Here is a 57671-nt window from a genome sequence, read left to right on the forward strand (position 1 = left end):
ATGTACTGTTTTTTAATTAATGCCCTGCTCCTGGTGTGTAGATGAAGTTCGTATAGTAGCTGAACCCTACCATGAAGACCATCAAGTAAGCGCCGAAAAGATATAAGTACATGCGTTCAGTTAACTTCAGGTAACCGAAAAGAATGAAAAATCCGGTGCTGGCCAGCATGAGCAATGATGGGGTCATCATGTCTCCGACATAGAACATGACCGCGAAAATTCCTGTCCAGAAGCCGCAAAGCTTGAACATATTATCCACGCGTGTTCCCTCCTTTACAACGGTGCCATAATCATCTCCCATTCATTATATAGTGTTTGCCTGCAGGGTGCAAACTGATTCCGCATCCGAGATTGTGACAAAAAAATGTCCGTGTCAATCCGGCAAAATCGGATTTTGACGCTTTTCGGTGAGCATTTTCCGAAAATGACATCGGAAAATGACCCGTTTTGCAAAGTCTGCGAGTTGACTATCAACCGGTTTCACTCCGTCCTATACTCGAGATGACAGGAAAGTGCGGTCCTTTCTTGTCAATCCAATTTGGCAGGGAGGCGGCAGACGGTGGAAAATCTCATCGAACAGAAAGCCGTGGAACTCCTTGGCCGGGCGCTTGGGGAGGGGGCGACAGACCTCCACCTGAATCCGTCCGGCCGGACATACGAAATCCAGCACAGGAAAGGGAGGGGGATCATCACGGCAGCGGAGATACCGGTCGATCTTGGTGAGCGGATCATCTCTTTTTATAAATACCTTTCTTCACTCGATATCGGCGAGCGGAGAAAGCCTCAGAGCGGCGCCTTTTCACTCAGATTCGGAGAATCCCTTTATTCGTTCAGGATCTCGACACTGCCCTCTGTGAACTTGAAGGAAAGTGCCGCAATCCGGTTCCAGCCTCATGAGGAGGCTCTGCCTGTCGGAAAGCTGACCGATGACAGGGAGTCGGAACGGCTGCTTCTTGAGGCGGCCCGGATGCGGCAGGGCATGGTCTTTTTCACGGGGCCGACAGGGAGCGGCAAAACGACCACGATGTATTCTGTGACCCGCCACTGTGCAGAGGCGCTGGGCAGACACGTCATTTCCCTGGAAGACCCTGTGGAGCGCAGTCAGCCGCATCTTCTCCAGATCCAGGTGAACGAGCGTGCCGGGATCACCTATTCGGCCGGGCTGAAAGCCATCCTGCGCCATTCGCCGGATGTGATCATGATCGGAGAAATCCGTGATTCGGATACCGCAAAGGTGGCTGTTCAGGCCGCTCTGACCGGGCACCTCGTCGTCGCGACTGTCCACTCGAGGGACACGGCAGGCAGTTTGTTCAGGATGACAGAATTCGGCATCCAGCTGGAAGAGCTCAGGCAGACAGTGGCCATGATCTGTGCGCAGAGGCTGGAGGACGGATTCCGCGGCCGGAAGGCACTGTTCGAAATCCTGCATGGGGAATTGCTCGCGGAAGCATTCCGGTGTCTCAGGGAAGGCCGGCCGTTTGTCATGCCTGAAAATCTGACGCTTGACCGGAAGGGGGAGATTCTGCATGGCGCCGTCCCTTATGCGACGTCGGGAGAAGCGCCGGCTTCATCAGCCGGAACGGTTTCTTTCAAGGGCCGCGGGACTGATGGATGAAGGGTATACCTTCCACGATTCGATCCGTATGCTCCTGCCCCACCATCTCGATGATCCGGCCGGGGCCGAGCAGGTGCTGGAACGGAATCTCCGTTCGGGCGACGGGCCTGACGAAATCCTGAAAAGCATCGGATTCTCTCCGGCACTCCTGCTGCCGGTCGGCATTGCAGCCAGCCACGGCAATCTGCCCGGGGCCATCAGGACGGTCTCGGAACGTCTCAGACGCAGAGGGAGGACGCTTGAGAAGCTGAGGAAGGCGACGCTGTATCCGGCCGTCCTGTTCGGTTTCATCTCGCTTCTTTTCATCCTGTTCAGGACCCTCTTCATGCCGAACATGGAAAAAATGCTGGCCGGCCGGGGCGGCGAGGGGGAGGCGATGGCCCTGTCGGCGATTCTTCTGCGATTGCCTGATGTCCTCGCAGGGGCTGTTGTCATTCTGACGGCAGCTGCCGTTATCGCCTACCTGGTGTGGGCCGGGAAATCCGCGGAGGTGAAGCTGAGGGCCATACATGCCGTGCCCGTTCTGTCGAGATGGGTCCGGATGGCCCATACTTCGGTTTTTGCCCGGGAGATGGGCACGCTCCTCGGAGGCGGAATCCCGCTCCAGCAGGCGATCGGGATTTTGTCCGGGCAGGACGAGCATTCCATGCTCGCATATATGACCAGAACCGCGGGCGGCCGGATCCTCATGGGGGACCCGCTCCATGAAGCGGTGAGACATGCCGGAGGCTTCTTGCCGGATTTCCCGTCGTTTATCCGCCACGGGGAAGAGGGCGGCCATCTTCCTAGAGAGATGCTGGTCTACAGCGAACTGATCGACGAAAAAATCGGCGAGGAATCAGAAAAGCTGATCGCCGTCATCCAGCCAGTTTTATTCGGAATACTTGCGATATGCATCATGGGTGCGTACCTTGCACTGATGCTGCCGGTCTACAGTATGGTCGAACTACAATGAAGGGGGTACCTATGTTCAAGCGACTCAACAACCAATCCGGGTTCACACTGATCGAGATGATGATCGTCCTTCTTGTGATTTCGGTTCTGATCCTCCTGGCCATCCCGAATGTCACCAAGCGGGCAGCCGAGATTGACGAAACCGGATGCGATGCACTGGAGCAAATGGTCGAAGGACAAGTCCAGGCCTACAAACTGAAGAACAAGGAAAATCCGGCTACGGCTGCGGCATTGGTGCCTGATTATCTTGAGAGTGAGAATGACCTTACCTGCTCGGACGGGAGGACGATCGTTGTAACCAATGGCGAGGTCAGTATTTCGAACCCTTGATCGGTCAGGCGGATTCACGTTCACCGAAATGCTCCTTGTGCTCGCGGTCGTGATGCTCGTGTCGGGCGTCGGGTACGCGGCAGCCGCTTCAAAAGCGCTGCAGGACAGGGAGCCGATCCCGTTCGGAGATCAGCTGAAGCTCGATATCCAGGCGATCCAGATGCATGCCGTCGCACATAAAGATTACACGAAAATCGTTTTTCTTGGCGACGGCACCTATGTAGCCTCCGGGACACAAACCGGTATCCTGTTCAGACGGCAGCTGCCGGAAGGGGTCTCCCTGTCGGATTTCAGCACACTAAAACAGGTGGAGTTCACCAGCATAGGGTCCGCAAGAGCGTTCGGGACACTGAACTTTCATACTCCAGAAGGTCCCGTGAGGGTGATTATCCACATCGGAAAGGGGAGGGTCATGATTGACCGGTGAACGGGGGTTTTCATTTCCGGAATCCCTCCTGTCACTGCTGATTGTCTATGTGATCTTCACATCGCTGCTGCCACTGACCAACCGCATGGTGATGAACCTGGAAGAACAGAAACTTGCGGCGCAGGCGGCTTCTGTTGCTTCCGATTCGGTGGACGGACATTTCCTGACCGGAGAAGCGGAAGGTTCACGGATCATTGAAAGTGTGGTGTTCGACTGGCGGATGCAGGGAGGGGGAATCTGTGTCTCATACAAGGGAACCTCGGGCTGGCAGTCACGCTGCTTCGAGCCGGACGAGTGAGGGGGGATATACATTTATCGAAGCCTTGCTGCATCTGGCGATCCTTTCCGTGTTTTTCATCCTGTTCGCCGGATTTTTCCGCTATTCGGCCGGCCTGTTCCATCATGTCGGAGATCCTACCTCCGTGGAATGGGAGCTTTTCAGGTATGAGGTAACCGAATACATGAAAAACGTGGACCGGGTGGAGATTCTGGAGCGGGGCAGCAAACTTCACATCTTCAGCGGAGAGACAGTGACCGAAATCGGTTACTATCCGGAAAGTTCACTGATCCGGAAGCGGGTGAACAGCAAGGGGCATGAACCGATGCTGACCGGTGTGCGGTCTGTCCTCTTCACAGTGTCAGACAACGTCCTGTCCATCCGGGCCGCCTTTGATGACGGTACAGAAAGGGGGACGATGCACCATCTGCTCCCGGCTGAGGAATGAAGCGGGCGGAGTTCTGCCCGCTGCGCTTCTCCTCCTTTTTCTCGTTTCAGGCTTTGTTCTTTTCGTCACAAATGCCTATCTGGCACAAATGCACGCTTTTACGTTATTGGAATCTTCTCACGCTCGTGATACGATTATAAAAATCGAGTCGTATTTTAGCGAAGCGGAACCGCTTTTAGGCAGGTGGGAAGATGAAGAAGGTATACCTGATCGGCTACATGGGTTCGGGGAAGTCGGCGATCGGGAAGCGGCTGAGCTACGCGCTGCGTCTCCCGTACTACGACATGGACAGGGAGATCGAGAAACAGGCGGGCATGAAGATTCCGCAGATTTTTGAACAGTACGGCGAGGAGCACTTCCGTCAGTTGGAAACCGACTTTCTGAAAAACTTCCGTGATGAATGGTGCATCATCTCGACGGGCGGCGGGACACCGATGCGACCGGAAAATCGGAAGCTCCTCCGGCAGACTGGACTTGTGCTTTTCCTGAATGCCCCATTTTTCGAAATCTGGAGGAGAATCAAGACGGACAAGAACCGCCCGATCGTCCAGCGCTCGACACGTGAGGAACTCCAGAAGCTCTTTAACGAGCGCAAAAAGGTCTATAAAAAGACCGCCCATATCACCATCAATACAAAGGGGCGCAGCCTCCGCCAGGCTACGGATTATGCCGCCAGACAGGTCAGACGGCTAAAAGGCAGGGAAAAGCGTTGAAAAAAGACCGGAAACCGAACTTTAATGGTTTCTGGTCTTTCTTTTGTTCGTTTATCAATCCGATTTCTAAAAGATATTGCCTTTATCTAAATTCAATGTTAGGATATAGGCAAAGCGGCAGAACTTTCGCTTGATTCACAGCTGAATAACCGGCATCTGCCGGGCGGATGAATGTACGGGGAGAGAACGCAAAAGTGCGTCGCCGAAGGAGCAAGTAACGGGTGTTATGAATCTCTCAGGCAAAAAGACTCGTACAGGACGCATCTCTGGAGAGCGCCGGATCAGCCGGCCACCAACGAGGAAAACCGAGCAGGAAAACTTTCAGGTGACAGGACAGAGGACCCGATTAACAGGGTCTCTCTGTCCTTTTTTACATCTGGATGAAACGGAGGAGAAGCGCAATGGCGGAAACCACCTTGCAGCGCACCCCGCTATACGACCTGTACGCCGGTCACGGGGGGAAAACAATTGACTTTGGCGGATGGGACCTTCCTGTCCAATTTTCCGGCATCAAGTCGGAACATGAGGCGGTACGGACAAGTGCGGGCCTTTTCGATGTATCCCACATGGGAGAAGTTCTTGTCGAAGGAACGGGCAGCACCGCATTTCTTCAGAAACTCATGAGCAATGATGTTTCAAAGCTTACTGCCGGACGCGCCCAGTATACGATCATGTGCAATGAGCAGGGCGGCACAATTGATGATCTGCTGATCTATAAAATGTCCGATGACAAGTATTTTCTCGTTGTCAACGCTGCCAACACACAAAAAGATGTGGAGTGGATGAAGCAGCATGCCGAAGGAGATGTAACGGTCACCGATGTATCGGCAGATTATGCACTTCTGGCACTGCAGGGACCGAAGGCGGAGGAAGTTCTTTCAAGACTGACAGAAGAGCCGCTTGAAGAGATCAGGTTCTTCCGCTTCAAAGAGAATGTCAGCATCTCGGGCCATCAGGCGCTCGTTTCCCGCACAGGCTACACCGGTGAAGATGGCTTTGAAATCTATACTTCTCCCGAATCTGCACGTGCGCTGTGGACTGAAATCCTGAAGGAAGGCGAAAAAGACGGCGTCGTCCCTGCAGGGCTGGGTGCCCGTGACACGCTTCGCTTCGAAGCGGGCCTTCCGCTCTACGGCCAGGAAATGGATGAGGAAATTTCCCCGCTTGAAGCCGGTCTGGGCTTTGCAGTGAAGCTGGGCAAAGAAGCCGACTTCATCGGCAAGGAAGCCCTCTTACGCCAGAAAGAAGAGGGTGTTCCGCGCAAGCTCGCCGGTATCCGCATGATCGACAAAGGCATTCCGCGCACAGGGTATGCCGTCTACAAAGGCGAAGAAAAGATCGGCGAAGTCACAACCGGAACCCAGTCCCCGACATTGGGCCAGAACATCGGCAACATTCTCATCGATGCCGAACATGCTGTTATGGGTGATGAAGTCGAAGTGGCAGTCCGCAAAAAACGCCTCAAGGCTGAAATTGTTGAAACCCCGTTCTACAAGCGGGCGAAATCCTAAATCAGAAAGAGGTCCAGAATGATGAAGCACCGTTATTTGCCGATGACCGAATCGGACAAGAAACAAATGCTTGATGCGATCGGCGTCGGATCCATCGACGAACTGTTCAGCGACATTCCCGAAAAAGTCCGGTTTGACCGTCAGTACGACCTGAAGCCGGCACTGTCCGAAACAGATCTGCTGAAGGAACTTTCCGCGCTTGCCGGCCAAAATGCCGACAGCAACTCCCATGCCTCTTTCCTCGGGGCTGGCGTCTATGACCATTACAAGCCGGTCATTGTCGACCATGTCATTTCGCGTTCCGAGTTTTATACCGCCTATACACCGTACCAGCCGGAATTCTCCCAGGGGGAACTCCAGGCGATCTTCGAGTTCCAGTCGATGATCTGCGAACTGACCGGCATGGATATTGCAAACTCCTCCATGTATGACGGAGGGACATCCCTAGCCGAGGCAGGGATGCTTGCGGCAGGCCATACCCGCCGCAAAAAGCTTCTGATTTCGGAGGCCGTCCATCCGGAATACCGGGACGTTGTAAAAACCTATGCGCTCGGTCAGTCGATTGACGTCGAGGAGATTCCGCTGAAGGACGGGCAGACGGACTACGATGCACTCCGCAGCATGATCGACGGAGATACAGCGGGAGTCATGGTCCAGTATCCGAACTTCTTCGGCCAGATCGAGAATATCCAGGAGGCGGCTGACATCGCCCATGAAAACAAGTCGCTGTTCATCGTCTCCTCGAACCCGCTCGCGCTTGCCGTTCTGACGCCTCCGGGCAAACTTGGCGCCGACATCACAGTCGGTGATGCACAGCCGTTCGGTATCCCTGAAGCCTTTGGCGGTCCTCACTGCGGATACTTCGCCGTCACCAAGAAACTGATGCGCAAGGTTCCGGGACGTCTCGTCGGTGAGACAAATGACGAAGAAGGCCGCCGCGGATACGTCCTGACGCTACAGGCACGTGAGCAGCATATCCGCCGCGACAAGGCAACGTCCAACATCTGCTCGAACCAGGCACTTAACGCCCTTGCCGCATCGGTCGCCATGTCGGCGCTCGGCAAGCAGGGAGTGCGCGAGATGGCCCTGCAGAACATCTCTAAAACGCAATATGCCATCCGTGCATTTAAAGAAGCCGGTTATGAAGTTGTGTTCGGCGGCCCAAGCTTCAATGAGTTCGTCGTGAAATGCAACGAGCCGGTCGCCGACCTGAACCGCCGTCTGCTCGATGCCGGAATCATCGGCGGATACCATCTCGGTCTGACTTACCCTGAACTGGAAGGCCACATGCTCATCGCGGTGACCGAACAGCGGACGAAGGAAGAAATCGATGCACTTGTGCAGGAAATGGAGGCCATCCATGCATAAAGAGAATCAGCCGCTCATTTTTGAAATCAGCAAAGAAGGCCGGATCGGATACAGCCTTCCTGAATTGGATGTTCCGGAAACCGATCTTTCCGGCCTGCTCCCTGAGGGGCTTCTCCGCGAGGAACCGGCAGAGCTCCCGGAAGCATCCGAACTGGATATTATGCGCCACTACACGGCACTTTCAAAACGCAACCACGGTGTCGACTCCGGGTTCTACCCGCTCGGCTCGTGCACAATGAAGTACAACCCGAAAGTCAACGAAGCCGCGGCGCGACTGTCCGGCTTCGCGAATGTCCACCCGCTCCAGGAGGAATCTTCCGTCCAGGGTGCAATGGGGCTGATGTACGACCTTCAGGAGCATCTGGTCGAAATCACGGGCATGGACGAAGTGACGCTGCAGTCCGCTGCAGGTGCGCACGGCGAGTGGACGGCACTCATGATGATCCGTGCCTTCCATGAGGCGAACGGAGACCACAACCGGACGAAGGTCATCATCCCTGACTCCGCGCACGGAACCAACCCGGCATCCGCAACGGTTGCCGGCCTGGAAACGATCACGGTCAAGTCCGACGAAAACGGACTTGTCGACATCGAAGACCTGAAGCGCGTTGTCGGCGAAGATACAGCCGCCCTCATGCTGACCAACCCGAACACGCTCGGCCTGTTCGAGGAAAACATCCTCGAAATGGCAGAAATTGTCCACGGTGTCGGCGGCAAGCTCTATTATGACGGCGCCAACCTGAATGCCATCATGGGCAAGGTCCGCCCGGGGGATATGGGCTTCGATGCCGTCCACCTGAACCTCCACAAGACATTCACCGGCCCTCACGGCGGCGGCGGTCCGGGTTCCGGCCCTGTCGGCGTCAAGAAGGAACTGATTCCGTTCCTGCCGAAGCCGGTCCTCGTGAAGAAAGACGATGCTTTCACATTCGACTATGACCGCCCGCAGTCGATCGGCCGCATCAAGCCATTCTACGGCAACTTCGGCATCAATGTGCGCGCGTATGCGTACATCCGTTCGATGGGCGCGGAAGGCCTGAAGCTGGTTTCCGAATACGCGGTGCTCAATGCCAACTACATGATGCGCCGGCTTGCGCCGCACTTCGACCTGCCATACGACCGCCACTGCAAGCATGAATTCGTGCTGAGCGGCCGCCGCCAGAAGCAGCTGGGCGTCCGTACGCTCGATATCGCCAAGCGCCTGCTTGACTTCGGCTTCCACCCGCCGACCATCTACTTCCCGCTCAACGTCGAGGAAGGCATGATGATCGAGCCGACCGAAACGGAGTCCAAGGAAACGCTTGATGCGTTCATCGATGCGATGATCCAGATTGCCCGCGAGACGGAAGAGAACCCTGAAATCGTCCAGGAAGCGCCTCATACAACCGTCGTGAGCCGCCTTGACGAAACTCAGGCCGCCCGGAAGCCTGTACTGAAATACAACCGTCCGGAAACAGCAGAACCGGTTGCCGTGAACTGATGGATTGCACGAACAAAGAAGGCCCGCAATGTCTGCGGGCCTTTTGGCTGCAGACAAAGGGAGAGAATAACCCTTTTGTCTGCAGTTTTTCTTTTGTCGGGGGAAGGCCTTGACGGTCGGACGCCTGGCGATTTTCCCGGTTCGACCGCCTGTATGACGAAACCAAACACCTGATTGAGGGAACTTCAAGCTCCAAGTATGTCCGTCCGGCAGCAAAACGCCGCCGAGCAGAAATTTCTGCTCGGCGGCGTTCCGGTTTTATTTTTTCGTTTTGACCTTGCCGGTCCACTGGCGGAATCCGCCAGTGAGCATGTAAAGCTGTCCGTAGCCGCGTTTTTTCAGATAGAGTGCGGCACGGCCGCTCCGGGACCCGTTCTGGTCGTACAGATACACCGGTTTGTCCGGACGGATCTCCTTATAACGCTGGGAGAATTGCGTGAACGGGATGTTGCGGGCGCCGAGAATGTGCCCCGCGTCAAAGTCCTTCTGCTCGCGCACATCGATCAGCTGGGCTTTCCGGTAGCCGGCGATAAACTCTTCCTGGTTAAGTGCCGTCACCGCCTTGCGGGTCCTGAGCAGGGTCACAAGCAGGTAGATGATCAATCCGAAAAGGATCGCGGAAATGATATAAAGTGATTCCAAAGCCATTTTCCCCTTTCTCTCTCCCTAAGATTATAAAAGAACTGACGCGGTTCGTCCACGACCGGACAAAATATCGGTTCACCCCGCTAAAAAGCGACAGGGGATTATGATAAACTAAATCCATTGTGTTTTTTGAAAGGGGCTGTCTGGAATGACAGAAAAATGGATGTTCATCAACTCCGGGCCGCAGAGTGCGTCCTATAATATGGCGTTGGACGACGCGCTTCTCGAACTTCATTCGAAAGGCCGGATTCCGCCGGTTGTCCGCTTTTATGAATGGAATCCTGCGACGCTGTCGATCGGCTACTTCCAGAAGGCGACGGAAGCGGTCGACCTGGAGAAAGTGAAGGAGATGGGCCTTGGATTCGTCAGGCGGCCCACAGGCGGACGTGCCGTGCTCCATGACCGTGAACTGACATACAGCATCATCGTTTCGGAATCCCATCCTGACATGCCGGAAACAGTGACTGAAGCATACCGGGTCATCAGCGCAGGTCTGCTTGAAGGGTTCCGCAATCTCGGCCTGCAGGCGGAGTTCGCTATTCCGGCCACCCGTGAAGAAAGGAATGCGCTGAAAGAACCGAAGAGTGCTGTCTGTTTTGATGCGCCGAGCTGGTATGAGCTTGTCGTCGAGGGCAGGAAAGCTGCAGGCAGCGCACAGACGCGGCAGAAAGGCGTGATTCTCCAGCACGGGGCGATCCCAGTCTCGCTGGATCTCGACAAGCTCGTTTCCGTTTTCAACTTCAAGACAGAAGACCACCGCAGCAGAATGAAAGAAAAGCTGGCGAAAAAGGCGGTATCAATCGAGGAACTCTCCGGCCGCAGCGTGGAAATGCCGGAAGTGACCGAGGCGTTCCGTTCCGGTTTTGAAAAAGCCTTGGATATCGAGCTGATCGGAAAAGAGCCGGACGAGGAAATTCTGGAACTTGTCCGCCGCCTCGAGGAAGAGAAGTATTCGAACGACTCATGGAATTTCAAAAAGTGAATCAGGGACTTTCCGATCATTTTTATTGACCGCGATTTGTGTCGAATCACGTCGAAGCCAGTTGCCGCATGACATTGAAGCCTATCTGGAAATGTCAAGGCTGAATTTCTGCTCTTGATGCCGAGTTTCAACATGTAGTAGAGTTGGGAAGTACATAATACTAGATATAGTATCTATCATAAAGGACACTTGAGGAGGTCATGGTATTGGTCATCGCTTCACACAAAAACCAACCGACGCTGGACGTTTCGAAACTGAACAGGGACATTGCCGGTTTCCCGCAGGTTTATCCGGTCACGGAAGAGATGCACATCCGGCACAAAGGGGTCTCCCGGCTGGTCATGATCGACCGCTATTCGTTTAAGGATACCGAGAAAAAGACGCTTGGCGAGGGGGACTTTGTCGTCCTGACCGTCAAGGAAGACCCGAAATTCCCGGCGCGGGGCCTCGGCTACATCCTTTCCCTCGACCGGGAAAAGGGCATGGCTGACATCTGGATCGAACCGGACTACCGTTCCGCGATCGACGACCCTGCGGAACAGGAAAAGGGGATTGTCACACGGCCCGTGGACGTCATCGAAAAGCCGCTTGAAGTCTTTTATGAGCAGATCGCCAAACGGAATGCAACCGGGCTTTCTTCCGTCGAGAAAGACGAAGCGACCCGGCGGGCTTCCTACGAGCGCTTCTACAAAGAGCTGGTCTCGCTGAATTTCATCCCTGCAGGCCGTGTCCTTTACGGTGCGGGCGCCGACACGGACGTGACGTACTTTAACTGCTACGTCATGCCGTTTGTCGCAGACTCCCGCGAGGGCATCTCGGACCACCGCAAGCAGGTGATGGAGATCATGAGCCGCGGCGGCGGTGTCGGGACGAACGGTTCCACGCTGCGTCCCCGCAACACACTTGCGCGCGGCGTGAACGGAAAGTCTTCAGGCTCGGTTTCCTGGCTGGATGACATCGCAAAGCTGACCCATCTGGTCGAGCAGGGCGGTTCCCGCCGGGGCGCACAGATGATCATGCTCGCCGACTGGCACCCCGACATCGTCGAATTTATCATCTCGAAAATGCAGAACCCGCGCATCCTCCGTTATCTGGTCGAGAAAACGAACGATGAGCACATCCGGAAACTGGCAAAAGAGAAGCTGAAGTTCAAGCCGTTCACCCAGCAGGAAGAAGCCATGTACCAGGGCATCGTCAACTACAAGAACATCCCTGGCCTCGGTGGTTTTAATGAGGCGATCATCCGTGATGCCGAGCAGAAGCTGCGCGACGGCGGTACCTACTCCGTCCACAACCCGGAGTTCCTGACCGGTGCGAACATTTCGGTCACCCTCACTTCCGACTTCATGAAGGCGGTCGAAGAAGACGGGGAACACCGTCTCCGCTTCCCTTATGTGGAACAGTATTCTCCTGAAGAGATGGACGTGTACAACGAGGAATGGCATCAGGTCGGGGACGTGCGGGAATGGGAAAAACGCGGGTTCGCCATCCGCACCTACCGTTCCATGAAGGCACGAGAACTGTGGAACCTCATCAACATCTGCGCCACCTACTCCGCGGAGCCGGGCATCTTCTTTATCGACAATGCAAACGATATGACAAATGCAAAAGCCTACGGCCAGCAGGTCGTGGCGACCAACCCGTGCGGTGAGCAGCCGCTCGCGCCGTACTCCGTCTGCAACCTTGCTGCGGTCAACCTTGCTGAGATGGCTGACAAGGAAACGCGCAAGGTCGACTACGACAAGCTCCGCGAAACTGTACGGACAGGCGTCCGGATGCAGGACAATGTCATCGATGCCACACCGTACTTCCTTCCGGAAAACGAGCGTCAGGCTCTCGGCGAACGCCGTGTCGGGCTCGGCGTCATGGGTCTTGCGGACCTGCTGATCTACTGCGGCAAACGCTACGGATCCGAAGAAGGCAACCGGCTTGTCGATGAAGTCTTCGAAGCCATCGCGACGACTGCCTACCGGGAATCCATCGAGCTCGCCAAGGAAAAGGGCAGCTTCCCGTTCCTGATCGGGGATTCAGATGAAGAAACGAGGGATCTCCGGGAGCGGTTCATCAACACCGGCTACATGAAGCGCATGCCGGAGGACATCCGCCAGGGCGTCCTCGAGCACGGGATCCGCAACTCGCACCTTCTGACAGTCGCGCCGACCGGTTCCACGGGCACCATGGTCGGAGTCAGCACAGGGCTCGAACCGTACTTCTCGTTCACCTATTACCGGAGCGGCCGGCTCGGGAAGTTCATCGAGGTAAAGGCGGAGATTGTGGAAGAATACCTGAGGGCCAACCCGGATGCCGATCCGGAACAGCTTCCTGACTGGTTCGCCACTTCGATGGACCTGACACCGGAGGAGCATGCGGACGTGCAGTGTGTCATCCAGCGCTGGATCGACAGCTCCATCTCGAAGACAGTGAATGCGCCGAAAGGCTACACGGTCGAACAGGTTGAATCGGTATACGAGCGCCTCTACCGCGGCGGCGCGAAGGGCGGCACTGTCTATGTGGACGGCTCCCGCGACTCCCAGGTGCTGACGCTGAAGGCAGAGGAAAACGACCCGGAAGCGGAAATCGAGGAAAAGGTCGAGGAAAAGCGTCCGGTCGTCCTCGTGGATACAATCCAGGCCCTCCGGTCGACCAATGTCACGATCGGATCGGAAATCGGTGATACGTGCCCGGTCTGCCGGAAAGGGACAGTCGAAGAGATTGGCGGCTGCAACTCCTGCACAAACTGCGGGGCACAGCTGAAATGCGGACTGTAATCATCTTTTCCATCTTTTAATCAAGGAGCGGGCATCCCATAACGGGGTGCCCGCTTTTTCTTGTCTTTCTCTCGGATCATTCCGGCTTACTGAATAAACTTCGCTTCCTGTTCCCATCATGGACAGAGATGGGAGGTGCTCCGATGTTCAAACAGCTGCCGTTCTGGACGGCGGGGGCAGTGGCGCTGATGCTCGCAGCCGGCCTGAAGTTTCTTCATTATTTTAAGTTCATCAAGTGGAATCCCACGGGCTGGGCGGAACGTTACGGGATTTTTGCGGATGGGCCATGGGTGGCCAAGTGGCTGATTTTGTTTGTTGCCCTCTATGTGATTGCCCTCGTTTCTTATTATCTCTTCGCACTGTCCTGGAAGTGGAAGGTCTCCATCACCGCCGCCGTTGCGGGTCTAGTGATTGCGGGGCTCATTGAGTGGCTGATCGTGAGGCCCGGCGGCTATGAAGAATTCCGTAAAGGCCTTTCCGTGCCGTTCATGGCGATGATTCTTGTGGCGACGCGGTTCGTCATGGAAACGGCGGTATTCCATAAAAAACAGCAGGCGGACACGTGAAAAACGTTGTCCGCCTGCTTGCGTATGATAAAATGGTGAAGAATCTGCAGAAAGGAGGGCTGGCGATGAAAATCCTCTGTCTGAACGGCCCGAACCTGAACCGGCTCGGAAAAAGGGAACCTGATATCTATGGAAGCGAGACACTGGCCGACGTAGAGAACAGGCTACGGCAGTTGGCCGACGGGAACGGGGCTGACCTGGAGTTTTATCAGACCAACCACGAAGGCGCACTTGTCGACAGGATCCAGGAGGCTGCCGAGGACGGAACGGACGGCATCATCTTTAATCCCGCGGCCTACACCCATACATCGGTCGCACTCCGTGATGCGGTCGCAGATGCCGGGCTGCCGACGATCGAAGTGCATATCTCGAATATACATAAACGGGAAGCCTTCAGGCATCATTCGTATCTGGCCCCGGTGTGCACCGGCCAGATTGCGGGCATGGGGACCTATGGGTACGACCTGGCGATGCTCGCCCTCCTTCGGATGGGAAAAGGGGAATGATCATGGATAAATTAAATGCATTCCGTGCTTCTTTCGATGATCTCGGAATCGATGGTTTTCTCGTAACGAATCCGTACAGCCGGCGCTACATGACCGGTTTTACGGGCACTGCCGGAACTGCGGTCATCTCGCGTGATGATGCTGTTTTCATTACGGATTTCCGCTATACGGAACAGGCCGCCGAACAGATATCGGGCTTCCGCATCGTGAAGCAGTCCGGACTGATGAAGGACGCGGTCGCTGAACAAGTGACAGCAATGGGAATCAAAAAAATCGGATTTGAACAGGATACGCTGCCCTATGCCGAATATGACCGGTACCGCAAGGCGACGGATGCGGAGTGGATTCCTGTTACCGGCGTGATCGAGAAGCTCCGTATGGTCAAAACGGACGAAGAGCTCCGGACCATCCGCAAGGCCGCCGACATCGCAGACAAAGCATTCAGCCATATCCTCACGTTCATCAAGCCGGGTGTGACCGAACTGGAAGTGTCCAATGAACTGGAGTTCTTCATGCGCCGACTGGGTGCGGCGGAATCTTCGTTTGACACGATCGTTGCATCAGGAAAGCGGTCGGCGCTTCCGCACGGGGTCGCGACAGACAAGACGATCGAAAATGGGGACATGGTCACATTGGACTTCGGCGCGTTGTATGACGGCTATGTATCGGACATCACACGCACCGTTGCGGTCGGCGAGCCGTCCGAAGAGCTCAAAATGATCTACCATATCGTCCTGGAAGCCCAGCAGCGTGCATGTTCCGCGCTCAAACCGGGTATGACAGGGAAAGAGGCGGATGCCGTCGCGCGTGACTACATTAAAGAACATGGTTACGGCGAAGCATTCGGACATTCGACGGGACACGGAATCGGCCTTGAAGTCCATGAGGGACCGGGGCTTTCCTTCCGTTCCGACACGGTTCTCGAACCGGGCATGGTCGTTACGGTCGAGCCGGGCATTTACGTACCGGGTCTTGGCGGCGTCCGCATTGAAGACGATGTGCTCATCACGGAAGACGGCTGTGAACTGCTGACGTCATCACCGAAGCAGCTTATCATCCTATAACAACCAAATGGAGGATCTCACATGATTTCTGTAAACGATTTTAAAACCGGCCTCACCATCGAAGTGGACGGCGACATCTACCGTGTCCTGGACTTCCAGCACGTAAAACCGGGCAAGGGCGCGGCATTCGTACGCTCCAAGCTCCGCAACCTGCGCAACGGGAACACCACCGAAAAGACATTCCGCGGCGGTGAAAAAGTGGAGCGCGCACAGATCGACAACCGCCGCATGCAGTACCTGTATGCAAACGGCGACCAGCATGTGTTCATGGATACGGACAACTATGAGCAGATCGAGCTGGGCGAAAACCAGATTGAGTACGAGCTGAAGTTCCTTAAAGAGAACATGGAAGTCCATGTGATCCAGTATCAGGGCGAGACGCTCGGCGTCGACCTGCCGGCAACGGTCGAACTTGAAGTGACGGAAACCGAGCCGGGCATCAAGGGCGACACGGCGAGCGGCGGCTCCAAGCCGGCAACAATGGAAACCGGCCTGGTCGTCCAGGTTCCATTCTTCATCAACTCAGGAGACCGCCTGATCATCAACACTTCCGAAGGTGAATACGTTTCCCGCGCATAAACGGGAACACACACATACAGGCTGCAGACAAGCGGATCAACCGCATGTCTGCAGCTTTTTTGATTTGAAATGTGGGGTTGCGACTTGAAACATGGGTTCGGGATTTGAAATATGGACGTGTGATTTGAAATTAGGACGCTCAGCTTAAAACCTGGCTCCGCGAATTGCAACATGGTCCTGCAACTTGAAATATGGACAGCTAACTTGCAACATGGCCCCTCGATTTGCCACATGGACTTGGCATTTGCCGCAAGGGCCAGCGATCTGCCGCATGGGCTTGTGAATTGCCACAAGGGCTTCGCATTTGCCACATGGCCCCGCGAATTACCACATGGGCCCCCGTTTGCCACATGAATCCCCCTGCTTGCCGGATCGGCCCCACCCTGACATAACCGCATAACCAAATCCGGAGCCGCATACACTCGAAAAAACGGGAGGGCCGCATGTGGAACTTCAAGATATTCTCCGGGTAGCGGGAGTCGGTCTCGTCATCGCCTTCCTGCATCTGTTTTTCGAGCAGACGGGGAAGAAAGAGTATTCTTTTTTCATATTTTTCATCGCCTATCTGTACATTACGGCAGAGATGCTGCGCTTTCTCCGGATTTTCTTCACGGAAATCTCATCCTTCTTCTCATGGCTTTCGGCATAGAGGGGTCCCATGGAGATTATCCTGTCCGCCGTTATCATGGTGTTCCTGCTGGTCATGCTGGACACGTTCCTGCCCAGGATGGCACCGTTTTTCCTCTTGATCTTCTTTTTCCTGCTTCTGGCCCAGCTGGCTTTCAGGGTGGCCATACCGCTTCTGCAGGAGCTTCCGCTTGCATGGGACGGCCCGGGAGCCCGGCAGATTCGGCTCATAGCGGGATCCGCATTTCTGTTTTATCTGTCTGCCTCTTTCCGGGACATGCTCGGGGAGATCGGCTATGGCCCGATCGGCCGTCTGTCCCATATGGCCGTCCAGCTGATGCTTGTCGGTGTCTGGCTGGGGGAGTTCAGGGAGACGGCAAGCGTGCTTACCAGTCTGCTGCCGTGACGGAAAGGGGGCGAACCGGATGTGGGAACTGATCGCCGCCGTTGCCGGGCCGCCCGCAAAGCTGTTCGCGCTGATCATCGTCCTTTCCGCCGCGGCTCTGGCGGCGGATTTTGCCGTTCCGCAATTCCGCGAATGGACAAGGCTGTTCCTCCTGGTTTCTGCGGGGGCGGCAGCGATGGGCCCGGCAATCGATGCGGTCCGGATGATGGACGGGCTTGTCGGGAAAATGACGGGGCTTTTCCTCGGCATCTATCCGGTCCTCGCAGCGGGAATGGCCGCCGCGGGAGGGGCGCTTTCGCTCATCAACTGGAATCCTGCCGTCTTCCTGTTTGTCCAGGGTGCCGTCGTGATCGGAGGCAAGTGGATGGTTCCGCTGCTGATCGTGAGTTTTATCCTGGACTACCTGTCCAGGCTCGTGCCGGAAATCCCGTTTACCCGCATCTCGGAAATGATCCGGGTGACCCTTCTCGGCGCGATATCCGTCATTATCGCCTGCTACTCGCTATTCATCACGGCGACCGGGGCCATGGCATGGTCATCGGGCAGCGCGCTGGCGGAACCGATCAAGGCGCTTTTGCGCCAGCATGTGCCCCTTATCGGATCGTTTATCACGGATACGATGGGGGTTGTCGGCAAGTATTCATCCGGCATGGCGCCGATCGCCGGCAGCTACCTGATCGTGGCACTGCTCGTGACCAGCCTGAGTCCGGTCGCCTATGTGCTTCTGACGGCATTCCTCTATAAGTGGATCGCGGCCCTGTGCGAACCGTTTGCGCATGAGGATCTCGCCGGATTTTTCGATGATATCGGAAAGACGCTGTTCGTCCTCTGCGGCATCATGCTGATCGTGGCATTCGCCATTTTTTACACAGCCGTATTGTCCATCATTCTGATCAAGGTCATTGCAGGAGCGGGGTGAGGGAATGTGGGAATGGATTGCCGGCCTGATCTGGCTCATGGGGATCCTGGCGGTCACCGGCGCAGTCCTCGGGCAGGATGAGCGGGAGAATTTCATGCCGCTTATGAGGCTTGCGGTGCTTCTCTACATCCTCAGGCTAATCTCCCTGCTGCCCGGGTCATAGCCTGTACGAGCCGTGCATACTATGTCTCAGGATGAATAGCCGGAGGTAACGGCACGGCGGTCCCGGCCCGCCGGAGCGTCCCGATCGCTCCCATATACCGGAAACAGCACTGATTGAAAGGACGGGAAGCGTGGAGATGACATGGAGAAAACCTTTAAGAAGAGCGCCCTGCCGCTCCTGCTCGCCGGCGCCGCCTGCCTGTTCATCCTGGCGCCGGGTCTGACCGGTCTGTTTGCGGGAAGCGGAGGAGAAAGCGCGGTGCCGGGCCCGTCGGATCTGGAATCGGTCCTTTCCGATATCAACGGCGTCGGGAAAGTCAGGATCTATCGGCAGGGCGGGGGGCAGGAGGAACAGGGCGGCATCCTGATGCCGCTTGACAGTTACTTCGGAACCTCGTCCGGCGAAGGGCGGGACACGCCTTCCGGCGGGATCCTGGTTGTCGCAGAGGGGGCCGGCGATCCTCGGGTACGCGCCGAACTGGTCCGCATCCTGTCGGGTGTCCTCCAGCTGCCCGAGCACCGGATTGTCGTAGTGGAAATGAAAAAAGAGGGGGAAGAGGGATGAGAGTGAAGAAAAAAGGTGTCTGGTTCCTGACGTTGCTTAGTCTTGTGGCGGTGATCGGAGTGTACTATCTGTTCGACCGCAATCCGATGCCGTTTGACGGAATCACTATCTTCTCGGACGATACGATTGAAGACACGGAGCTCGGTGATGCCGGCAGTGACGCGACTCCGGTCTTTGCGGAAAGCTACCTGTTCGAGGAGCTGAGGATGGAGATGCGCAATGAACGCAGCCAGCAGCGTGAATTGCTTACACAGAAAATCACATCCGACGATCTGACAGCCGAAGAGCGCGACCAGGCATTTGATGAGATGCAGGTCCTCACCAAGAGGGAGACTGCTGAGGCCATGCTTGAGATGCTGATCAAGGATCTCGGATACGAGGATGCGGTCGTCCGCACAGAAGACGGTACGGTGAAAGTCAGTGTGATCGCCGATGAACTGTCGGCTGCCCAGGCAGACCAGATCGTGTATACAGTAAAGAGCGAGTGGGAAGATTCCTCGACCGTCTACGTAGACTTTAAATCGGGACAATGAACAAGGCCTCCGCAAGGCCTTTTCTTTTTGTGCTAAAAATTCAGTTAATAAAATCCCTATCTCGTACTTCAGTACCGGATTCCTCGCTTTTGTGTGATAAGTATTTCAAAAACGCTTACAAACGTCTAAAATGTAAGGGTACACATTTAAAGTAAGAGGAGTCGTCATTATGCTTAAAATTCAAGAGATCCGCGAAATCATCAAATTGATCGACCAGACGGGAATTGAAGAATTCAAGTACAAGACGGAAGAAGGGGAGATCAAGCTGAAAAAAGGCGGTGCCGTACAGGTGGTTGAAACAGCCCCTGCTGCCCAGGCCCCTGCCGCTCCCGCAGCTGCCCCCGCCCCTGCGGCGCCTGCAGCACAGCCTGCCCCTGCTGCCAAGGAAGAGCCGAAGCCGCAGGAAGCCGCACCTGCAGCCGCTTCCTCCGATGAAAACCTGCTCGAAGTGAAATCCCCGATGGTCGGGACATTCTATAAGTCGCCATCGCCGGATGCGCCTCCGTTTGTCTCTGTCGGTGACAAGGTCAAGCCGGACAGCGTTGTCTGCATCGTCGAGGCGATGAAGCTGTTCAACGAAATCGAAGCAGAAATGAACGGGGAGATCGCGCAGATCCTCGTAGAAGACGGACAGCTCGTCGAGTACGGACAGCCGCTGTTCCTGGTCAAGCCGGAATAAGGGGGCCGATATAATGAAAAAAGTCCTCATTGCCAACCGCGGGGAAATTGCGGTCAGAATCATCCGTGCATGCCGCGACCTCGGCATCCAGACGGTCGCGGTCTATTCCGAAGCCGACCGCGAAGCCCTGCACGTGGAAATGGCCGATGAAGCGTACTGCATCGGCCCGAAGCAATCCAAAGACAGTTACCTGAACTTCACGAATGTCATCAGTGTCGCCAAGATGACCGGCTGTGACGGCATCCATCCCGGGTACGGATTCCTGGCTGAAAACGCCGACTTTGCCGAGCTGTGCGAAGAGGTCAATGTCACGTTTATCGGGCCTTCTGCCGAAGCCATCTCGAAGATGGGAACAAAGGACGTTGCCCGTGAAACGATGCGCGAGGCAGGTGTTCCGGTCGTCCCGGGCTCCAAAGGGATCGTCGACGGTCCCGAGGGTGCCCTGGAAGTTGCCAAAGAAATCGGATTCCCGGTCATCATCAAGGCAACAGCGGGCGGCGGCGGAAAAGGGATCCGCGTCGCACGGGATGAAGCCGAGCTGAAAAAGGGCGTCGAAATCACCCAGAAAGAAGCCGCTGCAGCATTCGGCAATCCGGGCGTCTATATCGAGAAGTTCATCGAGAACTTCCGTCATGTCGAGATCCAGGTGCTCGCCGACCAGTTCGGCAACACCATCCATCTCGGCGAACGTGACTGCTCGATCCAGCGCCGCATGCAGAAGCTGGTCGAGGAAGCACCGTCACCGGCACTCTCACAGGAGACCCGGGAAAAGATGGGACAGGCCGCTGTGCGCGCTGCCCAGGCGGTCGGCTACCGCAGTGCCGGAACGGTCGAGTTCATCTATGACCATATCAACGATAAATTCTACTTTATGGAAATGAATACACGGATCCAGGTGGAGCATCCGGTCACGGAGATGGTGACGGGAATCGACCTGATCGCCCAGCAGCTCAAGATCGCTTCGGGAGAAACGCTGGAGATCAAGCAGGAAGACGTGAAGATCAACGGCTGGTCGATCGAGTGCCGGATCAATGCGGAAAACCCTTCGCGCAACTTCATGCCGTCACCCGGCCGTGTGAACATGTACATCGTGCCGGGCGGCAATGGCGTCCGCGTCGACTCGGCGGTTTATCCGGGCTACATGATCCCACCGTTTTATGATTCGATGGTCGCCAAGCTCATCACATTCGCCGACACGCGTGAAGAGGCGGTCGCAAGGATGAAGCGTGCCCTTTCCGAATTTGTCGTGGAGGGCGTCGATACGACCATCCCGTTCCATCTCAATCTCATGGACCACGAAGTGTTCAAGTCCGGGGACTTCGACACCAAGTTCCTTGAAAAATATGATGTAATGGCTGAAACTGAAGAAGCCAGACAACATTGAGAAAGGGATGATCCGGATGGCAGAACAACCGAATTCCTCCCATGAGGCTGCAGCCGCAGCCGGCAAGGAAATGTACGGCAAGGTCGAGCTCGCCCCAGAAGTGCTGGAAGTGATCGTCGGCATCGCCACTGCCGAAGTAGAAGGGGTGGCCGACATGAGAGGGTCCTTCGCAACCGGCGTAGCGGAAAAACTGGGACGCAAAGTGCACGGCAAGGGTGTCAAGATCGACTATAACGATGACGGCCTCTTCATCGACGTCTATTGCTCGGTGGGCTACGGCCGATCGGTGCCCTCAGTTGCCCGTGAAATCCAGAAAAACGTCCGGCAGTCGGTCTTCAACATGACCGCGATCGAACCCGAGGAAGTGAACGTCCATATCACCGGCATCCAGTTCGACCAGACGGAAGAACGTGCCTGATAGGAAAGCCGCCAATTCATGGCGGCTTTTTGCGTTCGGATTCATACGGAGCGGCGAAAATATGCTATCATAGTCCAGAACGATGCAAAAAGAGGAGATTGCCCGGATGAAACGACATGAAGCACGAGAAAAAGCCATGCAGACGCTGTTCCAGCTGGACAGCACGGAGATGACGCCGGAAGAGGCCATGGAGCATATCACGGGTGAGGATGAGGTACGTGACCCGTTTTATGCGTCGCTCGTTGAAGGCACCTACAACAAGCGGGAAGAGATCGACGAGTCGCTGAAGTCGAAGCTCGAAAACTGGAAACTGGAACGCCTTCCGAAGGTCGAGAGGACCGTGCTGCGCATGGCCGTCTTTGAACTCCTTCATATGAAGGAAACACCATCCAAAGTCGTGTTGAACGAAGCAATCGAGCTTAGCAAGACATTCGGGGACGAGAAATCAAGCCGCTTCGTAAACGGCGTACTTTCCAAATACACAGATTGAAACTATACAGCTTGGAGTGAAATGCGTGGAAGGTAAGATTATTGACGGCAAAGAGATCAGCAGGCAAGTAAAGGAAGAAGTGAAATCGGGAGTCGAACGGCTAAAGGCCGAGGGCATGACACCGGGACTTGCGGTCATCCTCGTCGGGGACGATCCGGCGTCGGCGGCATACGTCGGCAGCAAGGAACGAACAACCAAGGCGCTCGGCATGCATTCCGAAGTGATCCGGATGGACAGGGAAACCAGTGAGTCCGCCCTTCTGGACGAGATCACAAGGCTTAACGGAGATCCGGCCATCCACGGCATCCTCGTTCAGCTTCCGCTTCCCGAACAGATCGATGAGCAGCGGGTCATTGCGGCCATCCATCCCGACAAGGATGTCGACGGCTTCCACCCTGAAAACGCCGGAAGGCTGATGGCGGGGATGGACGGGTTTGTTCCGTGCACGCCTCTCGGCATCATGGTCATGCTGGAACGTTCCGGAGTGGATCTGAACGGCAAGCATGCCGTTGTGGTCGGGCGGAGCAACATTGTCGGCAAACCGATGGCCATGCTTCTTCTCCAAGCGAATGCGACCGTCACGATCTGCCATTCCCGGACGGAAGATTTGCCGGCCATCACACGCCAGGCGGATGTCCTGGTCGCCGCAGTCGGCCGTGAGGGCATGATCGGCCCTGAGCACGTCAAGGATGGTGCGGTGGTCATCGACGTCGGCATCAACCGCGGCGAAGACGGCAAGCTCCACGGTGACGTTGATTTTGAACGGGTCCTCCCTGCGGCATCCTCCATTACACCGGTTCCGGGCGGAGTGGGCCCGATGACCATCGCGATGCTGATGTCCAACACCCTGAAAAGCGCCGGAAAAGCACTCAGAGAGTCCCGCTGAACGGCCGGGAAAAAGAAGGATATAAACAGTTCTGCAAGCGGTAGGGGCGGCACAGATCCCACGGGAAGCCTGCCGCCCCTGCCGCTTGTTTACTGTAATCCGATAGAAAGGCGGTGCCCGCATGCAAAATCCCTATCTTAGCGTCGGTGCGCTGACCAAATATATTAAGCGGAAATTCGATGCCGATCTCCATCTGCGCGATGTCTTTGTCAAGGGAGAGCTGTCTAACGTCAAGCTCCATTCCTCGGGACATATCTATTTCACATTGAAAGACAGCCGCTCACGCATCAATGCGGCCATGTTCCGCTCCAATGCCTCCAAACTGAAATTCAGGCCGGAGGAAGGGATGAATGTCCTGATCAGGGGCGACGTGAATGTCTATGAAGCCGCAGGCCAATATCAGCTTTATGTGAATACGATGCAGCCTGATGGCGTCGGTGAGCTGTATGTCGCTTTTGAGCAGCTCAAGGAACGGCTCGGCAAGGAAGGGCTGTTCAACGCCGAATGGAAGCAGCCGATCCCTGCGTTCCCGGGGAGGGTAGGGGTGATCACGGCACCGACCGGGGCGGCAGTGCGGGATATCTGCACGACGCTGAACCGGCGGTATCCGCTTGCTGATGTGCTGCTGTTCCCCGCCGTCGTCCAGGGGCCGAACGCGGTCCCGTCTATTGTCAGCGCAATCCACCAGGCAAACCGGCATGGCGGCATTGATGTGCTGATCGTGGGACGCGGCGGCGGCTCGATCGAGGACTTATGGGCGTTCAATGAAGAGGAAGTGGCCAGGGAGATTTTCTCTTCCCGCATCCCCGTCATCAGTGCAGTCGGCCATGAAACCGACACGGTCATTGCCGATTTTGTGGCAGACCTTAGGGCGCCCACGCCGACAGCCGCCGCCGAGCTGGCTGTGCCGGACCAGGTCGAAGTATCCAGGCGCATGCTGGAATCAAGGTCCAGGCTCCACCAATCCCTCATGACGATGATCCGTCATGAACGAAAGAGGCTGGAGAGGCTGGAGACATCCTATCCGATGAGCTATCCGGAACGGCTTTACCGGCCGTTTGCCGAACGGCTGGAAGGGCTGGATGAGCGGCTGGGGCAGGGGGCTTCCAGAATGATCGGCGACCGCAGGCAGGCCGTTGCCAATCTCGATGCCCGCCTCGGAGCCCGCTCACCGCGCCTGATCCTGACACAGTCCGTTGAGCGTACCGGACGACTTGACCGGGAGCTCCACCGGGCGGCGGAAGAAACGGTCCGGTCTCACGGAAGGGCACTGGCCTCGGCGGTACGGACCCTCCAGGCGCTGAACCCGCTGTCCGTGATGGAACGCGGCTACAGCCTTGTTCGGAGCGGCGACCGGGTCATCAAGTCCGCCGGGGAACTCGGCGATGGGGACAGGGTTTCCATCTCTTTCCATGACGGCACGGTGGAAGCGGTCGTGGAAAGCCCTTCAGAACGAAAGGACGTGGAACGATAAAATGGACGAACAAAAACAGGACAACAAGGAGATCCGTTTTGAAGAGGCGATCGGCCGTCTCGAGGAGATTGTCCGCAGGCTGGAGTCAAGGGACGTTCCCCTGGAGGATGCCATCGACCTTTACAAAAAGGGGATGGAGCTTTCCGCGGTCTGCCACAGCAAGCTCCAGTCAGCTGAGAAGCAGCTGGTGACGCTGATCGACAAGGAAGGGGAGGCGACGGCCTTTGACCCGGCTCAAGGAGGAAATCGGGATGAATGAAAAACTGAAGGAATTCATGGACAGCCGGGTCGATGACCTGGTACCCGTCCTTGAGGACGCTGTAAGAAATCTGGATACCGACTCCCTTCTGAAGGAATCGATGATCTATTCGCTGACTGCCGGCGGCAAGAGAATCCGCCCGCTGCTCATCTCCGCTGTGCTTCACGATCTCGGGCGGGTCCACCCTGCGGAGCTGCATGTGGGCGCGGCGCTGGAGATGATCCATACATACTCACTGATCCACGATGATCTGCCTGCGATGGATGACGACGACCTCCGGCGCGGCAAGCCGACCAACCATAAAGTTTATGGGGAGGCCACTGCAATTCTCGCCGGAGACGCCATGCTGACGGAAAGCTTTTCCGTCATCGGCAGGGCTCCATCCCTGACTGATTCGGAAAAGCTTGAACTCATCCTGCTGCTGACGCGCGCAGCCGGCGCGGAAGGGATGGTCGGCGGCCAGATGCTTGATATGGCCGCCGAAAAGAAGAAGCTCTCGGAACAGGAGCTTGAAAACGTCCACCGCCTCAAAACCGGAGCGCTCCTGACATTTGCCGTGGAGGCCGGCGCCGTCCTCTCTAAGGCAAAGTCTACGGAACGGGAACAGCTGAGGCGCTATGCCCGGCATATCGGAATCGCTTTCCAGATCCAGGACGACATCCTGGATGTGGTCGGGGACGAAAAAGTGACGGGCAAAAAAACCGGAGCGGACGCGGAACAGGGGAAAAACACCTATCCGGGCATTTTGACGATGGAAGGTGCAAAAAAGAAGCTGATCCATCATCATACCGAAGCCGTCAAAGCCGTTTCGTTCCTGAAAGATCCCGATCCGATCCTCCGGCTGCTCGCGGATTATATCATCCACCGGGTCTCCTGACGGGACGTTTGATTTGTGTACAGACGGGACACTGCTATAATGGACAAAGAATATTTTTACCTATTTTTTTGATAAAGGTGAGTGATGGCGATGGATTTGACCAAGATTTCCGATCCATCCTTCCTGAAGGAACTCGGCAACGGGGAACTGGAGGCTCTGGCCTCGGATATCCGGTCGTTCCTGATCCGTGAGCTGTCGGCTACCGGCGGACACATCGGGCCGAACCTCGGGGTCGTTGAGCTGACAATCGCCCTTCACCGGGCTTTTGACAGCCCGCGGGATAAGATTATCTGGGATGTCGGGCACCAGGCCTACGTCCACAAAATCCTGACCGGCCGCGCGTGTGATTTCTCCACGCTCAGGAAGTACAGGGGCCTCTGCGGGTTCCCTAAGAGAATTGAGAGCGAGCATGACGTCTGGGAAACCGGCCACAGCTCGACGTCACTGTCCGCTGCGATGGGCATGGCGGCAGCGCGCGACATCAAGGGCGCGGACAACCATGTCATCCCGGTGATCGGGGACGGCGCGCTGACCGGCGGCATGGCGCTCGAGGCGCTGAACCATATCGGATCCGAGCGCACCAATATGACCGTCATCCTGAATGACAATGAAATGTCGATCGCCCCGAACGTCGGCGCGCTCCACAATGTGCTTGGGCGGCTGCGGACAGCGGGCAAGTACAACAAGGCGAAGGACGAGCTGGAGTACCTTCTCAAGAAGATTCCGGCTGTGGGCGGCAAGCTTGCGTCCACTGCGGAGCGGGTGAAGGACAGCCTTAAATACCTGCTCGTCACGGGTGTCTTTTTCGAGGAGCTCGGCTTTACCTATCTCGGGCCGGTAGACGGCCACAGCTTCGAAGATCTTGAAGCAAACCTGAACTATGCAAAAAAAATGGAAGGGCCTGTCCTGATTCATGTCCTGACCAAAAAAGGCAAGGGCTTCCGCCCGGCAGAAGAGGACAAGATCGGCACATGGCACGGCACAGGGCCGTATAAGCTTGAAACGGGCGACCTCATCAAGTCTCCGGCAAAGGCACCGGGATGGAGTGCGCTCATCGCGGAGACAGTCCGCCGGATCGCACGCGAAGACAAGCGGGTTGTCGCCATCACGCCTGCCATGCCGGTCGGCTCCAAGCTGGAAGGGTTTGCCTCGGAATTCCCGGACCGCATGTTCGATGTCGGCATTGCCGAGCAGCATGCGACTACGATGGCCGCGGGACTTGCCGTCGAAGAGATGAAGCCGTTCCTCGCCATCTACTCGACGTTCCTCCAGCGAGCCTATGACCAGGTCCTCCACGACATCGCCAGACAGAACCTGAATGTCTTCATCGGCATCGACCGTTCCGGACTTGTAGGCGCCGACGGTGAGACCCACCAGGGCGTTTTCGACATCGCCTTCCTCAGGAGCATGCCGAACCTGACGATCATGATGCCGAAAGACGAGAACGAAGGCCAGCATATGGTCCGGACGGCCGTCAGCTATGAAGACGGACCGATTGCGCTGCGCTATCCGCGGGGCAACGGTCTCGGCGTGCCGATGGATGAAGAGCTGAGGGAGATCCCGATCGGCTCTTGGGAGATGCTGAGGGAAGGAAGCGACGCTGCCATCCTGACATTCGGCACGACGATTCCGATGGCGTTTTCCGCCGCTGATCGCCTCCGTGAAAAGGGCATCGATGCAGCAGTCGTCAATGCGCGCTTTATCAAGCCATTTGACGAGGAAATGCTGAAAAACCTTCTCGAGAAGAAAATACCGATTGTCACCGTCGAAGAAGCGGTACTGGCAGGCGGATTCGGCAGCGGCGTCATGGAATTTGCGCATGAGCATGGTTTCCACGGATCCATCATCGACCGCATGGGCATCCCTGACAAGTTCATCGAGCATGGCAGCGTCAACGAACTCCTTGAAGAAATCGGCGTGACAGACGAAGCGCTTGCGGAAAAAGTGGAAGAGCTGGTTGGACTGTCCCGCCAAAAAGGCATGCATGCGCTATGACGCAGAAAATGCCCAAGGAGCGGATCGATGTCCTCCTGACCGAACGCGGCCTGTTTGAGACACGTGAACAGGCGAAGCGTGCCGTTATGGCGGGTATTGTCTATTCCGGCGACCGCAGGATGGACAAGCCCGGCGAAAAGATCCCGGCGGACGCGGACATCCGGGTCAAGGGAAGCGCGCAGAAGTATGTAAGCCGCGGGGGCCTGAAGCTTGAAAAGGCCCTTGAGGTCTTCGAGGCGGATGTCGAGGGCAAACTGGTCCTCGACATCGGCGCATCGACCGGCGGTTTCACGGACTGTGCCCTGCAGAACGGTGCGCTCCACAGTTATGCGCTTGACGTCGGCTATAATCAGCTGGCCTACAAGCTGCGGCAGGACCCGAGGGTGACGGTCATGGAGCGCGTTAATTTCCGGCATGCCACCCCGGATCTGTTTACGGAGGGAATGCCGGAATTCGCGACGATCGATGTTTCATTCATTTCCCTCAGCCTTATCCTGCCGACGCTGAAGACGGTGCTGATACCGGGAGGCGATGTGATCGCCCTCGTGAAGCCGCAGTTTGAGGCAGGACGTGAGAAAGTCGGAAAGAAGGGCATCGTCCGCGATCCGGCCGTCCATCTTGAGGTTCTCGAACGAACTGCCGGCATGGCGGTTTCAAACGGTTTTGAGGTCATCGATGCCTCGTTTTCACCGGTCACCGGCGGCGAGGGCAATATCGAGTTCCTCTTCCACCTGAGGTCATCTGACAATCCGGTATCCCGGCTCCCGGAAGGCGCTTTCTCCGAACTGGTGAAAGAAGCCCACAAAACGCTGGACTGACCCCCGGAATCGGGGGTTTTTTGTTGTTGCGAAAATTGGATAATGGTACATTCTTATTAGGAAATATGCATTTCTTCGGAGGGAATAGAGTGAGTAAGGGCCAACGGCATATCCGTATTCGGGAAATTATAGGAAATCGTGAAATCGAAACACAGGACGAGCTGGTCGACCGGCTCAAACAGGAAGGATTCAATGTGACGCAGGCCACCATCTCGAGGGACATCAAGGAACTGCATCTTGTCAAAGTCCCTCTCAGGGACGGCCGCTACAAATACAGCCTGCCCGCTGAGCGCAGCTTTGACCCCGTGCGCAAGCTGAACCGCGCACTGACCGACGCTTTTGTAAGCATTGACGGGGCCGGGCATTTTCTTGTCATGAAGACGCTGCCGGGCAATGCGCATGCCATCGGCTCGCTCATCGACCAGATTGAATGGGAGGAAATCCTCGGAACCATCTGCGGCGATGACACATGCCTCATCCTTTGCCGGAATGATGAACAGCGGGAAACGGTGAGGGAAAAGCTGCTCGGCATGCTTTGATGAGGAGGTGAACGCCCCGTGCTGAGAGAACTGTCAATCAAGAATTTTGCGATCATCCGTGACCTGTCAATCAGCTTTGATAACGGGCTGACCGTCCTGACCGGCGAAACAGGAGCCGGCAAATCGATCATCATCGATGCTGTCCAGCTGCTTGCGGGCGGCAGGGGATCGAGCGAATTCATCCGCCACGGGGAAAAGAAAGCGGAGCTGGAAGGAATGTTCGAGGTGTCACACGGCGCCCATCCGGTCTTCCGGAAACTGGAAGAATCCGGCATCCCTTCAGACGACGAGGGAACCGTCATTCTGAGGCGGGATATTTCCGCATCCGGAAAAAGTACCTGCCGGGTGAATGGCAAGCTGGTCACCCTTGCCATTCTCCGGGAAGTCGGAGCCGCGCTGATTGATATTCACGGCCAGCACGAAACACAGGAACTGATGGATGAACAGCGCCATGTGCTTTTGCTGGATCAGTTTGGCTGGGAGACGATCGGAGCGGCCAAGGAAAGCTATGCCGCTCTTTATGACCGGTATGTCAAGCTGAAAAGGCGGCTGACACGGTACGACGAATCCGAACAGCAGGTGGCGCACCGGATCGACCTGTACCGGTTCCAGCTGACGGAGATCGACGAGGCAGGCTTTTATGAGGGTGAGGAAGAGGAGCTGGAGGAAGAGCGTACGCGCCTGAAAAACTTTAACGCCATTTATGAGCGGGTGTCGTCCGCCTATGAAGCGATCCAGGGCGAGTCGAGAGGCCTCGACTGGACCGGTGCCGCCATGAGCGACCTCGAGCACGCGGCGGAAGTCGATCCTCAGGCCGGAGAGTATGCGACGTCCGTATCTGATGCGTTCTACACGCTTCAGGAAACGGCCTTTTCGTTGAAGAATATGCTCGACGGAATGGAGTTCGATCCGAGCCGCCTCGATGAAGTGGAACACCGGCTGGCACTTCTTCAGACAATGAAGAGAAAGTACGGCGGGACAGTCGGCGAGATTCTTGCATACCGCGACAAGATCGCGGAAGAGTTGGAAAAGCTGCTGAACCGCGATGAACGGCTGCAGGATGAACGGAGAGAAGTCGAATCGCTCGAAGCCGATCTCGCTGTGGAAGCGGGAGAGCTGGCGGAACTCAGAAGGGAAGCGGCTGTCCGCCTGGCCGAGGCCATCCACCTGCAGCTGTCGGAGCTTTATATGGAAAAAGCGCAGTTTACCGTGGAGTTCAGGGAACGCAGCCAATTTGACCGGCACGGGGCGGAAGATGTCATTTTCCTCATTTCCGCCAATGTGGGAGAGCCGCCGAAGCCGCTCGCCAAAGTGGCGTCCGGAGGAGAGCTTTCCCGGATCATGCTGGCACTCAAGACCATCTTCTCCAAACACCAGGAAGTCACTTCAATCATTTTTGACGAGGTGGACACCGGTGTCAGCGGCCGCGTCGCACAGGCCATCGCCGAAAAAATCGCTGCCATCTCCGTCCACTCACAGGTACTCTGCATTTCCCATCTGCCACAAGTCGCGGCAATGGCCGACCATCATCTGTTCATCCGCAAGGATGTCACAGGGGACCGCACGACCACTTCCGTCAGGGAACTGGAAGGAATGGAGCGGACCGAGGAACTGAGCCGGATGATGACCGGTGCCGAAATGACCGACCTGACGATGCGCCACGCAGAAGAGCTTCTCGTCATGGCGGAGGGCCGGAAAAAGGAAATGTGATTTTATTTAAATGAACGCTGAACTCCCCCTGAACGCAGCCAAAATGGATGCGGCAGGGGGAGATTTTTGTGGGCGTATGGACCGGTTTCGTCATTCATCCGCCGGAATGGCCTTAAAGACGAAATCTTACTGCTCAATGGCGAAACCGGCTGTACGTATGACCAAATTTGGGGTGACACAAACTGTCGCAATTTTTCTCTATAGGATGTCCATATCATCTGAAAGGATGCCTGCACGACCGCTTTTATATTTTTCCCGCCATGATTAACACCAACACCGGAAAAGCCTTTGGTTGCAGCGTCTTTCTTCATCCCCGGATTTTCATGCTACATTATACCGGACATAAGAAATCCGGCCGGACACATAGTAACGATATAACAGCACGAGGAGGTGAACCATGCGATGGATTAGCCGGAAGCTGATGCTGCCCGCACTGCTCGCCGTCCTGTTTTTATCAGGCGCCTCGGGTGCGGCAGCGGACGGACCGAAGTCCCTGATTCCGATGGGGCACTCGATCGGCATCCATCTCGAACTGGGGATGCTCATCGTCACGGATGATGTTCTGGTTGCTGACGAACAGTGGCTAAAAGCCGGGGATGTCGTAAGAACACTGGACGGCAAGGAAATCAGCACGCTCAAGGATCTCACAAAAGCCGCCAATGCGCCGGGCGGGGCAGAATCGGTGCTGGAAATTGAACGTGAAGGAAAAGAAATTGAAATTGGTGCGACCAAACAGGAACTTCTCAGCCTGCATTCCTTTGTCCGGGAGCGGACAGAAGGAATCGGCACACTGACGTATGTGGACCCGGAGACCGGTGAATACGGTGCGCTTGGCCACCAGATCATCGACCGGACGCTTGACGGTGCACCGCCTTTTTCCGGGGGCTCCATCTTTTTGGCAGATGTTGAACAGATCAAAAAAAGTGAGCCGGGAAAGCCGGGATACAAAATCTCTTCGATTGAATCCGGCCATCAGCTCCTGGGCGATATCCAAGAAAACGAAATCTATGGGATATTCGGCAAATGGTCATCATCGTTAACAGGAGCATTCCCGAAACCTTTGGAGATTATGCGGCCGGCAGAGATCCGTGAAGGGGAAGCGGAAATCTATACAACCATCAAGGGAACAGAAATTGACAAGTACAGCATCAAGATCACGGCAGCTGCGGATGATGTGTTCCGATTTACTGTAACGGATCGCGAACTGATTGAAAAAACGGGCGGAATCCTACAGGGCATGAGCGGCAGCCCGATTATCCAGGACGGAAAATTCGCCGGCGTCGTGACGCATATGTTTGTCGAGGAACCCCTGAAAGGGGCGGCTCTCCCCGTCGAAGAGATGACAAAACGAAAACCATAGAAAAAAATGTTGGGCCATACCGGATCCGGTATGGCTTTTTCCTTTTTCTGCATTATAATAAAGGTGGAACTGCAATCTTTGGAATTGTGGGATTCCGTCGAATCTTGTCGGAAATATCGTCCATGAGTCTCATTTTATGTTTTGGTGAAGGTGTAAACGGTAGGATGTCGAACTATATTCAACAGGCTTCGGACCAGGTTTGCTTTTTAAAAGGGGGAAATTCACAATGGAAAAAATCAAAGTTGCTGTGGCGGATGATAACCGGGAACTTGTAAGGACCATGCTGATTTATTTTGAGAATCATCCGGAGATTGAGGTGGTCGGAACGGCCACAAACGGGAAGCTTTGCCTGAACATGCTCGAAGAAAACAAGCCGGATGTCCTGCTTCTGGATATTATCATGCCTCACCTGGACGGAATCGGAGTGCTTGAAGAACTCCATGCAAATGGCGGTGCAGGAGACATGAATATCATCATGCTGACTGCGTTCGGCCAGGAGGAAATCATGAAACAGGCAGCGGAGCTTGGCGCTTCCTACTTTATCCTGAAACCGTTTGAGTTTGACCGGCTCGTCCACAAAATCCTGCAGATGAAAAATGGACGCCAGCTAAAGTCCGGCACAGAAGTTCCCGAACCGGGCAAACAGCAGACGCTCAGCAAAAAAGCGATCGACACCGCGATTACCGCGATCATCAAGGAAATCGGCGTTCCTGCACATATCAAGGGGTATGCATTCCTGCGGGAAGCGATCACGATGGTGTACCATGATGTCGATCTTCTCGGCTCTGTCACCAAGGTACTGTATCCGGAAATTGCCGAGAAATTCAACACGACGCCTTCGCGTGTCGAGCGGGCGATCCGCCACGCAATCGAAGTCGCCTGGAACCGGGGGAATTACGAAGTCATTTCGAAGATGTTCGGGTATACGGTCCATCATATGAAGAGCAAACCGACCAATTCGGAATTTATCGCGATGGTATCTGACCGTCTCCGGCTGGAATTCATGTCCGCCTGAATGAAAACCGCACTCATACCGGCATTTGCCGTTTTAGCTGCCCGGAACATCCGGGCGGCTTTTTCCGTTTTATAGTGAGAAGGCGCATCTGTTGGTTGCCCTTTGGGCGGGCCCCGTTTCCGGTACCGGCTTCAGGGGAAAAGGCGGATAGGATGCCAGAAAGGATGGGGAACATGAGAAAAGTGTATGCGCATAGGGGGGCTTCCGGGTACGCATTTGAAAATACGCTCAAGGCATTTGAAAAAGCGGTCGGAATCGGAGCGGACGGCATTGAGACCGATCTGCAGCTGACAAAAGACGGTGTGCCGGTCATCATCCATGATGCCGATCTTTACCGTGTCACCGGACTGCGCAAATTCATCACGGAACTGACACTTGATGAAATGAGGGCGCTGAAGATTGGACGGAACCGGTGGAAGAGGATGTTCGGAAAGCCGGCAATGACATTTGCTGAATTTCTGGAATGGGCACGCGCGGCTGGCAGTCCGTCACTCAACATTGAACTGAAAGAAACCTTCCTTGACCAACCGGACGCCGTAGAGCAGGCCGTCATGGCAGCGAAAGGCTATCCGGATCTTCATTTCTCCTCGTTCCATTACCCGCTGCTGATGCAGGTGAAGCAGACCGATCCGGGCAGGGAGACCGCACTGATCCTGACCAAGAAATCACGCTGGGACAATCTCGGAGTGTATGGCAGCTCGGACGGATTCCATATCCACAAGCGTCTCTGGTCCGGCAAATACCTTGGCGCCATCGAGAGGGAACACAAATTCGCCAGGGTCTACGGCGTCGACGGCACCGAACCGTTTATCCCGAAACCCGAACCGTTCATCCGGGGATGGATCACCGACTTCCCGGACACAGTCAAAAAAGCCATGCAAAAAGGTTCCTGACAAAATGTCAGGAACCTTTAGTTTTTTCGCTTAAACCGGTCTTTCGGTATTTTTCCGTTCCGCTGGTCCCGCCTGTACAGGAATCCCGCGAAGAATCCGATACAGAGGACCAGAATCACGAGGCCGAACAGGAATTGGAGCCAGACGGGGAAGACGGATGCCTGAACGCCGAACAGCGCATCACGCATGAGCTTGATTCCCCATGCGGCACCGATGCCCGGAATGAGCAGAACGATGAATGCGGCGAGCCGCTGCATGATGATCTCTCCTTTTCTGTCGAGTTTATTTTCCTTTTGAAGTTGAGGATTGTCAAGAAGACTGCCATCAGGTATGATAAAGTTGATTATGCAAAGCATTGCACAAATCTCACGAAGGGCCTGAAGGATTTTGCAGAATGTACTGGTCGTAGGGGCCGGAGCCGGCGGCACCGCCATTTTAAAGCTTCTTCTGCAGCTGGATTACATGAATGTCACAGGAATCGTAGACACGAATCCGGAAGCCCCGGGAATCCGGCTTGCAGAGGAAAACGGCATCCCGCACGGCGAAGACTGGCGCCCTTTCATTTCAAATGATCTTCATATGATTTTCGATGTGACAGGCGAGCAGGGCATATTCGGAGAACTGCTGAAGGCCAGGCCGGCGCATGCCGTCCTGATTCCCGGGACGATCGCAAAGCTGCTTGTCAGCCTCCTCGAGGAAAACGCCGAATACATCGGGCGCCTCCGGTCCGAAACCGCCCGCAACAAGATGATTTTCGATTCTCTGGATGAGGGAATGATCGGGACTGACAGTGATGGGATCATCCGATTCTTCAATCGCAGCGCGTCGCTGATTACCGGCACGCCGGTGCGGAGCGCGCTCGGCCGGCACATTCTCGACGTCATCCCCGACAGCAATCTGCCTCATGTCGCCAAGACCGGGATTCCGGAGCTGAACCGTGAGCTGACTTTATCAAACGGAACGCGCGTCGTGACGTCGAGACGGCCGCTCAGTGATCCATCCGGCAATCGCGCAGGCGCATTCACGGTGTTCCGTGATATTTCCGGCGTGGTCGAACTCGCTGAGGAAATCACGAATCTGAAAGAAATCCAGTCGATGCTGGAAGCGATCATCCATTCAAGCGATGATGCAATCTCCGTAGTCGATGAGAATGGCCGGGGGATCATGATCAATCCGGCCTATACCCGGTTAACCGGCCTGACCGAAGCGGATGTGATCGGGAAGCCGGCTACGGTTGATATCACCGAGGGTGAAAGTATCCATATGAAGGTACTTGAAACCGGACGCCCGATCCGGGGAGTCAGAATGCGTGTCGGCCCAGCGGCAAGGGAAGTCGTCGTCAATGTGGCACCGATCCTGGTAGGCGACAAACTGAAGGGGAGCATCGGCATCATCCATGACCTTACGGAAATGCGGGAGCTTGCCGATGAACTCGATCATGCGCGCCGGATCATCCGCTCGCTTGAAACCAGGTACACGTTCGAAGACGTGGTCGGCGAGTCGCCGGATATGAAGCTGGCGATCCAGCAGGCGAGGCTTGCGGCCACTTTGCCGCTGCCGATCCTGCTCCGCGGGGAATCCGGAACGGGCAAGGAAGTGTTTGCCCAGGCAATCCATCATGAGGCAGGACGCGGGAAATTCGTCCGTGTCAACTGCTCGGCGATACCGGAAGAACGTCTGTCACGGGAACTTTTCGGTTCAGAGGAGCCATCCGCAGACGGGAAAACGGATGTCGTCGAAGGGCTGTTTGAAGAGGCACATGGCGGCACCCTGTTCATCGATGAAATCGGCGAGCTCCCGGCTGATGTCCAGGTCGCCCTTCTGAGGGTGCTGGAGGAAAACGAGTTTTACCGAACCGGGGGCAGCCGTCCGGTCCCTGTTTCTGTCAGGGTCATTGCCGCCACCAACCGGAACCTTGAGAAGCTCATGAGGGAAGGGAAGTTCAGGGAAGATCTGTTCCACCGCCTGAACCGGATGCCTGTCCATATCCCTCCGCTCCGGCAGCGCAGGGGGGATATCAAGCTTCTTGCGGAAAAGCTGTTGCCGAAGCTGAACCGTGACCTCGGGCGCTCCGTTACAGAAATTACCGAAGAAGCCGCCTCGCTGCTCAGGCAGCACAACTGGCCGGGAAATGTGCGTGAGCTCGAAAACGTCATCAGCCGGGCCCTGATCTTTATGCGCCCGGCTGACAAATCACTCGACAAGGCCGAACTCTCCGCCGTATTCCAGGCTGAGGGGGACGGAAATGCAGGCACCCTGGCCGAACAGCTGGATGCCCATGAAAAATTAATCCTGAAGGAAGCGCTTACATCTTGTGCCGGCAATAAATCTGATGCTGCCAAGCAGCTCGGGATTTCGGTCCGGACGCTTTATTACAAACTGGAGAAGCACCGGCTTGTATGACAGGCCGGCATATGACCATAAGGAGGAGAATGATGATGGAACTGTTTAAATACCTCGAGGAAAGTGATTACGAACAAGTGGTGTTCTGCCATGACAAAACATCCGGCCTGAAGGCGATCATCGCCATTCACGACACCACGCTCGGCCCTGCCCTAGGCGGCGCGCGGATGTGGACGTATGCGTCGGAAGAGGAAGCCGTCATTGACGCACTCCGCCTGTCCAAAGGCATGACCTACAAGAACGCAGCGGCCGGACTGAACCTGGGGGGCGGCAAGACCGTCATCATCGGCAATCCGAAATCCGACAAAAATGAAGAGATGTTCCGTGCTTTCGGTCGCTATATCCAGGGCCTGAACGGACGCTATATCACGGCCGAGGATGTCGGCACAACAGAAGAGGACATGGATATCATCCACCAGGAGACGGAGTTTGTCACCGGCATCTCCCCGACACACGCAGGGTCATCCGGAAACCCTTCACCGGTCACAGCTTACGGCGTTTACCGCGGGATGAAGGCAGCAGCGAAGGAAGCATTCGGTTCCGATTCTCTGGAAGGCAAAACGGTAGCGGTCCAGGGTGTCGGCAACGTGGCGTTCGCACTTTGCCGCCATCTGCATGAAGAAGGCGCGAAACTGATCGTAACGGACATCAATGAAGAAGCTGTACGCCGCGCGGTGGAAGAATTCGATGCGGAAGCCGTCGGGATCAATGATATTTACGGCGTCGAATGCGATATCTATGCGCCTTGTGCGCTCGGTGCAACCATTAACGATGAAACCATCCCTCAGCTGAAGGCGAAAGTCATTGCGGGATCAGCCAACAACCAGCTGAAGACCCCGGAACACGGTGACCGTCTCCATGAAATGGGCATCGTCTACGCGCCAGACTACATCATCAACGCGGGCGGCGTCATCAATGTGGCCGATGAACTGGAAGGCTACAACCGCGAGCGGGCAATGAAGAAAGTCGAGAAGATCTACGACACGATTGCAAAGGTCTTTGAAATCTCGAAGCGCGACGGCATCCCGTCCTACGCAGCGGCAGACCGCCTTGCAGAGGAGCGCATCGCAAACGTTGCCAAGTCACGCAGCAAGTTTCTCCGCAACGGAAAGGATACGCTCCACCGCCGCTGAAGGGAAACAGACCTCGCAACCCCAAAGGACAAAGGAGGCCATCCAATGGCTCTTGAATATGATGTCGTCATTCTCGGCGGCGGCACCGGCGGCTACGTCGCCGCCATCCGTTCCGCACAGCTGGGGCTGAAAACGGCGGTCGTCGAAAAAGGAAAGCTCGGCGGCACTTGTTTGCACCGGGGCTGTATCCCATCCAAGGCGCTGCTCCGGAGTGCCGAAGTCTACCGGCTGGCCAAGGATGAATCAGAATCGTTCGGTGTCATGACCGGAGAAGTATCGCTTGCTTTCGACCGTGTGCAGCAGCGCAAGCAGTCGATTGTCGACGGCCTGCACAACGGCGTCCGTGCGCTCATGAAAAAAGGCAAAATCGATGTCTACGAAGGAATCGGCAGGATTCTCGGGCCATCCATCTTTTCTCCGATGCCCGGCACCATTTCTGTCGAATACGAAGACGGGCGGGAAAACGAAATCCTCATTCCCCAGAATGTCATCGTCGCCACCGGTTCCAGGCCGCGCACACTCCCCGGACTGGAGATCGACGGCACAGACGTCCTCACATCGGATGAGGCGCTCGCTCTCGATCAGCTTCCCGCTTCCATCCTGATTATCGGAGGCGGAGTCATCGGGATTGAGTGGGCTTCGATGCTGAATGATTTCGGTGTCGATGTAACCGTCGTTGAATATTCGGACCGGATCCTGCCGACAGAGGATGCGGACATATCCCGCGAGATGGAGAAGCTGCTCAAAAAGCGGGGCATCCGGTTCGCCACTTCCGCGGAAGTGCTTCCCGGCACCCTGAATAAGCAGGCAGGCTCCGTCTCCATTGAAGCGAAGATCGGCGAAGGCACGGAAACATTCACCGCAGAAAAGATGCTCGTCAGTGTCGGCCGGCAGGCCAACACGGAAGGTATCGGCCTGGAAAACACCGATATTGAACTGGACCGCGGTTTTATCAAGGTCAGGAACACCTACCAGACAAAAGAATCGCATATTTACGCGATCGGAGATGTGATCGGCGGTCTCCAGCTTGCACATGTGGCTTCCCATGAAGGAATTGCTGCGGTCGAACATATCGCCCGGACAGATGCCCATCCGGTCGATCCCGACATGGTGCCGAAATGCATCTATTCCAGTCCTGAGGCGGCTTCGGTCGGCATCACGGAACAGCAGGCCAAAGACCGCGGATTTGATGTCAAAATCGGGAAATTCCCGTTCAAGGCCATCGGAAAGGCGCTTGTCCACGGAGAGTCTGACGGCTTCGTGAAGATTGTCGCCGACAAGGCCACCGATGACATTCTCGGCATCCATATGATCGGCCCTCATGTCACCGACATGATTTCAGAAGCGGGACTTGCAAAGGTCCTGGATGCCACGCCTTGGGAAGTCGCGTCCCTTGTCCACCCGCACCCTTCCTTGAGCGAAGTGATGGGTGAAGCGGCACTTGCCGTCGACGGCAAGGCCATCCATATGTAATCAAAGGGGGAAACCGAAAGATGACCAAAAACCGTCATGAACAGCTGGGGCTCTCGAATGAAGATGTCCTGCGCATGTACGAGACGATGCTGACCGCACGCAGGCTGGATGAACGCATGTGGCTGCTGAACCGCTCCGGCAAGATTCCTTTCGTCATTTCCTGCCAGGGCCAGGAAGCGGCCCAGGTCGGCGCTGCTTTTGCGCTTGATACGGAAAAAGACTATATCGCACCGTACTACCGCGACATGGGGGTCGTCCTCCATTTCGGCATGACGCCGAAAGACCTGATGCTGAGCGCCTTCGCGAAAGCGGAGGACCCGAACTCCGGCGGCCGGCAGATGCCCGGCCACTTCGGCCAGAAAAAGAACCGGATCCTCACAGGATCCTCTCCCGTCACGACACAGCTGCCCCATGCTGTCGGCGTGGCACTGGCGGGCAAGATCAAGAAAAAGGACTTTATCACGTTCGTGACTCTCGGGGAAGGCTCCTCAAACCAGGGCGATTTCCATGAAGGCGCCAACTTTGCGGGTGTCCACAAGCTGCCGACCATCATCATGGTGGAAAACAACAAATACGCCATCTCGGTCCCGCTTGAGAAGCAGCTGGCATGCGAATACGTCTCAGACCGCGCACCGGGCTACGGCATGCCGGGGCATACGGTGGACGGAACCGATCCGCTTGCCGTCTATGAAGTTGTGAAGGCGGCTGCCGACCGGGCCCGCGCCGGGGAAGGCCCGACGCTCGTCGAAACGATCTGCTATCGCCTGACTGCACACTCTTCGGATGACGACCACCGCGCCTACCGGTCCGAGGAGGATCTGAAGGCCGAGCGGGAAAAGGATCCGATCCCGCGCTTTTCCGCCTACCTGAAGGAAGCGGGCGTGCTGGATGAGGAAACCGAAAAGGAATTGGAAGAGCGTGTAAAGCAGGTTGTCAACGATGCGACGGATTATGCGGAGTCTGCTCCATATGCAGAGCCTGAAACAGCGTTGAAATACGTGTATGCGGAACAGGGAGGGGATGAATAATGGCGGTACGGTCCTATATCGATGCCATTACGCTCGCGATGAAAGAAGAAATGGAGCGTGACGAGAACGTCTTCATCCTCGGCGAAGATGTCGGGAAAAAAGGCGGCGTCTTCAAGGCCACACAGGGACTCTACGACCAGTTCGGGGAAGAGCGCGTCATCGACACCCCGCTTGCGGAGTCGGCAATTGCCGGAGTCGGGATCGGTGCGGCCATGTACGGCATGCGTCCGATTGCAGAAATGCAGTTTGCCGACTTCATCATGCCGGCGGTCAACCAGATCATCTCCGAAGCCGCGCGAATCCGTTACCGCTCGAACAATGACTGGCACTGCCCGATCGTTGTGCGCGCCCCGTTCGGCGGCGGCGTCCACGGGGCGCTCTATCATTCCCAGTCGGTGGAAGCGGTTTTCGCCAACCAGCCGGGCCTTAAGATTGTCATCCCTTCGACGCCGTATGATGCCAAGGGGCTTCTGAAAGCGGCCATCCGCGATGACGATCCGGTGCTGTTCTTCGAGCATAAGCGCGCCTACCGGCTTATCAAGGGAGAGGTTCCCGATGAAGATTACACCCTTCCGATCGGAAAGGCGGACATCAAGCGCGACGGTGAGGACATCACCGTCATCACGTACGGGCTTGCGGTCCACTTCGCCCTCCAGGCCGCCGAGCGGCTTGCCGAAGACGGAATCTCCGCCCATATCCTTGATCTGAGGACCGTTTATCCGCTCGACCGGGAAGCGATCGTCGAGGCGGCCTCGAAAACGGGCAAGGTTCTTCTTGTCACTGAAGACAACAAGGAAGGCAGCATCATGAGCGAAGTGGCGGCCATCATCGCTGAAGAATGCCTGTTTGATCTGGATGCACCGATCCGGCGACTTGCCGGGCCGGATGTGCCGGCGATGCCATACGCTCCGACAATGGAGAAATATTTCATGATCAATCCGGACAAGGTCGAGAAAGCGATGCGCGATCTCGCGGAATTCTGATACGGACGGAGGGCTAACAAGTGGCGAAAGAAACCATCACCATGCCCCAGCTGGGCGAAAGCGTCACAGAGGGTACCATTGAACGCTGGCTCGTGAAACCGGGCGATACGGTCGAGAAATACGACCCCCTCGCCGAAGTCAATACGGATAAAGTGACGGCCGAAATCCCGTCGTCTTTCTCCGGCACCATCAAGGAACTCATCGCCAATGAAGGCGATACACTCGAAGTCGGTGCCGCGGTCTGCACGATCGAGACAGAAGGCAGCGCTTCCGCAGAAGCAGAAGCAGCTCCCGCTGCGGGCGAGACGGCCAGCGAGATGCCGGCCGCAGGCTCCGACAAGACGGAGGATCTCACCGGGAGCACCGGATCTTCTGCTCCCGCCAAGGCGGATGCTGCCGGAGCAAGGTATTCACCGGCCGTGCTCCGGCTTTCCCAGGAACATGGCATCGACCTTTCACAGGTAGAGGGTTCCGGCCGGGGCGGCAGGATCACCCGGAAAGACCTCACAAAGCTGATCGAATCGGGGGATATCCCGATAAAAACGGCTGTCCGGCAGCCTGAAGCGGCAAACGTACAGTCCGATCAGCCGAAACCGGATACCTCACCTGCCCGACAGCCTGAGCGGCAGGCATCCGGCGTCCAGACAGCTGCCGGCGACATCGAGATTCCGGTATCCGGCGTACGCCGCGCAATCGCGAACAATATGCTCCGTTCCAAGCAGGAAGCACCTCATGCATGGACGATGGTCGAAGTCGACGTGACAGGCCTGGTCCAATACCGCGATTCCATCAAGAACGAGTTCAAGAGCAAGGAAGGCTTCGGCCTGACCTATTTCGCTTTCTTCGTGAAAGCGGTAGCGCAGGCGCTGAAGGAATTCCCGATGATGAACTCGATGTGGGCGGGAGATAAGATCGTCCAGAAAAAGGCGATCAATATCTCGATTGCCGTTGCGACGGAAGATGCCCTGTTCGTCCCGGTGATCAAAGATGCCGATGAAAAGACGATCAAAGGCATCGCACGGGAGATCAAGGAACTGGCCGACAAAGTCCGCTCCGGCAAACTGAAATCCGAGGAGATGCAGGGCGGCACGTTCACGGTGAACAACACCGGTTCATTCGGTTCGGTCCAGTCGATGGGAATCATCAATTATCCGCAGGCGGCGATCCTTCAGGTGGAATCGATCGTCAAGCGACCGGTCATCATGGAAGGCGGCATGTTCGCGGCACGCGACATGGTCAATCTCTGCCTGTCACTTGACCACCGCGTGCTGGACGGCCTGGTGGCAGGACGGTTCCTCGCACGGGTCAAAGAGATTCTCGAAAACGTCACGAGTGAGAATACATCGGTCTACTGACCGCGCCGGCCGGGAAGCCCTCTGCTTCCCGGTTTTTCTGTTGCATGACAGGACCGGGAAATCCCTTTCTGTATGATTCCGCCCGGATTTTGCTTGTTCAGTCAGGCATCCGCATTGAATAGCATTCCATCTTTCAAGCCATCCGTTTCTCCGGTAGAATGAAAATAGGCACAATTCAAATTGGGGGAGAGGCAAATGACAATCCACACGATGAAACAGACCTCATTCGATCCGCCCGCCATCGGGGACTGGCGGGAAGCGGCCGAAGCTTCGCTAAAAGGGAAACCGCTTGCATCACTTGAAACCCCGACACCTGAAGGCATTGCGCTGAAGCCGCTTTACACCGCGGACGATATTCCGGAAGGCCAGGATGAACGGCTGAATGCCATCCGCAACGGGATCGGGAATCCGGACTGGACGCTGCTGCAGGAAACCCGGGAAACCGACCCGGCCAAATTTCTGGAAAAGGCGAAATCTGCGCTCGATAGGGGGAACGGCGCGGTCGTCTATACAGGCGGATGGGAAAACGAAGCGGACGCAGAAGTGCTTGTTGCCCTGGCCGACCTGATTACAGAAGTGCCCGTTTATATACGATGCCGTCCGGATGATCCGTTTCTCGCCGTATTCGGCAGCATTCCGGAAGACAAGAGGCGTCTCGTTTCAGGCTTTGCGGATGTGGACCGGGCGGCGGATCTTTCACGGCGGTTCCCGGCGCTGCGCACCATCGCAGTGGACACGGGTTTCCTACATATGAATGGGGCGGATGCCGTAACGGAGCTGGCTGCTGCTTTCTCCAAGGCGGCGCAGATCGCAGAAGAGGAAGACGATTTCGGCGCAATGGCACGGAAGCTGTTTTTCGCTTTTGATATCGATACGCACTTTTTCACGGAGATCGCCAAACTGCGGGCGTTCAGGCTCATGTTCCGTTCGTTTGCGGCAGCATACGGCGTGGAGGAGCCGGGACATGTCCCGGTCGTCGCGCGCACGTCGCTGCGCACCTATACGCTTGCGGATCCGTATGTCAACCTGCTCAGGAGCGGAAACGGGGCATTTGCCGCTGCGCTCGGCGGCGCTGATGCCATCACCGTCGCTCCTCTGGATACCCTGACGGGAAGTACGGGCTTTTCAGAGCGCGTTGCGCGCAATGTCCAGCACATCCTCAAGGAAGAGGCCCATGCGGATCGCGTCCTGGATCCCGCCGGCGGATCCTACTATATCGAGTCACTGACCGGGTCGCTGTACCGGAAAGCATGGGAGCTATTCCTGGAATTCGAAGAACAGGGCGGCATCGCGGCCATCACCGCTGACGGCACACTGGAACGGATGCTCGCGGAGAAAAAAGAAGCCCGTATCCGCAGTCTCGCCGTCCGGAAAGAATCTCTGATCGGGACGAACATCTATGCCGATCCGGAAGAGGAAATCCAGGGCCAGGCCGGTTCAAAAGAAGCGGAAGGCCGCTTCGCCGAGCCGTTTGAACAGCTCCGTGCCGCTCTCCAGGGAAGCAAGGTCCATCTGATCCGGTTCGGCAGCCTGAGGGCCGTCAAGCCTGTGGCCGATTTCGCGGCCGGCATGCTTGCTGTCGGCGGCATCCGCCCGGTATTGTCGCCGATATTTGAAACCGCTGAACAGGCCCTGGAATACCTGGGATCGGAACAGGCGGGATATGCCATCCTCTGCGCACCTGCCGACCAATCAGAAGAAACAGTACGGGCAGTGCTGCAGGCCAAACCGGATAAAACCGTTCTTGATGCGGCGGGGCGTTTCCCGGAAGAGACAGCGTCATCTCTCCGGGAAGCCGGGCTCAACGGCTTCTGCCACAGAGGCCAGGATATTCTGGGCAAGCTGTCAGAACTGAAGGGGATTCTTGAAGGGGGAACGCAGCAATGAACAAACCAGACTTTTCGAAAATCGACCCGGAAAAAGTCCTGAAAGGCAGTGTGCATCCGTCCTCCGGCGGAGCGGCTATAGAATCCTATGAGGGCATCGGCATCCTGCCATCCTACACAGGAAAGGATCTTGAAGGGCTCGATCATCTGTCCGACATGCCGGGAATTGCGCCCAACACACGGGGCCCGTATCCGACGATGTATGTATCCCGCCCGTGGACCGTCCGCCAATACGCCGGATTTTCCACGGCCGAGGAAAGCAACGCGTTCTACCGCCGGAACCTGGCGATGGGACAAAAGGGCCTTTCCGTGGCATTCGACCTGGCGACACACCGCGGATATGATTCGGACCACCCGAGGGTTTCGGGGGATGTGGGAAAGGCCGGAGTTGCCATCGATTCCGTCGAAGACATGAAAATCCTTTTCGACGGCATTCCGCTGGACCAGATGTCTGTGTCGATGACGATGAACGGAGCGGTCATACCGGTCATGGCGTTTTACATCGTGGCGGCCGAAGAACAGGGTGTCACGCCCGACAAGCTGTCCGGAACGATCCAGAACGACATCCTGAAGGAATACATGGTCCGTAACACATACATTTATCCGCCTGAGATGTCGATGCGGATCATCGCGGATATTTTCGAATACACGTCGAAAAACATGCCGAAGTTCAACTCGATTTCGATTTCCGGCTATCACATGCAGGAAGCCGGGGCGACGGCGGATATCGAGCTCGCCTACACGCTCGCAGACGGGCTGGAATATGTCCGCACCGGCCTCAAGGCCGGAATCGACATCGATTCATTCGCCCCGCGGCTCAGCTTTTTCTGGGCGATCGGGATGAACTACTTCATGGAAGTGGCAAAGATGCGCGCGGCACGCCGCATCTGGGCGCAGATGATGAAGTCGTTTGATCCGAAAAACCCGAAATCGCTTGCGCTCCGCACCCACTCACAGACATCCGGCTGGAGCCTGACCGAGCAGGATCCGTTCAACAACGTCACCCGGACGCTGATCGAAGCGAATGCGGCGGCGATGGGCCATACCCAGTCGCTTCATACAAATGCGCTGGATGAGGCGATTGCCCTTCCGACCGACTTCTCGGCACGGATCGCGCGGAATACGCAACTGTTCCTCCAGGAGGAAACCCGGATGACGAATGTCATCGACCCATGGGGCGGCTCCTACTATGTCGAAAAGCTGACCGACGAGCTGATCCGGAAAGCTTGGGACCTGATTGAAGAAATCGAGGAACTCGGGGGCATGGCAAAAGCCATTGAAACCGGACTGCCGAAAATGAAGATCGAGGAAGCCGCGGCACGCCGCCAGGCCCAGATCGATTCCGGTTCCGAATCCATCATCGGTGTGAACAAATACCGGCCGGAAGAGGAAGACCCGATCGAGATCCTCGACATCGACAACACCGAAGTGCGGCGCAAGCAGATCGAGCGCCTCGGGAAGATGAAGGCGGAACGTGACGAAGCGGTTGTCCGGATGGCGCTGGACAAGCTGACCGAAGCGACACGGAGCGGAGAAGGGAACCTTCTGGCCCTCTCGGTGGACGCTGCGCGCGCCAGGGCGTCGATCGGGGAAATCTCCGATGCGATCGAGAAGGCTTCCGGCCGCCATAAGGCCGTCATCCGCTCGATCAGCGGCGTATACAGCTCGAACTTCACCGACTCCGAGGCGATCGAAGAAGTCAAGGAAATGACCGGTGAGTTCCTTGAAAATGAGGGCCGCCGCCCACGCATCATGGTCGCAAAAATGGGCCAGGACGGACACGACCGCGGTGCCAAGGTGGTCGCGACCGCGTTTGCCGACCTCGGTTTCGATGTCGACATCGGCCCGCTGTTCCAGACACCGGCCGAGACGGCCCTGCAGGCTGCTGAAAACGATGTCCATGCGGTTGGTGTGAGTTCGCTTGCTGCCGGCCACAAAACATTGATCCCTGAACTGATCGAAGAGCTCCGGAAAATCGGCCGCGAGGACATTGTCGTGTTCGCCGGCGGCGTCATCCCGGCAAAGGACTATGATTTCCTTTACGATGCAGGCGTCGCCGCCATCTTCGGGCCGGGCACCGTCATCCCGGTATCCGCACAGAAAGTCATCGAAGCCATCTACAGCAAGCTCGGCTATGAGGAAGCTGTCGATTGACGGATCGGGAAAAAGAGGACCTCAAGCGGACCGAAGGCGGCGTTCCGCCGCATGACGGCATGTCCGCCGGCCCGAGAAAGCGATTCGTCAAAAAGCGCCGCCCCGTCCCGGCGGCAGAGCTGGCCCAAGAGATCCGGTCGGGCTCCAGGCTTGCGCTGGCAAAAGGCATCACCCTGCTGGAAAGCCGTTCTCCGGAAGACCGGAAGGCTGCGCAGGAACTCCTCATCGGACTGCTTCCGGATTCCGGAAACAGTGTCCGCATCGGCATCACCGGTGTGCCGGGTGCCGGCAAAAGCACATTCATCGAGTCATTCGGGCTCATGCTCGCAGAAGCCGGCCACAAGGTGGCGGTGCTCGCGATCGACCCGAGTTCCACCGTCACCGGAGGCAGCATTCTCGGGGACAAGACGAGGATGGAGGAGCTGTCCCGTCATCCGAATGCCTTCATCCGCCCTTCCCCTTCATCCGGAACACTCGGCGGCGTCCACAGGAAAACAAGGGAGACGATGCTCCTCTGCGAAGCGGCGGGATACGACGTCATCCTCATCGAAACGGTCGGTGTCGGGCAAAGCGAGACCGCGGTCAGGGGCATGGCGGACTTTTTCCTGCTTCTCGTCCTGACCGGTGCGGGAGATGAACTTCAGGGGGTCAAAAAAGGCATCATGGAGCTTGCGGACGGCATCATCGTCCACAAGGCGGACGGCGACAACATCATTCCGGCAAAGCGGACAGCGAGGGAGTACAAACAGTTTCTCCACATGCTGCAGCCGGCCACTCCGGGGTGGCAGACAACCGTCCATCCCGTATCCTCGCTTGCCGGGACCGGACTTGAAGACGTATGGGAGACCATTCAGGGCTTCCGGGAAAACATGACCGGTACGGGGGAATGGGACAGGAGGCGGCGGGATCAGCTGAAAGCCTGGTTCCGCCAGTCGATCGAGGATTGGCTGATCGATTCGTTTTATGCATCCGAAGGCAGGAAAAAAGAGGTCGAACGCCTCGAGGGCAAGATTCTCGACGGCCGGCTGACCGTGACAGCGGCGGTTGAGGAATTATTCCGCGGCTGAGACTCGGGTTTTGCAGGAAATGGCCCGACCTGTTATGATTTTCTTGGATAAACCGAAAGGGGATGCAGTCATGAACATGGATATGAACCTGTTTATGCAAGATATGATCCGCCAGGCGCGGAGCGAGATGGAAGCCTCCGGCTATGAGCAGCTGAAGACTCCGGAAGAAGTGGACTCGGCAATCAGCCGTGAAGGGACAACGCTGTTCATGGTGAACTCGGTATGCGGATGCGCGGGCGGGATTGCACGTCCTGCAGCGATGCATGCGGTCCACTATGACAAGCGTCCGGACCATCTGGTGACGGTTTTCGCCGGACAGGACAAGGAAGCGACAGCACAGGCACGCATGCACTTCGGCGATGACCACCTTCCGTCGTCCCCGTCGTTCATCCTGATGAAGGCGGAAAAGTAATCGGAGAAGTACCGCGCCACGAAATCGAAGGCCATGACCCGATGTCGGTTGTCGTCAATCCAGGGCATGTTCGAGGAGTATTGCGAAGAAGTCTGACCCGACAAAAAAACGCAGCAGCCGTATGCCGGCGCTGCGTTTTTTTGTATTCTTTTTTCCGGATTCAGATGAATAGGCTGAGTCCCATGGCAATGGTCGACAGAAGCATCAGGGCGACCATGGTGTAAATGATGATTTTTTGAAATTTCTTATTGCTCAATTTTATTCTGGCTCCTTCACTGCTGATGGGTTCATTTTAATGATTTTTGGTCGTTTGCGCAATATATAGAGTTTTGTGCCCTGAAACGGTACAATTGTAATCGGATACATGAAAAGGGGGCAAGGGAGATGGAGAAGGTCGACCACATCGGCATCGCGGTAAAAGACCTCGATGCCGTCCTTCCATATTACACGGACACGCTCGGCATTCCGCTCTTGGGAATCGAGGAAGTTCCGACACAGGGCCTTAGGGTGGCATTCCTGGATGCGGGAAATGTGAAGCTGGAGCTCCTGGAGCCGGCCGCCGAAACGAGCGCTGTCGCCAAGTTCATTGAAAAGCGGGGGGAAGGCGTCCACCATATCGCATTCGGCGTGACGGGCATCCGGGAACGGATGGACGAGCTTCGCGAGAACGGAGTCCGACTGCTGTCTGACGGGCCGGTGCCCGGCGCGGGCGGCGCGCAGGTGGCCTTTATGCACCCGAAATCCTCATATGGCGTTCTCTACGAACTGTGCGACAAATCCGGAAACCAGGAGTGAATCACCATCATGGATATCTATGAAAAAATCAATGAACTCTATGACAGGAAACGCGAAATCGAACTTGGCGGCGGGGACGATAAGATCGACCGCCAGCACGAAAAGGGCAAACTGACCGCACGCGAGCGGATCGACCTGCTGCTGGACGAGGGGACATTCGTCGAACTGAATCCGTTTGTCACCCACCGGACACAGGACTTCGGCATGGACAAGATGAAGGGGCCGGGTGACGGCGTCGTGACCGGTTACGGAAAAGTGAACGGCCGTCCCGTTTACCTGTTCTCGCAGGACTTCACCGTCTTCGGAGGAGCCCTCGGGGAAATGCATGCGATGAAAATCGCGAATGTGATGGACCTCGCCGCGAAAAACGGAGCGCCGTTTATCGGGCTGAACGACTCGGGCGGTGCCCGGATCCAGGAAGGAGTTGTCTCACTGGACGGCTACGGGGATATCTTCTACCGGAACGCCATCTATTCCGGTGTCATCCCGCAGATTTCCGTCATTCTCGGGCCTTGCGCGGGCGGTGCCGTTTACTCGCCGGCAATTACCGATTTCGTCTTCATGACCGACAAAACAAGCCAGATGTTCATCACCGGCCCGAAAGTCATCGAGACCGTCACGGGAGAGAAGATTTCCTCCGAGGATCTCGGCGGCTCCAAAGTACATAACGCCATCAGCGGGAATGCCCATTTCCGTGCGGCCAGCGAGGAGGAAGTCCTTGCTGATGTCCGCAGGCTGCTTTCCTATCTGCCGCAGAACAACGAAGAGATGCCTCCTCGGCTTGAGGCCGATTCGGAAAACGACGACCGTCCGGATCTCGTGGACATCGTCCCGTTTGAGACCATCCGCCCGTATGATGTCCGCAAAGTGATCGACCAGGTTGTCGATGCGGATTCGTTCATGGAAGTACAGCCGGAATTTGCCCGCAACATCGTGGTCGGGCTCGCTCGCATCAAGGGGGAGACGGTGGGCCTCGTGTGCAACCAGCCGAAAGTCATGGCCGGCGGCCTCGACATCGACTCGTCCGACAAAGCGGCACGGTTTATCCGTTTCTGCGACTCATTCAACATTCCGATCATCACGTTCGAGGACGTGACCGGCTTCTTCCCGGGCATCAAGCAGGAGCACGGGGGCATCATCCGCCACGGCGCGAAGATTCTGTATGCCTACTCGGAGGCGACCGTTCCGAAAATGACGGTCATCCTCCGGAAAGCCTACGGCGGGGCATACGTCGCACTCAACTCAAAATCGATCGGTGCAGATATCGTCTACGCCTGGCCAAATGCGGAAATTGCGGTCATGGGCCCTCAGGGCGCCGCGAACATCATCTTCGCGCGGGAGATCGCCAACAGCGATGACCCGGAAGCTACACGCGCCGCGAAGATCGAGGAGTACAAAGAGAAATTCGCCAACCCGTATGTAGCGGCAAGCCACGGCATGGTCGACGACGTCATCGACCCGCGCGAGACACGCATCAAGCTGATACAGGCGCTTGAGATGATGCGCAACAAGAAAGAAGAACGCCCGAAGAAAAAACACGGCAACATTCCGCTATAATGAATACAGGAAGCGCACCGGATTTTCTGCGGTGCGCTTTCGGATTTGACAGGAGGCATGCTGTATGACAAACGAACGGCTGATCAATGAATTCATGGAGCTCGTGCAGGTCGACTCGGAGACAAAGCATGAAGGGGAGATCGTCGGCATCCTGAAGGATAAAATGGAAGCTCTTGGTTTTGATGTGACGGAAGACGACTCCGCAGCGCGATCCGGACACGGAGCGGGCAACCTGATTGCCACGAAAAAGGGCAGCGCGGATGGCGCAGACTCCATCTATTTTACCTGCCATATGGATACTGTCGTTCCCGGAAAGGGAATCAAGCCGGTGCTGAAGGAAGACGGCTATATTTATTCTGACGGCACGACCATTCTCGGCGCGGATGACAAAGCGGGCATTGCCGCATTGTTCGAAATGATGCGCCGCATCAATGAAGAGGGCATTCCGCACGGCGACATCCAGTTCATCATCACGGCAGGAGAAGAAAGCGGCCTGCGCGGCGCGAAAGAGCTGGATCCGAAAGCCATCCGGGCGGACTATGGCTACGCGGTCGACTCCGATGGAAAAGTCGGCGGAATCGTGACGGCGGCCCCGTTCCAGGCAAAGCTGAAAACGACTGTCAGGGGAAAGACCGCCCATGCAGGCGTCGCCCCTGAAAAGGGTGTATCCGCAATCACGATCGCGGCAAAGTCCATTGCTAACATGTCGCTCGGCCGGATCGATGCCGAGACGACCGCCAATATCGGCCGCTTCGAAGGCGGACAGGCGACCAACATCGTCTGCGATGAAGTGCACATCCTTTCCGAGGCGCGCTCCATCAACAAGGACAAGCTCGACGAGCAGACCGCGCACATGGTCCGTACATTCGAACGCCAGGCAAGCCTGATGGGCGGTTCGGCCGAGACGGACGTACAGCTGATGTATCCGGGGTTCTCGATGGGCGAGGAAGACCAGGTCGTGAAGACGGCGATGGACGCAATCCGGCGAATCGGACGTGAGCCTGAGCTCATGACAAGCGGCGGAGGCAGCGACGGCAACATCTTCAACGGCTTCGGTGTTCCGACGGTCACGCTTTCCGTCGGATACGAGGAAATCCATACGACAAACGAACGGATGCCTGTCGAAGAGCTTGAAAAGCTGGCAGACCTGCTGGTGGAAATCGTGAAAACTGCGGCGAAGCAATAACATTGATGAGAACGGTCCCGGGCCGTCATAGTCTGTAAAAAACCTCTCCGAATTTGATCGTGCGAATAATTTAGCATAAAAAACATTAAAGAACGCTGTTGATTTCCGTTACGGGCGGACGCTTTCCGCGGGGCTAAGGCAACGCCCGCGGTACGCGAGGGCCCGCAGCGGAAATCCGGAGGAGAATTTAAGGGGAATTGCAGACAAAGGAACCATACACTCACTGTACAGTCATGACGGGCCCGCGCCCGTCTTTTTCCTTTTTGGGCTAGCCGTTGATATAATGGAGACAGCATTTCACACCGGAGCGATGAACATGATTGAAAGCAAGCCGAAAAAAGGCAGGATTATCTTCCATATTGACATGAACAGCTTTTTCGCGTCTGTCGAGCAGGCGCACGATCCTTCTCTGAAAGGAAAGCCGGTAGCCGTTGCCGGGAATCCGAAGGAGCGCAAGGGAATCGTGGTCACCTGTTCATATGAAGCAAGAGCCCACGGTGTCTACACGACCATGCCGGTATGGGAGGCCCGCCGGAAATGCCCGGAGTTGATCGTCATCCCGCCTGACCATAACCGGTACCGGGACGCTTCGGATGCGATGTTCAGCCTGCTCCGGACCTATACGGAACTGGTCGAGCCGGTGTCGATCGACGAGGGCTATCTGGACGTGTCGGATGTGGAATGGCCGGGGACCGCCGTCGAGCTGGCGGAAGAGATGCAGCGAAGGATTCTGACGGAACTTGATCTGCCCTGTTCAATCGGGATTGCACCGAATAAGTTCCTGGCGAAGACGGCATCCGACATGAAAAAGCCGATGGGGATCACGATACTGAGAAAGCGTGATGTGCCCTCTGCGCTCTGGCCGCTTCCGGTCATCGAGATGCACGGCATCGGCAAAAGCACGGAAGAAAAACTCCGGTCACTTAAAATTGAAACGATCGGCGATCTCGCCTCCGCACAAGAAGGTTTTCTGAAAGAGCATCTCGGAAAAAGGGGAATTCATTTAAAGCGGCGGGCGAACGGAATCGATTCGCGGCCGGTTGACCCGGAATCTGTCCACGAACGAAAAAGCGTCGGCGGGTCCGTGACACTGCCTGTTGACGAGACCGATCCGGCCGAGCTCAAGAAAACCCTTCGCAAACTGGCTGAAAAAGTGGCCGGCCGGCTGGACCGCAGGGAACTGGCCGGCGACTTGGTGACCATCCAGATCCGCGATGCGGACTGGGTAAACCACTCCAGGAGCCGGACGCTCACCAATGCCATTTTTACGGCCGATGCGATTTACAGGGAGGCGGAGCTGCTGTTTGATCGGCATTATGGCGGACAGCCGGTGCGCCTTCTCGGGGTTACCGTCGGCCGGGTCATCGACCGCTCCGAGACGACAGAGCAACTGTCGATATTTAACTATGAGAAACACGCAAAAGAAGAACCGGTACTGAAAATGATCGGCGAGCTGGAGTCGAAGTTCGGAAAAGGTGCCGTCACAAGAGGCATTTCCGGACCGAAGTCCGGCGGAAGGCAGGGTTGACATGCAGATACAATTTCTGGGGACGGGAGCGGGCATGCCGTCCAAGCAGCGGAACACAAGCGCGCTCGCACTGAAGCTTCTGGAGGAGCGGGGCAGCTTCTGGCTGTTTGACTGCGGCGAGGCCACGCAGCACCGGATGCTCCATACGACATTGAAACCGAGGAAACTGGAGAAAGTCTTTATCACGCATCTGCACGGGGACCATATCTTCGGACTTCCCGGCATGCTCGGTTCAAGAGGATTCCTCGGAGGATCCGGGCGGCTTGACCTGTACGGCCCCAAAGGGCTTCGGGAGTGGATTGAAGTGACACTCCGGATCAGCCGCACACATCTCAACTATGAGCTGGCCGTCCATGAAGTGGATGAAGGGACGGTTTTTGAAGACGAGTCATTTATCGTCAGCGCGCTACCGCTTGATCACGTGGTGCCGTGCTTTGGCTACCGTGTCGAGCAAAAGCCGCTGCCGGGCAAACTCCTCATTGACCGGGCAAAAGAAGCAGGCGTGCCGAAGGGGCCGCTCTTACGCGAGCTGAAAGAAGGCAGGGACATCACGCTCCCGGACGGAACGGCCGTCAGAAGCCGGGATGTCACCGGGCCGCCGCAGCGCGGGTTCACTGTCACGATTTTGGGCGACACACGATTCACACCTAATGCCATCAAACTGGCGCAGGATGCAGATGTCGTGATCCACGAAGCGACATTTGACCGGGGTTCAGCCCATCTGGCCGGGCCTTACGGGCACTCCACGATTGTGGACGCTGCAAAAACCGCCCATCTGGCGGGTGCCGGATCACTGATCGCCAATCATATCAGCGCACGTTTCCTTCCCGAGGATGCGGAACACTTGGCAGCGGAGGCCGCAGAGGTGTTCACCCCTGTGGAGATCGCTGAAGATCTGGCGGAATATGAATGGAAAAACGGGAATCTGAGACGGCTCCATCCGTCCAATTAAAAACACGGGCAACGGGGAAGACCCCTGCCCGTGTTTTTAAAAAACGAAAAATGCGCCCAAATCCGATTGAACGGAATGGGCGCTTTATGGTATGGTTGTATGGATGCCATTATAAAATCGGTGAAACTAAACACTTATCCTATTCTAATTATAATTCGGCGTCGGTCAATAAGTCAAGCCTTTTATACCACTTTCCAGGGAGGTTTTCCATGAACCCCGAACTCAGGCGCGAACAAAAACGTGTAGACCTTGTAATGGGCCTCATTGCCAAGGAGATCGACCGGCTGAAAACAGAAACGGCGAGGCGGAAAGATGAAGTGATCCATATCCGGAGGCATTTCTGGGATGAGGTGAAGGTGAATACCGACACATTCGATGACTATCTTGAGACCATTATCGGCCTTCGCCAGGAAGCCCAGGCGCTTTCCGTCAGCCAGGGGTCCCACCGGCATGCGTACCGGCGCTTGTCGACGCTTCAGAGAATGGAGGAGTCTCCCTATTTCGGCCGGATTGACTTTACCGAGAACGGCGAATCTGTACCTGAATCTTTCTATATCGGAATTTCATCTCTTACTGACTCGGCCGGGGAGGACTTCCTGGTGTACGACTGGAGGGCACCTGTTTCGAGTGTCTACTATGACTGCCAGCCGGGACCGGCAGAGTATGCGACCCCGGGCGGTGCCGTGCGCGGCACGCTGGATGGCAAGTGGCAGTATCTTATCCGCCATGGCATCCTTGAATCCATGTTTGATACAAGCCTCACCATCGGAGACGAAGTGCTCCAGGAAGTGCTCGGCAAACGGTCCGACAAACAGATGCACAACATTGTCGCGACGATTCAGCAGGACCAGAACTGGATCATCCGGCACGACCGGGGAAGGCTGCTGATCGTCCATGGGGCCGCCGGAAGCGGAAAGACGTCGGCCGCCCTGCAGCGGATCGCTTATCTGCTGTATAAGTACCGGGAATACCTGAATGCGGACCAGATCATCCTGTTTTCCCCGAACACGATGTTCAGCAGCTACGTGTCCAACGTTCTGCCGGAACTCGGTGAAGAAAATATGCAGCAGGTTACTTTCCAGGAGTATCTGGAGCACCGGCTGGGCCATGAATACGAAGTTGAGAATTCCTTTGGTCAATTGGAATCTGTTTTGAGCGCGGAAGATACCGGCACCAAACGATTAAGAGTGGAGAGCATCCGATTCAAGTCGTCCGTCCGTTTTATCGGGGCGATCAAATCGTACTGCCGTTCACTTGAATCATCGGGGATGTGTTTCAGGGATATTACTTTCAGAGGCCGGCCTATTGTCACGGCAGAACAGATGACGGAACAGTTCTACAGTCTGGACCCTGCACTCCGCCTGTACAATCGGCTCGAAAAACTGAAAGATTGGCTGCTGGGCGAATTAAGAGGTGTCCAGAAGGCCGAATGGAAAAAGCCTTGGGTCCAGGATGAAATCGAACTTCTCAGTGAAGACGCCTATCACAAGGCTCACCGGTATCTCGCCGGTAAACGGGGCTTTACGAATGAGGCAGTCGCCGACTATGAAATGGAGCCGGAGGCCCTGGCAAAATTGATGGTTCACCAGAAGCTCAAACCCCTGCGCAGAAATGTCCGGGCCTATGAGTTTGTCGATTTCGGAGCGCTGTACGGACAACTGTTTCATGATCCTGCACAGATCGGAAAATGGGCGGAAGGGAAGACGCCGGCGGAATGGGAGGCCATCTGCCGGATGACGGCGGGGATGCTTGAGGAAGGACGGCTCAGCCATGAGGATGCCACCCCGTTCCTGTTCTTAAAGGAACTGATCCTGGGCTTTCAGTCCAACAATACAATCAGGCATGTCGTCATCGACGAGGCGCAGGACTATTCACCGTTCCAGTTCGAATTTCTGAAGCACCTGTTCCCGGCTGCGAAGATGACGGTGCTGGGGGACTTTAATCAGGCGATTTATGCCCATGCCGAGGGACGGACGGACTTTGGCGCGCTCGCCGGACTATACGGACCTGATCAGACAGAGATGATCAACCTGACCCGAAGTTACCGGTCCACCAGGCCGATTATTGAATTTACACGGAAACTGATTCCCGGAGGGGCATCCATCATTCCTTTTGACCGTAACGGCGATCGGCCGTCACTGGAACAGGTCTCCGGCTATGAAGAGCTGCACAGCCGCATCGGCCGTAAAGTCGAGGACCTGCAGCGGCAGGGGCATCAGAGCATCGCCATCATCTGCCAGTCTGCCGGGGAGAGCCTGCATGCCTATGAATCCCTGTCCGGCATCGACGGGCTTAAACTCATCAAGAACGGAACAGGGGAATACGGGCAGGGAACGGTCGTCATTCCGTCCTACCTGTCCAAAGGCATCGAATTCGATGCGGTGGTCATCTATAATGCGTCACGGCACGTATACGGGGACGAAAGCGTGAGAAGGCTTTTCTACACTGCATGCACGAGAGCCATGCATGCCCTGCAGCTGTACAGTGTGGGGGAGCCGAGCCCGTTTCTTGAGGAAGCGATACATGAAGGAGCCCTCGAGATCTGACCGCAAAACGATTCAACTCCAAATTAAAAACGTGATCCCGCTAATTGCCGGGATCACGTTTTTTTGGCGGTTTGGCTATCTTCAGTCAAACCGGAATATGGTTTTTATCAGTTCCAGCCGCGCTCATACTGGACCGGTGCCTGGATCTCGGCGCCGAGTTCCTTCGCGGCCCGCCTCGGCCAGTATGGGTCACGCAGCAGTTCCCGCCCGAGAAGGACGAGGTCCGCGCGTCCGTTCTGGACGATTTCCTCAGCATGCGCCGGTTCCTCGATCAGCCCGACCGCGCCGGTCATGACGTCCGAACCGTTCCGGACCGTCTCCGAGAACGGAACCTGGTAGCCCGGATATGGGCTGATCCGTGCCGGGACGACGGCGCCCGAGCTCACATCGATAAGGTCGACACCCTGTTCCTTCATCCAGGCGGCCATCTGCACATAATCTTCCGGCGTCATGCCGCCGTCGGTGTAGTCGCTTGCGGAGATCCGGACGAAGAGGGGACCGTCCCACACTTCGCGAACCGCATCGATCGTCTCCCGTACGATGCGGTAGCGGTTTTCCGCGCTGCCGCCATAGCTGTCTGTCCGCCTGTTCGACAGCGGGGAAAGGAACTCATTCAGCAGGTAGCCGTGTGCGCCATGCAGCTCGATCACGTCAAAGCCCGCTTCCTTAGCCCGGACAGCCGCGTCGCGGAATGCCGAGACGGTTTTCCGGATATCCTCTTCCGTCATTTCCTTGGGCGTCTTGTAGCGGTCGCTGAAAGCGATGGCAGAAGGGGCGAAAATATCCCCGTCCGTCTCTGATTTCCGGCCTGCGTGTGCAAGCTGGATGCCCGCCGCAGCCCCGTGCTGCCTGATCAGGCTGGTGAGATGCTTCAGCCCTTCGACATGTCCATCCTCCCAGATGCCGAGGTCTTGGTTCGAGATCCGGCCCTCCGGCTGTACCGCGGTCGCCTCGACGATGAGGAGCCCCGC

At 56.4% G+C, this 57671-nt stretch carries 57 protein-coding genes, 1 pseudogene and 1 riboswitch (1 of these 59 running past the window's edge); of the genes and pseudogenes, 53 read left to right on the forward strand and 5 right to left on the reverse strand.

Annotation, left to right across the window (positions count from 1 at the left end; all coding sequences use genetic code 11):
* Positions 1-16: 16 nt before the first annotated feature.
* Positions 17-250 carry a DUF2626 family protein gene (locus tag C772_RS05805; RefSeq protein WP_376739642.1) on the reverse strand — a complete coding sequence of 78 codons (234 nt, stop codon included), beginning with the start codon at positions 248-250 and terminating at the stop codon, positions 17-19.
* A 309-nt stretch (positions 251-559) separates the two neighbouring features.
* Between C772_RS05805 and comGA the strand changes: the two genes are divergently transcribed.
* The 10 genes from comGA to gcvPB all read left to right on the forward strand — a co-directional run bounded on the left by comGA (position 560) and on the right by gcvPB (position 9123).
* The gene (gene comGA, locus C772_RS05810) at positions 560-1615 is read left to right on the forward strand and encodes a competence type IV pilus ATPase ComGA (RefSeq protein WP_008298176.1); all 1056 of its coding nucleotides are present in this window, start codon (positions 560-562) and stop codon (positions 1613-1615) included.
* Complete coding sequence (gene comGB / locus C772_RS05815; protein ID WP_008298177.1) at positions 1608-2570, forward strand: competence type IV pilus assembly protein ComGB; 963 nt, start codon at positions 1608-1610, stop codon at positions 2568-2570. The genes comGA and comGB overlap by 8 nt, the downstream gene beginning before the upstream one ends.
* An 11-nt stretch (positions 2571-2581) precedes the next feature.
* Positions 2582-2899, forward strand: a complete 318-nt coding sequence (comGC, locus tag C772_RS05820) for a competence type IV pilus major pilin ComGC (RefSeq protein ID WP_008298178.1) — start codon at positions 2582-2584, stop codon at positions 2897-2899.
* On the forward strand, positions 2871-3326 hold the full coding sequence (locus tag C772_RS05825) for a hypothetical protein (protein WP_008298186.1): 456 nt from the start codon (positions 2871-2873) through the stop codon (positions 3324-3326). The genes comGC and C772_RS05825 overlap by 29 nt, the downstream gene beginning before the upstream one ends.
* A complete protein-coding gene (locus C772_RS05830) occupies positions 3316-3624 on the forward strand; it encodes a hypothetical protein (RefSeq protein ID WP_008298187.1) in 309 nt (102 codons plus the stop codon). Before C772_RS05825 ends, C772_RS05830 begins: the two co-directional genes overlap by 11 nt.
* On the forward strand, positions 3566-4051 hold the full coding sequence (gene comGF / locus C772_RS05835; protein WP_008298188.1) for a competence type IV pilus minor pilin ComGF: 486 nt from the start codon (positions 3566-3568) through the stop codon (positions 4049-4051). The genes C772_RS05830 and comGF overlap by 59 nt, the downstream gene beginning before the upstream one ends.
* Before the next feature lie 191 nt (positions 4052-4242).
* Positions 4243-4764, forward strand: a complete 522-nt coding sequence (locus C772_RS05840) for a shikimate kinase (RefSeq protein WP_008298189.1) — start codon at positions 4243-4245, stop codon at positions 4762-4764.
* Positions 4765-4931: 167 nt separating this feature from the next.
* Positions 4932-5025, forward strand: a riboswitch (glycine riboswitch).
* A 140-nt stretch (positions 5026-5165) separates the two neighbouring features.
* Positions 5166-6275, forward strand: coding sequence for a glycine cleavage system aminomethyltransferase GcvT (gene gcvT / locus C772_RS05845; RefSeq protein ID WP_008298190.1), 1110 nt, complete (start codon positions 5166-5168; stop codon positions 6273-6275).
* Positions 6276-6296: 21 nt separating this feature from the next.
* On the forward strand, positions 6297-7643 hold the full coding sequence (gcvPA, locus tag C772_RS05850; protein ID WP_008298191.1) for an aminomethyl-transferring glycine dehydrogenase subunit GcvPA: 1347 nt from the start codon (positions 6297-6299) through the stop codon (positions 7641-7643).
* A complete protein-coding gene (gene gcvPB / locus C772_RS05855) occupies positions 7636-9123 on the forward strand; it encodes an aminomethyl-transferring glycine dehydrogenase subunit GcvPB (RefSeq protein WP_008298193.1) in 1488 nt (495 codons plus the stop codon). The genes gcvPA and gcvPB overlap by 8 nt, the downstream gene beginning before the upstream one ends.
* 258 nt (positions 9124-9381) lie before the next feature.
* Here gcvPB and C772_RS05860 read toward each other — a convergent pair whose 3' ends face one another.
* On the reverse strand, positions 9382-9765 hold the full coding sequence (locus C772_RS05860; RefSeq protein WP_035001625.1) for a rhodanese-like domain-containing protein: 384 nt from the start codon (positions 9763-9765) through the stop codon (positions 9382-9384).
* A gap of 151 nt (positions 9766-9916) precedes the next feature.
* Here C772_RS05860 and C772_RS05865 point away from each other — a divergent pair, with 151 nt between their 5' ends.
* From C772_RS05865 to C772_RS05990, 27 genes are all read left to right on the forward strand, one after another.
* Entirely contained in the window at positions 9917-10750 is an 834-nt protein-coding gene (locus tag C772_RS05865) for a lipoate--protein ligase family protein (RefSeq protein WP_008298196.1), read from the forward strand.
* A gap of 200 nt (positions 10751-10950) precedes the next feature.
* Positions 10951-13518 (forward strand): vitamin B12-dependent ribonucleotide reductase, encoded by a 2568-nt coding sequence (locus C772_RS05870; RefSeq protein WP_035001628.1) that lies wholly within the window; start codon positions 10951-10953, stop codon positions 13516-13518.
* Between the two features lie 143 nt (positions 13519-13661).
* Positions 13662-14084, forward strand: a complete 423-nt coding sequence (locus C772_RS16065; protein WP_008298198.1) for a hypothetical protein — start codon at positions 13662-13664, stop codon at positions 14082-14084.
* 65 nt (positions 14085-14149) lie between these two features.
* Complete coding sequence (gene aroQ, locus C772_RS05880) at positions 14150-14590, forward strand: type II 3-dehydroquinate dehydratase (protein WP_035001669.1); 441 nt, start codon at positions 14150-14152, stop codon at positions 14588-14590.
* A gap of 2 nt (positions 14591-14592) precedes the next feature.
* Complete coding sequence (locus C772_RS05885) at positions 14593-15654, forward strand: M24 family metallopeptidase (RefSeq protein ID WP_035001630.1); 1062 nt, start codon at positions 14593-14595, stop codon at positions 15652-15654.
* A 21-nt stretch (positions 15655-15675) separates the two neighbouring features.
* On the forward strand, positions 15676-16233 hold the full coding sequence (gene efp / locus C772_RS05890; RefSeq protein WP_008298204.1) for an elongation factor P: 558 nt from the start codon (positions 15676-15678) through the stop codon (positions 16231-16233).
* 445 nt (positions 16234-16678) lie between these two features.
* The gene (locus C772_RS05895; RefSeq protein WP_008298205.1) at positions 16679-16882 is read left to right on the forward strand and encodes a SpoIIIAC/SpoIIIAD family protein; all 204 of its coding nucleotides are present in this window, start codon (positions 16679-16681) and stop codon (positions 16880-16882) included.
* A gap of 9 nt (positions 16883-16891) precedes the next feature.
* Positions 16892-17266 (forward strand): hypothetical protein, encoded by a 375-nt coding sequence (locus tag C772_RS05900; protein WP_008298207.1) that lies wholly within the window; start codon positions 16892-16894, stop codon positions 17264-17266.
* Positions 17267-17285: 19 nt separating this feature from the next.
* On the forward strand, positions 17286-18185 hold the full coding sequence (locus C772_RS05905) for a stage III sporulation protein AE (RefSeq protein WP_008298208.1): 900 nt from the start codon (positions 17286-17288) through the stop codon (positions 18183-18185).
* Between the two features lie 4 nt (positions 18186-18189).
* Positions 18190-18348, forward strand: coding sequence for a hypothetical protein (locus C772_RS16650; protein WP_008298209.1), 159 nt, complete (start codon positions 18190-18192; stop codon positions 18346-18348).
* Positions 18349-18489: 141 nt separating this feature from the next.
* Positions 18490-18912 carry a stage III sporulation protein AG gene (locus C772_RS05910; RefSeq protein ID WP_008298211.1) on the forward strand — a complete coding sequence of 141 codons (423 nt, stop codon included), beginning with the start codon at positions 18490-18492 and terminating at the stop codon, positions 18910-18912.
* Positions 18909-19445 carry a SpoIIIAH-like family protein gene (locus C772_RS05915; protein WP_008298213.1) on the forward strand — a complete coding sequence of 179 codons (537 nt, stop codon included), beginning with the start codon at positions 18909-18911 and terminating at the stop codon, positions 19443-19445. The genes C772_RS05910 and C772_RS05915 overlap by 4 nt, the downstream gene beginning before the upstream one ends.
* Before the next feature lie 169 nt (positions 19446-19614).
* Positions 19615-20124, forward strand: coding sequence for an acetyl-CoA carboxylase biotin carboxyl carrier protein (accB, locus tag C772_RS05920; protein WP_008298215.1), 510 nt, complete (start codon positions 19615-19617; stop codon positions 20122-20124).
* Between the two features lie 10 nt (positions 20125-20134).
* Positions 20135-21508: an acetyl-CoA carboxylase biotin carboxylase subunit gene (gene accC / locus C772_RS05925; RefSeq protein WP_152419711.1), complete on the forward strand. Its 1374-nt coding sequence runs from the start codon at positions 20135-20137 to the stop codon at positions 21506-21508.
* A 16-nt stretch (positions 21509-21524) separates the two neighbouring features.
* Positions 21525-21926, forward strand: a complete 402-nt coding sequence (locus tag C772_RS05930; protein ID WP_035001671.1) for an Asp23/Gls24 family envelope stress response protein — start codon at positions 21525-21527, stop codon at positions 21924-21926.
* A 106-nt stretch (positions 21927-22032) separates the two neighbouring features.
* Positions 22033-22416: a transcription antitermination factor NusB gene (gene nusB, locus C772_RS05935; protein ID WP_008298239.1), complete on the forward strand. Its 384-nt coding sequence runs from the start codon at positions 22033-22035 to the stop codon at positions 22414-22416.
* A 25-nt stretch (positions 22417-22441) separates the two neighbouring features.
* Positions 22442-23302 (forward strand): bifunctional methylenetetrahydrofolate dehydrogenase/methenyltetrahydrofolate cyclohydrolase FolD, encoded by an 861-nt coding sequence (folD, locus tag C772_RS05940; protein ID WP_008298240.1) that lies wholly within the window; start codon positions 22442-22444, stop codon positions 23300-23302.
* Between the two features lie 121 nt (positions 23303-23423).
* Positions 23424-24776 (forward strand): exodeoxyribonuclease VII large subunit, encoded by a 1353-nt coding sequence (gene xseA / locus C772_RS05945; protein ID WP_008298243.1) that lies wholly within the window; start codon positions 23424-23426, stop codon positions 24774-24776.
* Between the two features lies 1 nt (position 24777).
* Complete coding sequence (gene xseB / locus C772_RS05950; protein ID WP_008298245.1) at positions 24778-25035, forward strand: exodeoxyribonuclease VII small subunit; 258 nt, start codon at positions 24778-24780, stop codon at positions 25033-25035.
* Entirely contained in the window at positions 25028-25912 is an 885-nt protein-coding gene (locus tag C772_RS05955) for a polyprenyl synthetase family protein (protein ID WP_035001632.1), read from the forward strand. The genes xseB and C772_RS05955 overlap by 8 nt, the downstream gene beginning before the upstream one ends.
* A 90-nt stretch (positions 25913-26002) precedes the next feature.
* Positions 26003-27907 carry a 1-deoxy-D-xylulose-5-phosphate synthase gene (dxs, locus tag C772_RS05960; RefSeq protein WP_008298258.1) on the forward strand — a complete coding sequence of 635 codons (1905 nt, stop codon included), beginning with the start codon at positions 26003-26005 and terminating at the stop codon, positions 27905-27907.
* Positions 27904-28725 (forward strand): TlyA family RNA methyltransferase, encoded by an 822-nt coding sequence (locus C772_RS05965; RefSeq protein ID WP_008298259.1) that lies wholly within the window; start codon positions 27904-27906, stop codon positions 28723-28725. The genes dxs and C772_RS05965 overlap by 4 nt, the downstream gene beginning before the upstream one ends.
* Positions 28726-28814: 89 nt before the next feature.
* On the forward strand, positions 28815-29264 hold the full coding sequence (gene ahrC, locus C772_RS05970; protein WP_008298260.1) for a transcriptional regulator AhrC/ArgR: 450 nt from the start codon (positions 28815-28817) through the stop codon (positions 29262-29264).
* 18 nt (positions 29265-29282) lie between these two features.
* Positions 29283-30974 carry a DNA repair protein RecN gene (recN, locus tag C772_RS05975; protein ID WP_008298261.1) on the forward strand — a complete coding sequence of 564 codons (1692 nt, stop codon included), beginning with the start codon at positions 29283-29285 and terminating at the stop codon, positions 30972-30974.
* A 397-nt stretch (positions 30975-31371) separates the two neighbouring features.
* Positions 31372-32334 (forward strand): SpoIVB peptidase S55 domain-containing protein, encoded by a 963-nt coding sequence (locus C772_RS05980; protein WP_008298266.1) that lies wholly within the window; start codon positions 31372-31374, stop codon positions 32332-32334.
* A 226-nt stretch (positions 32335-32560) separates the two neighbouring features.
* Complete coding sequence (spo0A, locus tag C772_RS05985; protein WP_008298268.1) at positions 32561-33349, forward strand: sporulation transcription factor Spo0A; 789 nt, start codon at positions 32561-32563, stop codon at positions 33347-33349.
* Positions 33350-33522: 173 nt separating this feature from the next.
* Positions 33523-34242 (forward strand): glycerophosphodiester phosphodiesterase, encoded by a 720-nt coding sequence (locus C772_RS05990; protein ID WP_035001676.1) that lies wholly within the window; start codon positions 33523-33525, stop codon positions 34240-34242.
* Between the two features lie 17 nt (positions 34243-34259).
* Here C772_RS05990 and C772_RS05995 read toward each other — a convergent pair whose 3' ends face one another.
* Positions 34260-34499, reverse strand: a complete 240-nt coding sequence (locus C772_RS05995) for a DUF2627 family protein (RefSeq protein ID WP_008298271.1) — start codon at positions 34497-34499, stop codon at positions 34260-34262.
* A gap of 130 nt (positions 34500-34629) precedes the next feature.
* Between C772_RS05995 and C772_RS06000 the strand changes: the two genes are divergently transcribed.
* The 10 genes and pseudogenes from C772_RS06000 to C772_RS06045 all read left to right on the forward strand — a co-directional run bounded on the left by C772_RS06000 (position 34630) and on the right by C772_RS06045 (position 48232).
* On the forward strand, positions 34630-36645 hold the full coding sequence (locus C772_RS06000; RefSeq protein ID WP_008298272.1) for a sigma 54-interacting transcriptional regulator: 2016 nt from the start codon (positions 34630-34632) through the stop codon (positions 36643-36645).
* A 29-nt stretch (positions 36646-36674) separates the two neighbouring features.
* Positions 36675-37778, forward strand: coding sequence for a Leu/Phe/Val dehydrogenase (locus tag C772_RS06005; RefSeq protein WP_035001633.1), 1104 nt, complete (start codon positions 36675-36677; stop codon positions 37776-37778).
* A 45-nt stretch (positions 37779-37823) separates the two neighbouring features.
* Entirely contained in the window at positions 37824-39251 is a 1428-nt protein-coding gene (gene lpdA / locus C772_RS06010; protein WP_008298274.1) for a dihydrolipoyl dehydrogenase, read from the forward strand.
* Between the two features lie 20 nt (positions 39252-39271).
* Complete coding sequence (locus C772_RS06015) at positions 39272-40279, forward strand: thiamine pyrophosphate-dependent dehydrogenase E1 component subunit alpha (protein ID WP_008298275.1); 1008 nt, start codon at positions 39272-39274, stop codon at positions 40277-40279.
* Positions 40279-41262, forward strand: coding sequence for an alpha-ketoacid dehydrogenase subunit beta (locus C772_RS06020; RefSeq protein WP_008298276.1), 984 nt, complete (start codon positions 40279-40281; stop codon positions 41260-41262). Before C772_RS06015 ends, C772_RS06020 begins: the two co-directional genes overlap by 1 nt.
* 20 nt (positions 41263-41282) lie before the next feature.
* On the forward strand, positions 41283-42617 hold the full coding sequence (locus C772_RS06025) for a dihydrolipoamide acetyltransferase family protein (RefSeq protein WP_008298280.1): 1335 nt from the start codon (positions 41283-41285) through the stop codon (positions 42615-42617).
* A gap of 195 nt (positions 42618-42812) precedes the next feature.
* Positions 42813-44504, forward strand: a complete 1692-nt coding sequence (locus C772_RS06030; RefSeq protein WP_008298282.1) for a methylmalonyl-CoA mutase family protein — start codon at positions 42813-42815, stop codon at positions 44502-44504.
* Entirely contained in the window at positions 44501-46657 is a 2157-nt protein-coding gene (gene scpA, locus C772_RS06035) for a methylmalonyl-CoA mutase (protein WP_008298284.1), read from the forward strand. The genes C772_RS06030 and scpA overlap by 4 nt, the downstream gene beginning before the upstream one ends.
* On the forward strand, positions 46654-47724 hold the full coding sequence (gene meaB / locus C772_RS06040) for a methylmalonyl Co-A mutase-associated GTPase MeaB (RefSeq protein ID WP_008298287.1): 1071 nt from the start codon (positions 46654-46656) through the stop codon (positions 47722-47724). The genes scpA and meaB overlap by 4 nt, the downstream gene beginning before the upstream one ends.
* Before the next feature lie 70 nt (positions 47725-47794).
* Positions 47795-48232 (forward strand): annotated as a pseudogene (locus tag C772_RS06045) (BrxA/BrxB family bacilliredoxin).
* Between the two features lie 64 nt (positions 48233-48296).
* Here C772_RS06045 and prli42 read toward each other — a convergent pair.
* Positions 48297-48392 carry a stressosome-associated protein Prli42 gene (prli42, locus tag C772_RS16920; protein WP_152419712.1) on the reverse strand — a complete coding sequence of 32 codons (96 nt, stop codon included), beginning with the start codon at positions 48390-48392 and terminating at the stop codon, positions 48297-48299.
* A 128-nt stretch (positions 48393-48520) separates the two neighbouring features.
* Between prli42 and mce the strand changes: the two genes are divergently transcribed.
* From mce to helD, 6 genes are all read left to right on the forward strand, one after another.
* Positions 48521-48931 carry a methylmalonyl-CoA epimerase gene (mce, locus tag C772_RS06050; RefSeq protein ID WP_008298289.1) on the forward strand — a complete coding sequence of 137 codons (411 nt, stop codon included), beginning with the start codon at positions 48521-48523 and terminating at the stop codon, positions 48929-48931.
* Between the two features lie 9 nt (positions 48932-48940).
* On the forward strand, positions 48941-50488 hold the full coding sequence (locus C772_RS06055) for an acyl-CoA carboxylase subunit beta (protein WP_008298290.1): 1548 nt from the start codon (positions 48941-48943) through the stop codon (positions 50486-50488).
* Between the two features lie 64 nt (positions 50489-50552).
* Entirely contained in the window at positions 50553-51674 is a 1122-nt protein-coding gene (locus C772_RS06060; RefSeq protein ID WP_008298291.1) for a M20/M25/M40 family metallo-hydrolase, read from the forward strand.
* A 316-nt stretch (positions 51675-51990) separates the two neighbouring features.
* The gene (locus C772_RS06065) at positions 51991-53202 is read left to right on the forward strand and encodes a DNA polymerase IV (RefSeq protein WP_008298292.1); all 1212 of its coding nucleotides are present in this window, start codon (positions 51991-51993) and stop codon (positions 53200-53202) included.
* A 1-nt stretch (position 53203) separates the two neighbouring features.
* The gene (gene rnz / locus C772_RS06070) at positions 53204-54154 is read left to right on the forward strand and encodes a ribonuclease Z (protein WP_035001634.1); all 951 of its coding nucleotides are present in this window, start codon (positions 53204-53206) and stop codon (positions 54152-54154) included.
* 209 nt (positions 54155-54363) lie between these two features.
* Positions 54364-56700, forward strand: a complete 2337-nt coding sequence (helD, locus tag C772_RS06075; protein WP_008298294.1) for an RNA polymerase recycling motor HelD — start codon at positions 54364-54366, stop codon at positions 56698-56700.
* A 107-nt stretch (positions 56701-56807) separates the two neighbouring features.
* Here helD and namA read toward each other — a convergent pair whose 3' ends face one another.
* Positions 56808-57671 carry the 3' portion of an NADPH dehydrogenase NamA gene (gene namA / locus C772_RS06080; protein ID WP_008298299.1) on the reverse strand. Its footprint extends 153 nt past the window's final position, so the window shows 864 of its 1017 coding nt (coding positions 154-1017); the start codon falls outside the window, past its right edge; it ends in the stop codon at positions 56808-56810.

The sequence above is a fragment of the Bhargavaea cecembensis DSE10 genome, assembly GCF_000348905.1.
GTDB classification, from domain to species: domain Bacteria; phylum Bacillota; class Bacilli; order Bacillales_A; family Planococcaceae; genus Bhargavaea; species Bhargavaea cecembensis.

Excerpts from the sequence above, each read along its gene's own strand:
- C772_RS05885 (WP_035001630.1), top strand. The coding sequence starts at position 14,593 with ATGGATAAATTAAATGCATTCCGTGCTTCTTTCGATGATCTCGGAATC.
- xseA (WP_008298243.1), top strand. The coding sequence starts at position 23,424 with ATGCAAAATCCCTATCTTAGCGTCGGTGCGCTGACCAAATATATTAAG.
- aroQ (WP_035001669.1), top strand. The coding sequence starts at position 14,150 with ATGAAAATCCTCTGTCTGAACGGCCCGAACCTGAACCGGCTCGGAAAA.
- C772_RS05900 (WP_008298207.1), top strand. The coding sequence starts at position 16,892 with ATGGAGATTATCCTGTCCGCCGTTATCATGGTGTTCCTGCTGGTCATG.
- spo0A (WP_008298268.1), top strand. The coding sequence starts at position 32,561 with ATGGAAAAAATCAAAGTTGCTGTGGCGGATGATAACCGGGAACTTGTA.
- C772_RS06055 (WP_008298290.1), top strand. The coding sequence starts at position 48,941 with ATGGATATCTATGAAAAAATCAATGAACTCTATGACAGGAAACGCGAA.
- C772_RS05995 (WP_008298271.1), bottom strand. The coding sequence starts at position 34,499 with ATGCAGCGGCTCGCCGCATTCATCGTTCTGCTCATTCCGGGCATCGGT.
- C772_RS05910 (WP_008298211.1), top strand. The coding sequence starts at position 18,490 with ATGGAGAAAACCTTTAAGAAGAGCGCCCTGCCGCTCCTGCTCGCCGGC.
- xseB (WP_008298245.1), top strand. The coding sequence starts at position 24,778 with ATGGACGAACAAAAACAGGACAACAAGGAGATCCGTTTTGAAGAGGCG.
- efp (WP_008298204.1), top strand. The coding sequence starts at position 15,676 with ATGATTTCTGTAAACGATTTTAAAACCGGCCTCACCATCGAAGTGGAC.
- scpA (WP_008298284.1), top strand. The coding sequence starts at position 44,501 with ATGAACAAACCAGACTTTTCGAAAATCGACCCGGAAAAAGTCCTGAAA.
- C772_RS06015 (WP_008298275.1), top strand. The coding sequence starts at position 39,272 with ATGACCAAAAACCGTCATGAACAGCTGGGGCTCTCGAATGAAGATGTC.
- C772_RS06060 (WP_008298291.1), top strand. The coding sequence starts at position 50,553 with ATGACAAACGAACGGCTGATCAATGAATTCATGGAGCTCGTGCAGGTC.
- C772_RS16065 (WP_008298198.1), top strand. The coding sequence starts at position 13,662 with ATGTTCAAACAGCTGCCGTTCTGGACGGCGGGGGCAGTGGCGCTGATG.
- C772_RS06065 (WP_008298292.1), top strand. The coding sequence starts at position 51,991 with ATGATTGAAAGCAAGCCGAAAAAAGGCAGGATTATCTTCCATATTGAC.
- dxs (WP_008298258.1), top strand. The coding sequence starts at position 26,003 with ATGGATTTGACCAAGATTTCCGATCCATCCTTCCTGAAGGAACTCGGC.
- accB (WP_008298215.1), top strand. The coding sequence starts at position 19,615 with ATGCTTAAAATTCAAGAGATCCGCGAAATCATCAAATTGATCGACCAG.
- C772_RS05980 (WP_008298266.1), top strand. The coding sequence starts at position 31,372 with ATGCGATGGATTAGCCGGAAGCTGATGCTGCCCGCACTGCTCGCCGTC.
- nusB (WP_008298239.1), top strand. The coding sequence starts at position 22,033 with ATGAAACGACATGAAGCACGAGAAAAAGCCATGCAGACGCTGTTCCAG.
- gcvT (WP_008298190.1), top strand. The coding sequence starts at position 5,166 with ATGGCGGAAACCACCTTGCAGCGCACCCCGCTATACGACCTGTACGCC.
- C772_RS05930 (WP_035001671.1), top strand. The coding sequence starts at position 21,525 with ATGGCAGAACAACCGAATTCCTCCCATGAGGCTGCAGCCGCAGCCGGC.
- mce (WP_008298289.1), top strand. The coding sequence starts at position 48,521 with ATGGAGAAGGTCGACCACATCGGCATCGCGGTAAAAGACCTCGATGCC.
- gcvPA (WP_008298191.1), top strand. The coding sequence starts at position 6,297 with ATGAAGCACCGTTATTTGCCGATGACCGAATCGGACAAGAAACAAATG.
- C772_RS05825 (WP_008298186.1), top strand. The coding sequence starts at position 2,871 with ATGGCGAGGTCAGTATTTCGAACCCTTGATCGGTCAGGCGGATTCACG.
- C772_RS05840 (WP_008298189.1), top strand. The coding sequence starts at position 4,243 with ATGAAGAAGGTATACCTGATCGGCTACATGGGTTCGGGGAAGTCGGCG.
- C772_RS05870 (WP_035001628.1), top strand. The coding sequence starts at position 10,951 with ATGGTATTGGTCATCGCTTCACACAAAAACCAACCGACGCTGGACGTT.
- C772_RS16650 (WP_008298209.1), top strand. The coding sequence starts at position 18,190 with ATGTGGGAATGGATTGCCGGCCTGATCTGGCTCATGGGGATCCTGGCG.
- helD (WP_008298294.1), top strand. The coding sequence starts at position 54,364 with ATGAACCCCGAACTCAGGCGCGAACAAAAACGTGTAGACCTTGTAATG.
- comGB (WP_008298177.1), top strand. The coding sequence starts at position 1,608 with ATGGATGAAGGGTATACCTTCCACGATTCGATCCGTATGCTCCTGCCC.
- gcvPB (WP_008298193.1), top strand. The coding sequence starts at position 7,636 with ATGCATAAAGAGAATCAGCCGCTCATTTTTGAAATCAGCAAAGAAGGC.
- C772_RS05955 (WP_035001632.1), top strand. The coding sequence starts at position 25,028 with ATGAATGAAAAACTGAAGGAATTCATGGACAGCCGGGTCGATGACCTG.
- C772_RS06005 (WP_035001633.1), top strand. The coding sequence starts at position 36,675 with ATGATGATGGAACTGTTTAAATACCTCGAGGAAAGTGATTACGAACAA.
- C772_RS05905 (WP_008298208.1), top strand. The coding sequence starts at position 17,286 with ATGTGGGAACTGATCGCCGCCGTTGCCGGGCCGCCCGCAAAGCTGTTC.
- C772_RS05965 (WP_008298259.1), top strand. The coding sequence starts at position 27,904 with ATGACGCAGAAAATGCCCAAGGAGCGGATCGATGTCCTCCTGACCGAA.
- comGC (WP_008298178.1), top strand. The coding sequence starts at position 2,582 with ATGTTCAAGCGACTCAACAACCAATCCGGGTTCACACTGATCGAGATG.
- lpdA (WP_008298274.1), top strand. The coding sequence starts at position 37,824 with ATGGCTCTTGAATATGATGTCGTCATTCTCGGCGGCGGCACCGGCGGC.
- C772_RS06020 (WP_008298276.1), top strand. The coding sequence starts at position 40,279 with ATGGCGGTACGGTCCTATATCGATGCCATTACGCTCGCGATGAAAGAA.
- C772_RS06030 (WP_008298282.1), top strand. The coding sequence starts at position 42,813 with ATGACAATCCACACGATGAAACAGACCTCATTCGATCCGCCCGCCATC.
- rnz (WP_035001634.1), top strand. The coding sequence starts at position 53,204 with ATGCAGATACAATTTCTGGGGACGGGAGCGGGCATGCCGTCCAAGCAG.
- C772_RS05865 (WP_008298196.1), top strand. The coding sequence starts at position 9,917 with ATGACAGAAAAATGGATGTTCATCAACTCCGGGCCGCAGAGTGCGTCC.
- C772_RS05990 (WP_035001676.1), top strand. The coding sequence starts at position 33,523 with ATGAGAAAAGTGTATGCGCATAGGGGGGCTTCCGGGTACGCATTTGAA.
- C772_RS05805 (WP_376739642.1), bottom strand. The coding sequence starts at position 250 with ATGTTCAAGCTTTGCGGCTTCTGGACAGGAATTTTCGCGGTCATGTTC.
- C772_RS05915 (WP_008298213.1), top strand. The coding sequence starts at position 18,909 with ATGAGAGTGAAGAAAAAAGGTGTCTGGTTCCTGACGTTGCTTAGTCTT.